Source organism: uncultured Jannaschia sp. (assembly GCF_947494055.1).
Taxonomy (GTDB): Bacteria; Pseudomonadota; Alphaproteobacteria; order Rhodobacterales; family Rhodobacteraceae; genus Jannaschia.
The window spans coordinates 1-40489 of sequence record NZ_CANLTR010000031.1 but is presented as its reverse complement, the minus strand read 5'-3'; the positions used below and the strand labels follow the sequence as shown (position 1 = coordinate 40489).

The 40489-nt window shown below is 66.2% G+C and carries 53 protein-coding genes; 17 read left to right on the top strand and 36 right to left on the bottom strand.

Features of this window, described 5'->3' with window-relative positions; translation table 11 throughout:
• Positions 1-224: 224 nt before the first annotated feature.
• The 14 genes from Q1A87_RS17780 (at position 225) to Q1A87_RS17715 (ending at position 12614) form a co-directional block, all read left to right on the top strand.
• Entirely contained in the window at positions 225-1139 is a 915-nt protein-coding gene (locus Q1A87_RS17780) for a LysR family transcriptional regulator (protein ID WP_299654358.1), read from the top strand.
• Between the two features lie 264 nt (positions 1140-1403).
• Entirely contained in the window at positions 1404-2468 is a 1065-nt protein-coding gene (locus Q1A87_RS17775) for a sugar ABC transporter substrate-binding protein (protein ID WP_299654355.1), read from the top strand.
• Positions 2469-2532: 64 nt separating this feature from the next.
• Positions 2533-3336: an ATP-binding cassette domain-containing protein gene (locus Q1A87_RS17770; protein ID WP_299654352.1), complete on the top strand. Its 804-nt coding sequence runs from the start codon at positions 2533-2535 to the stop codon at positions 3334-3336.
• 32 nt (positions 3337-3368) lie between these two features.
• A complete protein-coding gene (locus Q1A87_RS17765; protein WP_299654348.1) occupies positions 3369-4571 on the top strand; it encodes an ABC transporter permease in 1203 nt (400 codons plus the stop codon).
• Between the two features lie 93 nt (positions 4572-4664).
• The gene (locus Q1A87_RS17760; protein WP_299654345.1) at positions 4665-4859 is read left to right on the top strand and encodes a hypothetical protein; all 195 of its coding nucleotides are present in this window, start codon (positions 4665-4667) and stop codon (positions 4857-4859) included.
• Between the two features lie 35 nt (positions 4860-4894).
• Positions 4895-5773, top strand: a complete 879-nt coding sequence (locus Q1A87_RS17755) for a sugar phosphate isomerase/epimerase (RefSeq protein WP_299654342.1) — start codon at positions 4895-4897, stop codon at positions 5771-5773.
• A 55-nt stretch (positions 5774-5828) separates the two neighbouring features.
• Positions 5829-6821, top strand: coding sequence for an inositol 2-dehydrogenase (gene iolG / locus Q1A87_RS17750; RefSeq protein WP_299654339.1), 993 nt, complete (start codon positions 5829-5831; stop codon positions 6819-6821).
• 33 nt (positions 6822-6854) lie between these two features.
• Positions 6855-7940, top strand: coding sequence for a Gfo/Idh/MocA family oxidoreductase (locus Q1A87_RS17745; protein ID WP_299654335.1), 1086 nt, complete (start codon positions 6855-6857; stop codon positions 7938-7940).
• A gap of 146 nt (positions 7941-8086) precedes the next feature.
• Positions 8087-8386 (top strand): Dabb family protein, encoded by a 300-nt coding sequence (locus tag Q1A87_RS17740; protein ID WP_299654332.1) that lies wholly within the window; start codon positions 8087-8089, stop codon positions 8384-8386.
• Between the two features lie 40 nt (positions 8387-8426).
• Positions 8427-9488 (top strand): maleylacetate reductase, encoded by a 1062-nt coding sequence (locus Q1A87_RS17735; RefSeq protein WP_299654329.1) that lies wholly within the window; start codon positions 8427-8429, stop codon positions 9486-9488.
• Between the two features lie 102 nt (positions 9489-9590).
• The gene (locus tag Q1A87_RS17730; protein ID WP_299654326.1) at positions 9591-10442 is read left to right on the top strand and encodes an intradiol ring-cleavage dioxygenase; all 852 of its coding nucleotides are present in this window, start codon (positions 9591-9593) and stop codon (positions 10440-10442) included.
• Positions 10442-11275 (top strand): 3-keto-5-aminohexanoate cleavage protein, encoded by an 834-nt coding sequence (locus Q1A87_RS17725; protein WP_299654323.1) that lies wholly within the window; start codon positions 10442-10444, stop codon positions 11273-11275. The genes Q1A87_RS17730 and Q1A87_RS17725 overlap by 1 nt, the downstream gene beginning before the upstream one ends.
• Positions 11272-11976, top strand: coding sequence for a CoA transferase subunit A (locus Q1A87_RS17720; RefSeq protein WP_299654320.1), 705 nt, complete (start codon positions 11272-11274; stop codon positions 11974-11976). Before Q1A87_RS17725 ends, Q1A87_RS17720 begins: the two co-directional genes overlap by 4 nt.
• Complete coding sequence (locus tag Q1A87_RS17715) at positions 11976-12614, top strand: 3-oxoacid CoA-transferase subunit B (RefSeq protein WP_299654317.1); 639 nt, start codon at positions 11976-11978, stop codon at positions 12612-12614. The genes Q1A87_RS17720 and Q1A87_RS17715 overlap by 1 nt, the downstream gene beginning before the upstream one ends.
• Positions 12615-13079: 465 nt before the next feature.
• Here Q1A87_RS17715 and Q1A87_RS17710 read toward each other — a convergent pair whose 3' ends face one another.
• From Q1A87_RS17710 to Q1A87_RS17560, 31 genes are all read right to left on the bottom strand, one after another.
• Positions 13080-13280: a hypothetical protein gene (locus Q1A87_RS17710; RefSeq protein WP_299654314.1), complete on the bottom strand. Its 201-nt coding sequence runs from the start codon at positions 13278-13280 to the stop codon at positions 13080-13082.
• A 160-nt stretch (positions 13281-13440) separates the two neighbouring features.
• Positions 13441-13992, bottom strand: coding sequence for a hypothetical protein (locus Q1A87_RS17705; protein WP_299654311.1), 552 nt, complete (start codon positions 13990-13992; stop codon positions 13441-13443).
• A 106-nt stretch (positions 13993-14098) separates the two neighbouring features.
• Positions 14099-14842: a phosphoadenosine phosphosulfate reductase family protein gene (locus Q1A87_RS17700; RefSeq protein WP_299654308.1), complete on the bottom strand. Its 744-nt coding sequence runs from the start codon at positions 14840-14842 to the stop codon at positions 14099-14101.
• Positions 14839-15312 carry a hypothetical protein gene (locus Q1A87_RS17695; protein WP_299654305.1) on the bottom strand — a complete coding sequence of 158 codons (474 nt, stop codon included), beginning with the start codon at positions 15310-15312 and terminating at the stop codon, positions 14839-14841. Before Q1A87_RS17695 ends, Q1A87_RS17700 begins: the two co-directional genes overlap by 4 nt.
• The gene (locus Q1A87_RS17690) at positions 15309-15536 is read right to left on the bottom strand and encodes a hypothetical protein (RefSeq protein ID WP_299654303.1); all 228 of its coding nucleotides are present in this window, start codon (positions 15534-15536) and stop codon (positions 15309-15311) included. The genes Q1A87_RS17695 and Q1A87_RS17690 overlap by 4 nt, the downstream gene beginning before the upstream one ends.
• A complete protein-coding gene (locus tag Q1A87_RS17685) occupies positions 15533-15796 on the bottom strand; it encodes a hypothetical protein (protein ID WP_299654301.1) in 264 nt (87 codons plus the stop codon). Before Q1A87_RS17685 ends, Q1A87_RS17690 begins: the two co-directional genes overlap by 4 nt.
• Positions 15793-16065, bottom strand: a complete 273-nt coding sequence (locus Q1A87_RS17680; RefSeq protein ID WP_299654299.1) for a hypothetical protein — start codon at positions 16063-16065, stop codon at positions 15793-15795. The genes Q1A87_RS17685 and Q1A87_RS17680 overlap by 4 nt, the downstream gene beginning before the upstream one ends.
• Positions 16062-16481: a hypothetical protein gene (locus Q1A87_RS17675; RefSeq protein WP_299654296.1), complete on the bottom strand. Its 420-nt coding sequence runs from the start codon at positions 16479-16481 to the stop codon at positions 16062-16064. Before Q1A87_RS17675 ends, Q1A87_RS17680 begins: the two co-directional genes overlap by 4 nt.
• Complete coding sequence (locus tag Q1A87_RS17670) at positions 16474-16827, bottom strand: hypothetical protein (protein WP_299654293.1); 354 nt, start codon at positions 16825-16827, stop codon at positions 16474-16476. Before Q1A87_RS17670 ends, Q1A87_RS17675 begins: the two co-directional genes overlap by 8 nt.
• A 200-nt stretch (positions 16828-17027) precedes the next feature.
• Positions 17028-17717, bottom strand: coding sequence for a DUF736 family protein (locus Q1A87_RS17665; protein WP_299654290.1), 690 nt, complete (start codon positions 17715-17717; stop codon positions 17028-17030).
• Between the two features lie 128 nt (positions 17718-17845).
• Positions 17846-18127, bottom strand: coding sequence for a hypothetical protein (locus Q1A87_RS17660; protein WP_299654287.1), 282 nt, complete (start codon positions 18125-18127; stop codon positions 17846-17848).
• A 31-nt stretch (positions 18128-18158) separates the two neighbouring features.
• On the bottom strand, positions 18159-22094 hold the full coding sequence (locus Q1A87_RS17655; protein ID WP_299654284.1) for a bifunctional class I SAM-dependent methyltransferase/DEAD/DEAH box helicase: 3936 nt from the start codon (positions 22092-22094) through the stop codon (positions 18159-18161).
• A gap of 266 nt (positions 22095-22360) precedes the next feature.
• Entirely contained in the window at positions 22361-23470 is a 1110-nt protein-coding gene (locus Q1A87_RS17650; RefSeq protein WP_299654282.1) for an IS110 family transposase, read from the bottom strand.
• Positions 23471-23559: 89 nt separating this feature from the next.
• Positions 23560-23865 (bottom strand): hypothetical protein, encoded by a 306-nt coding sequence (locus tag Q1A87_RS17645; RefSeq protein ID WP_299654279.1) that lies wholly within the window; start codon positions 23863-23865, stop codon positions 23560-23562.
• 94 nt (positions 23866-23959) lie between these two features.
• On the bottom strand, positions 23960-26119 hold the full coding sequence (locus Q1A87_RS17640; RefSeq protein ID WP_299654276.1) for a ParB/RepB/Spo0J family partition protein: 2160 nt from the start codon (positions 26117-26119) through the stop codon (positions 23960-23962).
• Positions 26120-26237: 118 nt separating this feature from the next.
• The gene (locus Q1A87_RS17635; RefSeq protein ID WP_299654273.1) at positions 26238-26624 is read right to left on the bottom strand and encodes a DUF3768 domain-containing protein; all 387 of its coding nucleotides are present in this window, start codon (positions 26622-26624) and stop codon (positions 26238-26240) included.
• 96 nt (positions 26625-26720) lie between these two features.
• A complete protein-coding gene (locus Q1A87_RS17630; protein ID WP_299654270.1) occupies positions 26721-27107 on the bottom strand; it encodes a DUF3768 domain-containing protein in 387 nt (128 codons plus the stop codon).
• 106 nt (positions 27108-27213) lie between these two features.
• The gene (locus Q1A87_RS17625; RefSeq protein WP_299654267.1) at positions 27214-27516 is read right to left on the bottom strand and encodes a hypothetical protein; all 303 of its coding nucleotides are present in this window, start codon (positions 27514-27516) and stop codon (positions 27214-27216) included.
• On the bottom strand, positions 27513-27803 hold the full coding sequence (locus tag Q1A87_RS17620; RefSeq protein WP_299654264.1) for a hypothetical protein: 291 nt from the start codon (positions 27801-27803) through the stop codon (positions 27513-27515). Before Q1A87_RS17620 ends, Q1A87_RS17625 begins: the two co-directional genes overlap by 4 nt.
• An 85-nt stretch (positions 27804-27888) precedes the next feature.
• Positions 27889-28113: a hypothetical protein gene (locus Q1A87_RS17615; RefSeq protein ID WP_299654261.1), complete on the bottom strand. Its 225-nt coding sequence runs from the start codon at positions 28111-28113 to the stop codon at positions 27889-27891.
• 97 nt (positions 28114-28210) lie between these two features.
• On the bottom strand, positions 28211-28612 hold the full coding sequence (locus tag Q1A87_RS17610; protein WP_299654258.1) for a DUF3768 domain-containing protein: 402 nt from the start codon (positions 28610-28612) through the stop codon (positions 28211-28213).
• 67 nt (positions 28613-28679) lie between these two features.
• Positions 28680-29579 (bottom strand): hypothetical protein, encoded by a 900-nt coding sequence (locus tag Q1A87_RS17605; protein ID WP_299654255.1) that lies wholly within the window; start codon positions 29577-29579, stop codon positions 28680-28682.
• An 81-nt stretch (positions 29580-29660) separates the two neighbouring features.
• Positions 29661-30161 (bottom strand): hypothetical protein, encoded by a 501-nt coding sequence (locus Q1A87_RS17600; RefSeq protein WP_299654252.1) that lies wholly within the window; start codon positions 30159-30161, stop codon positions 29661-29663.
• The gene (locus Q1A87_RS17595; RefSeq protein WP_299654249.1) at positions 30158-30556 is read right to left on the bottom strand and encodes a hypothetical protein; all 399 of its coding nucleotides are present in this window, start codon (positions 30554-30556) and stop codon (positions 30158-30160) included. Before Q1A87_RS17595 ends, Q1A87_RS17600 begins: the two co-directional genes overlap by 4 nt.
• 88 nt (positions 30557-30644) lie before the next feature.
• On the bottom strand, positions 30645-30941 hold the full coding sequence (locus Q1A87_RS17590) for a hypothetical protein (RefSeq protein ID WP_299654246.1): 297 nt from the start codon (positions 30939-30941) through the stop codon (positions 30645-30647).
• 91 nt (positions 30942-31032) lie between these two features.
• Positions 31033-31251 carry a hypothetical protein gene (locus tag Q1A87_RS17585; RefSeq protein ID WP_299654243.1) on the bottom strand — a complete coding sequence of 73 codons (219 nt, stop codon included), beginning with the start codon at positions 31249-31251 and terminating at the stop codon, positions 31033-31035.
• A 227-nt stretch (positions 31252-31478) separates the two neighbouring features.
• Positions 31479-31721 carry a hypothetical protein gene (locus Q1A87_RS17580; RefSeq protein WP_299654240.1) on the bottom strand — a complete coding sequence of 81 codons (243 nt, stop codon included), beginning with the start codon at positions 31719-31721 and terminating at the stop codon, positions 31479-31481.
• Entirely contained in the window at positions 31708-32643 is a 936-nt protein-coding gene (locus Q1A87_RS17575; protein ID WP_299654237.1) for a zincin-like metallopeptidase domain-containing protein, read from the bottom strand. The genes Q1A87_RS17580 and Q1A87_RS17575 overlap by 14 nt, the downstream gene beginning before the upstream one ends.
• A gap of 80 nt (positions 32644-32723) precedes the next feature.
• Positions 32724-33041, bottom strand: a complete 318-nt coding sequence (locus tag Q1A87_RS17570) for a hypothetical protein (protein WP_299654234.1) — start codon at positions 33039-33041, stop codon at positions 32724-32726.
• Between the two features lie 35 nt (positions 33042-33076).
• The gene (locus tag Q1A87_RS17565) at positions 33077-33286 is read right to left on the bottom strand and encodes a hypothetical protein (RefSeq protein ID WP_299654231.1); all 210 of its coding nucleotides are present in this window, start codon (positions 33284-33286) and stop codon (positions 33077-33079) included.
• Positions 33287-33371: 85 nt separating this feature from the next.
• Positions 33372-33500, bottom strand: a complete 129-nt coding sequence (locus Q1A87_RS17560; protein ID WP_299654228.1) for a hypothetical protein — start codon at positions 33498-33500, stop codon at positions 33372-33374.
• 289 nt (positions 33501-33789) lie between these two features.
• Between Q1A87_RS17560 and Q1A87_RS17555 the strand changes: the two genes are divergently transcribed.
• The gene (locus Q1A87_RS17555; protein WP_299654225.1) at positions 33790-34419 is read left to right on the top strand and encodes a hypothetical protein; all 630 of its coding nucleotides are present in this window, start codon (positions 33790-33792) and stop codon (positions 34417-34419) included.
• Positions 34420-35087: 668 nt separating this feature from the next.
• On the opposite strand, the gene Q1A87_RS17550 is transcribed toward Q1A87_RS17555, so the two are convergent.
• A complete protein-coding gene (locus Q1A87_RS17550; protein ID WP_299654222.1) occupies positions 35088-35384 on the bottom strand; it encodes a hypothetical protein in 297 nt (98 codons plus the stop codon).
• Entirely contained in the window at positions 35381-35971 is a 591-nt protein-coding gene (locus Q1A87_RS17545) for a hypothetical protein (RefSeq protein WP_299654219.1), read from the bottom strand. Before Q1A87_RS17545 ends, Q1A87_RS17550 begins: the two co-directional genes overlap by 4 nt.
• A 324-nt stretch (positions 35972-36295) precedes the next feature.
• On the opposite strand from Q1A87_RS17545, the gene Q1A87_RS17540 reads away from it, so the two are divergent.
• A complete protein-coding gene (locus Q1A87_RS17540; RefSeq protein ID WP_299654216.1) occupies positions 36296-36964 on the top strand; it encodes a response regulator transcription factor in 669 nt (222 codons plus the stop codon).
• Entirely contained in the window at positions 36964-38310 is a 1347-nt protein-coding gene (locus Q1A87_RS17535; RefSeq protein ID WP_299654212.1) for an ATP-binding protein, read from the top strand. Before Q1A87_RS17540 ends, Q1A87_RS17535 begins: the two co-directional genes overlap by 1 nt.
• Here the strand turns inward: Q1A87_RS17535 and Q1A87_RS17530 are convergent.
• The 3 genes from Q1A87_RS17530 to Q1A87_RS17520 form a co-directional block, all read right to left on the bottom strand.
• Positions 38288-38392 carry a DUF2474 family protein gene (locus Q1A87_RS17530; RefSeq protein ID WP_299654209.1) on the bottom strand — a complete coding sequence of 35 codons (105 nt, stop codon included), beginning with the start codon at positions 38390-38392 and terminating at the stop codon, positions 38288-38290. The two genes, Q1A87_RS17535 and Q1A87_RS17530, sit on opposite strands and share 23 nt — an antisense overlap.
• On the bottom strand, positions 38392-39423 hold the full coding sequence (gene cydB, locus Q1A87_RS17525) for a cytochrome d ubiquinol oxidase subunit II (RefSeq protein ID WP_299654206.1): 1032 nt from the start codon (positions 39421-39423) through the stop codon (positions 38392-38394). Before cydB ends, Q1A87_RS17530 begins: the two co-directional genes overlap by 1 nt.
• 4 nt (positions 39424-39427) lie before the next feature.
• Positions 39428-40489: cytochrome ubiquinol oxidase subunit I (locus Q1A87_RS17520; protein WP_299654203.1), on the bottom strand; the 1062-nt coding region annotated here is incomplete at its 5' end.

Sequence of the window (40489 nt, the reverse complement as noted above, 5' to 3'; positions counted from 1 at the left end):
CGCACTCCCCATCTTGAGATGGGTAGATCTCGCAATCAGGCCGATGCCCGACAACGTGGGCCGCAGCCACCGCTTACCATTGTCTGGACCACCGCGACGCATGTTTCAGAAGTGCTGGACTGCGCCGGCCCGCTTTCCGGCGTTCGAGAAGCACAAGGTTTGCCTTCGCTTGGAACACCAGTGCAGACTGCCTTACAGATGCAATTTCCCTTGGGGCGCGGATAGTGGATCGCTGGACCGAGTTTCAGGTCTTCGTGACGATCGCCGATGAGCGAAGCATGACCCGCGCGGCAGAAGCGCTCGGCTTGTCGGTTTCGGGAGTCAGCCGGCATCTCACGAGGCTCGAAGCTCGGCTGGGTGCGAGACTTGTGCAGCGCTCCACGCGCCAGCTCAGCCTGACCGGCGAGGGGGAGCAACTCTACGCGGACGCCCGTGACCTTCTCGCGACCTGGGAGGAGGCGGAAGCGAATGTCACCGCCCACTCTCACGCGCCGACCGGACGATTGCGGGTCGGCGCATCGCTGTCCTTCTCCCTGCTGCATCTGATGCCTGTGGTTGAACAGTTTCGGAGGCTGTATCCCGCCCTCTCCATCGAGATCGTCGCGTCGAACAGATATTACGACATTATCGAGAATGGCCTCGATCTTGCAATTCGTACGCGTCGCGTGGAGGCGGACAGCTCCATTACCATTCGGCGCCTGGCCGAGACACGACGCCTGCTGGCGGCCTCGCCGCAATATCTGGATCGGCGGGGTAGTCCAAAGCACCCGTTGGAACTGACGGATCACGACCTGATCCTTTACACTCTCGCCGACAACTGGAACGAGTTCTGTTTCCAGCGAGGCCACGAGACCGTCAAAGTCGATGTGGACGGCGTCGTCATCACGAATGACGGCCAACTCATCTGCGCCGCCGCCCGCGACGGCCTCGGCATTCTCTCGCAACCGACCTATATCATTCAGGACGACCTGGAAGCCGGCCGGCTCGTCCGGGTTCTAGACGACTGGGATCTGCCCAGGCTCACAATGAACATTGCCTATCCAAGCAAATCCTTCGTGCCGTTGAGAACAAGGTTGTTCATCGATTTTCTTGTCGAGCAGTTCCAGACCGGCAAGTACGAGGAGATCTGGACCCGCTAGACACTCCGCCGTGAGTGTCCGCGGCCCGGAGGCCAAGGCTTATGGGCTTGGCCCAACGTTGTGCGTCGGTGCCGCCGAGAGGATTGCCTCTGATCGCTGATCGGAACGGTTTTTGCATTTTATGCAATAATGTTTCCCAAACCTGTCACTTTATCCCAAAATTCTATAACGTTAAGGAGTGCCCCACTGGGTTGGGATGGCAGCGGGCACGGGCGAGCTTCGTGCCGACAAGCGCATTTCACCGCATTCCGAGGGAGGAACACCATGATACGTCTACTGTCAGCACTTCTTGCGACCACGGTCATCACGGGGGCCGCGCAGGCGCAGGACGCCAAGAGCGTCTTTTTCCTGCTGCCGAACACCACGACGATCCGCTTCGAGAGCCGCGACGCGCCGTTCTTCGTCGAGGCGCTGAAGGAGGAAGCTTCCGAAGCCGAAGTCGCGGTGCAGAACGCCCAAGGCGATCCGCAGCAGCAACAGCGTCAGATCGAGGACGCCATCTCCCAGGGCGCAGACCTCATCATGCTGACCTCCGCCGATGCGAACCTCGTCGCCGGCGGCCTCGCTGCAGCCGAAATGGCCGGCGTTCCGGTCGTGCTCTACGACCACGACGCGATCGGCGGCAAGGCCGAGGCGCATGTCGTCTTTGACTCGCTTGCGGTCGGTCAGGCCCAGGGGCAGCGCGCTGCGGAACTCATCGAGGCCATGGACAAGTCGCCGGTCAAGGTCGCGCGAGTGAAAGGCAACCAGGGCGAATTCGGGACCATGCAATACGAGAAGGGGCAGGACGAGTTCCTGCAACCCTTGATCGACTCCGGCAAGGTCGAGGTCGTCTGCGATCAGTATACCCAGAACTGGGACCCAACTCTCGCCCAATCTTTCGCCGAGGACTGCCTGACCCGCACCGGCGGCGATGTCGACATGTTCCTCGGCATGAACGACGGCACGACCGGCGGCTCGGTGGTGGCGCTCATCAGCCAAGGCTACCAGCCCGGCGAGAAGATCGTCACGGGCGGCCAGGACGCGACCGTCGAGGCGCTGCGCTACATCGCCCAGGGCTGGCAGGACAACACGATCCTCAAGGACCTTCGCATGGAGGCCGAGGCGGCCGCGAAGGTCGTCTCCTCGGTCCTCGACGGCGAAGGCGTGCCGCAGGATCTGGTGACCGGGACGGTCAACAACCAGTACGCGGATGTTCCTGCCATCTTCCTTCCGGTGTCGAACATCACGAGCGACAACCTCGAGGAGGTCGTGACGAAGGGCGTCTGGACTTGGGAGGAGATCTGCCAGGGCATCGAGACCACCGAGATCTGCCAAGCCAATTTGTAAGGCGAGAACGGCGGGCGGCGTATCGTCGCCCGCGACATCATCTATGGGAGGATAGAAGATGGGCGTGGAAACAGCTCAACGGCCGAATACCGAGGTACGTCCAAGCGACACGCCGCTGGTCTCGATGCGCAACATCCAGAAGCACTTCGGATCGCTGCACGCTCTTCGCGGCGCGTCGGTCGAAGTTCATCCCGGCGAGGTGGTTGCCCTGGTGGGCGATAACGGAGCCGGAAAATCCACCCTCGTAAAGGTCATGGCGGGCGTCCATGCCATGGATTCCGGCGAGTACCTGTTCGAAGGCAAACCCGTCCACGTCAGCAAGCCGACCGATGCCACGGAACTCGGTATCCAGACGGTCTATCAGGACCTGTCCCTTTGCCACAATCTCGACGCGGTACAGAACCTGTTCCTCGGACGTGAACTGACCGGCCCGCGTTGGGGCGGGCGGCGCATCCGCCGCGCGGAGAGCGAGGTCCGCGCACGGGAGGTGCTGACCCGGATGCGGCTCGGAGGCATGTCGCTGACCCGTCCCGTTGGGGCGATGTCTGGCGGTCAGCGGCAGAACATCGCCATCGCACGTTCGATCCTCTGGACCCCCAAGGTCGTCATTCTCGACGAACCGACGGCGGCGTTGAGCCATTCGGCCGCGGAGAGCGTCTCGAAGCTGATCCGGACCCTGGCCGATCAGGGCCTCGGCATCGTGGTCGTCAGCCATGACATCCACCACTTCGTCGTGAATTCCACCGACCGGATCGAAGTCATGCGTCTCGGCGCCAACGTCGCGAGCTTCAAATCGAGCGAAGTGACGGGCGAGCAGGTGGTGAACGCCATGGTTGGCGGCAACGTAGGCGTCAATCTCGCGGGATAGCCGCGGCACATTCTGACATTCGAGGATATTCCATGGCCCATGTAGCCCCCGACGCACCTGCCGTGCGCCGCCGCAGCTTCAGCGAACTCCTGACAAGCGAATTCCGCGCCCTCCCGATCGTTCTCGGTCTGGTCGTGCTGTGGATCTTCTTCGCCGCCCAGAGCGACGTGTTCCTCACGCCGCGCAACCTGTCGAACCTGCTCGTCCAGAGCACGGTCGTCGGCATCATGGCCTTGGGCCTGATGTTCGTCCTGCTCGTCGCGGAGATCGACCTCTCGGTGGCCGCCATCAACGGTCTGACGTCGGTGTTCATGGCAAAGATCATCGTGGAGTACGGGTTCTCGCCATGGATCGCCATTCCGATCGCCGTCCTGCTGGGAGCCGGCATCGGCAGCCTCTCCGCACGTTGGGTGACTTACGTTGGTGTCCCGTCCTTCGTCGTGACCCTCGGCCTCGGGCTCGCGCTCAACGGCCTGCAGCTGATCCTGCTGCCGGAGACGGCCCGCTACAGCCTGAGCGGGACCGGCCTCGAGAGGATCGCCCTCACCAGCATCTCCGGCCCGTGGGCCTGGCTCGTCCTTGCGATCGGCATCGGCGCCTTCGCGGCCCTGGTGCTCTCGAACGTGGCGAGCCGGAGGAAGGCCGGGCTGGAGATCCCGTTCCTGCAGGGTGTCGTCCTGCCGATCGGCGCCGCCGCCGCCTTCGGCATCCTCGTCGTTGCCATCCTGACGGCGCACCAGGGCATTCCGCTCGTGGTCCTGATCTTCGCGATCCTGCTCGGAATCGGCGGCTACGTCCTTCAGGAGACGCAGTTCGGACTGTTCCTCTACGCCGTGGGCAACAACGCCGAGGCCGCAAGACGCAACGGCGTCAACGTCGCCGGACTCAAGATGGCGGCCTTCGCCATCGCGGGCGGCGTCGCCGCGCTTGCGGGCATCATCGCGGCCTCGCGGACCCTCGGGGTCGGCGTCTTCTCCGGGGGCGGGGTCGGTGGCGGCACGCTGCTGCTCGAATCCATCGCGGCGGCGGTCATCGGCGGCGTGAGCCTGTTCGGCGGCCGCGGCGCAATTTATGCGGCTCTGCTCGGAGCGTTGGTGATCGGGACGGTGAGCAACGGGTTGAACCTGATGGGCGTCGAGAACGAGATCCGGCTGATCGTCACCGGCTTCCTGCTCGTCCTGGCCGTCTCGATCGACAGGCTGATCGAAAAGGCGACGGGCCAGCAGAGCTTCTGAAACGGCGTCGCGCCCTTCCCGGGGGCGCGACGCCTCGCAACAAGAGGCTGGCGTCGCGATCCGAGACCCGATCGCCGGCACAGGGAGGATGAAATGAAAAACCCATCCGGAAGCTCGTTCGACCGCGCCCGCTTCGACGAGGAGCTGTCGGTCGAGACCGCCGCTCCGCGCACTGCCGACGGGGCGAACCTGCGGCTGACGAAGATTGCCGGTGCCATCACCGGAGAGCCTCAGGCGCGTGTCGGTGAGATCGAACCGACTTGCGTCGTCCTGGCCTGCAGCGCCTGAACCATATCCACACCAGCATCGCCCGAGGCCCTGGAATGAGAATTGAAGACATCGACCTTTGCGCGTCCTACTGGACGGTGAGCGGCGCCACCTGGCCGGGTGCCCCGAGCGAGATCAGCCCGTTTCCCCTCAAGGACCGTGCCGAGGTCTCCGGGCGGATCGGCTGGCGCGGCATGGGCTTCGTCATGGCCGACATCGAGGCGTCGGTCGCCGAATACAGTCTGCCGACCATGCGCCGCATCTTCGACGACAACGGCATCCGCCACGTGGAACTGGAGTTCCTGACGGACTGGCACCTCGACGGCGACCTGCGCCTTGCCTCCGACACGATGTACGACCGGATGCTCGAGGTCGGCGCGGAGCTCGGCGTAAAGAAGATCAAGCTCGGCGGCGGCGTCTTCGAGACCGAGGCGCCCGATATCGACGCGATGCGCGCGTCGTTGCGCACGATCTGCGACCGCGCTGCGCCCCTGAACATCGACATCGCGATCGAGTTCCTGCCTTTCGCCAGTATCGACACCATCGATATCGGGCTGGCACTCTTCGATGGACTCGGCGTCACCAATGGCGGCCTGCTCGTCGACACATGGCATGTCGAGCGCGGCGGCATGAGCGCCGAGGACATCCACAAGATCCCGCTCGAATTCCTGAGAGCAGTCGAGCTCGACGACGCAGGGCCCGAGGTTCTGGGCACGCTATTCAATGATTCCACGCATTACAGGCGTTTGTGCGGAGAGGGCACGATCGACATCGCCGCACAGGTCCAGGCGATCCTCGACGTCGGCTATCGCGGCTATTGGGGGGTCGAGGTGATCTCGGCAGCGCATCGCTACCTGCCGCTCGAGATGGCGGCGCAGCGGGCGTTCGATACCACGATGAAGCAATTCAAGGCGGTCAAGCTGCCTGCGGACTGATCCGCACATCATTCGGCGCGATGCGCGTCAAACATCACGGACAGGAAAGACAATAATGGTTGGAATAGCGGTTCTTGGTGCCGGGCGCATCGGCAAGATCCATGCTGCCAATGTCGCAGCAAGTTCGAAGGCGACGCTGATCGCCGTCGCCGATCCCTTTGCCGAGGTGGTCGAGCCGGTGGCTGCGTCGCACGGGGCCGAGGCAATGACCGATTGCATGGCGGCCATCGCGCGGCCAGACGTGGATGCGGTGGTGATCGGCACGCCCACCGACACGCATGTCGGCTTCCTTCTGAAGGCGGTCGAGCTCGGCAAGGCGGTCCTCTGCGAGAAGCCGATCGACCTCGACATGACCGAGAGCGAAAGCGCCGCCGCCGAGATCGAGCGCGTGGGTGGTCGGGTGATGTTAGCCTTCAACCGCCGCTTCGACAGCACCTTCGCCGAGATGCGCCGGGCCATCGATGCCGGGCGCATCGGCGAGGTTCGTCAGGTGATCATATCGAGCCGCGATCCGGGCATGCCGCCAGCCTCCTACGTGAAGAGCTCGGGCGGCATCTTCCGCGACATGACCATCCACGATCTCGACATGGCGCGGTGGCTCCTGGGCGAGGAGCCGGTTCTCGTCACCGCGATCGGCGCCCGCCTGATTGATCCGACGCTGAGCGATTACGACGACTACGACACGGCCATGGTCCTGCTCCAGACCGAGAGCGGCCGGCAGGCCCATATCAACAATTGCCGTGAGGCGGTCTACGGCTACGACCAGCGGGTCGAGGTTCTGGGCGCCACGGGCATGCTGACCCAGGACAACCTGCGCCCGACCACGATGCGCTTCACGAACGCCGAGTTCACCGACGCACGCGAACCTTTGCTGAACTTCTTTCTCGAGCGCTACACCCAGGCATACCGGGCGGAGATGGAGGCCTTCATCGATGCCGTCGCCGGCGGGAAGTCCATGCCCACCAGCGTGCGCGACGGGGTCCAGGCCCTGCGACTGGCCGAATGCGCCGTCGAGTCCGCGCGCACCGGCCGCGCCGTCTCGGTCTGAGAACAAGCACCATTCCAAGGGAGGACAATATCCATGACCTATGCCATCGGAAACGACGCGACGCTCGGGATCGCCTGTCTCGGCATCACCCATCCGCACACCTCCGGCCGGGTGAAGGCATTCCTGCGCATGCCGAACGCGAAGGTTCTGGGCGCCTACGACGATACGCCGCTCCTCGACGCCTTCGTCGACGCTATGGGGATCGAGAAGCGCACCAAGGACGAAATCCTCGCCGACCCGGACGTCCATGCGGTGATGATTCATCCCAAAAGCTACCTGATGGCCGACTGGGCGATCGAGGCGATGGAAGCCGGCAAGGCGGTCCTTTGCGAGAAGCCTGCTGGGCGGGGCTCGCAGGACACCGTGCGGCTCGTTGAGACGGCGGAACGGACGGGCCAGCTCTTCCAAGTCGGCTATTGCTGGCGCTACGCGCCATCGGTCGACAAGATGCAGGAAGTCCTGCAATCGGGACAGCTCGGCAAGGTATTGCAGGTGCGCGCCCATGCCGGCTGTTCGCACAACGAGGCCGACACCGATCACATGCGCCAGCCCGGCGATATCGGCGGTGCCTTCTACGTCATCGGCTGTCACACGATCGACCGCCTGCTGCATCACTTCGGGATGCCCCGGTCGGTCAACGCCCGCATCACGAAGTTCGACGGATTGATGGAGCCGACGTCCCGCGAGGACGCCGTCGGCGCGGTCCTGAACTATGACGACAAGTTGGTTACGATCGATTTCATGTCATGGGATCCGCTGCCCTGGACAGAGAGCTGGGACATCACCGCATACGGCACCGAAGGCGTGATGCATTCCCGTCCGCTGCCTGCCTCCTACAAACTCTATACCAACGGCAAGACCGGCCAGCCAGCCGGCTGGACCGAATGGCAGGAGACGAGCTTTCCCGAACTCTGGGCGGTTCGGAAGACCGTCTATTCCCCTGAGATCGCGGAGATCGGGAACCCAGTCTACTTCGACCGCGAAGCCTCAGCTTTCGAGGCTTCCCTTCGCTCAGGAGCCCCTTCGAACGTCCCGGCGCAGCAGGCGCACAACATCAACCTCATCCTCGAAGCCCTGTTCGCATCCTCATCGCAGGCCGGCGCAGAGGTTACGCTGTAAGCACGGCTTTCTTCCGGGCTGTACCTTCTGTCGTCGCCTACGGGCGGCGGCAATCGATCGAGCGAACACGTCGGGTAGTGACCCCGGCTCCCGTCATCCAACCAGAAAAAGCCTGAGACTTCGGCCCAGATTTTCGGAGCAACACCATGATCAAGCATATCGTCATGTGGAACATGTCGGGCGAGACAGAGGAGGATCGCCGCAAGGCGGCGGAGTTCCTGCGATCGCGTTTCGAGGAGTTGCGCGGTGAAGTGCCGGGCCTGCTTCATCTCGAAGTGGGTTTCGATCACAGCCGCGTCGACTACGCCTGCGACGTCGTCCTCTACTCCGAGTTCGAAAGCCAGGAGGCTCTCGATGCCTACGGAACCCACCCGGCGCATCTCCGGGTGAAGTGGGAACTCGGGCAGACGCGGATCGCCCGCTTCCAAGTGGATTACACGCTATGAGCACCGGTGGCTCGGGGCCGCGCGGCAAGGGGGTGCTCGCATGAAGGATTTTCTCTACACGGCCAATCCCGCGCGGGTCATTTTCGGTGCGGGAAAACTGTCTTCGGTTCGCGAAGAGGTCGAGGCGATCGGATCCTCCCGGGCTTTGGTCCTCTGCACCCGGCAGCAGCGGAAGCAAGCTGAGCAGGTGGCGGAACTCCTCGGCTCGCGGCTCGCCGGCATCCATGACGGTGCGGAGATGCACGTGCCGATCGAAGGCGCCCGCAAGGCGCGGAAGCTCGCCGCCAAGCTCGAGGCCGATTGTGCGGTGGCGATCGGCGGCGGCTCGACGATCGGTCTCGGCAAGGCCATCGCGCTGGAGGCGCCGATCCCGATCATCGCCATCCCCACGACCTATGCCGGGTCCGAGATGACGCCCGTCTATGGCCTTACGGAGGCCGGCCTGAAGAAGACCGGCAAGGACGCGCGCGTTCTGCCGCGGTCCGTCATCTACGACCCGGACCTGACCATGAGCCTGCCGGTCGGCATGTCTTTGGTCAGCGGCATGAACGCTATCGCTCATGCGGCAGAAGGTCTTTACGCCAAGGATGGCAATCCGGTGATGTCGCTCATGGCCGAGGAGGGGATCCGCGCGCTGGCCGAGGGCATGCAGACGCTCGTCGAGACCCCCGAGAACAAGGACGCCCGCGCGCGCTGCCTCTACGGCGCCTGGCTTTGCGGAACGGTCCTGGGACATGTGGGAATGGCGCTGCATCACAAGCTCTGCCACACGCTCGGCGGCAGCTTCAATCTGCCCCACGCAGAGACGCACACCATCGTCCTGCCGCATGCACTGGCTTATAACAGTCCCGCAGCGCCCGAGGCGATGGAGCGGATCGCGGCGGCGATCGGCGCTCCAGACGCGCCCACCGGCCTGCACAGGATGGCAGCGCAGCTCGGAGTCCCGACGGCGCTGCGCGATCTGGGCGTGAAGGAAACCGATCTCGACCGTGCCTGCGAGATCGCGCTCGCCAATCCCTACTGGAACCCGCGCAAGGTCGAAGCCGCGCCGCTGCGCGACCTGCTGCAGCGCGCCTGGGAGGGAGCCGAACCGCAGCCGTGACATCGCGGCTCCGACATGGGCGCTTCCGGAGGTCGGGGCCCCGCTCGATCGCCAGCCGTGGGTGCAGCTTCGACGCTGGAGCCCCGCAACGAGGAGAACCACATGAACACGTATTTTACCGAGGAAGGTTCGGTCGAGGCCGTCAACGCCCGTATCGCCTCCGACACGGAACCGCGACTGGCCGAGGTCATGTCCGCGCTCGTCAAGCATCTCCACGCATTCGCAAAGGAGGTGCAGCTCACGCAGGACGAATGGGAAATCGGCATCGATTTCCTGACGAAGACCGGCCAAATCTGCTCGGAGGAGCGCCAGGAGTTCATTCTCCTCAGCGACACACTCGGCTTCTCCATGCTGGTGGACGCGATCAACAACCGCCGCCCCGAGGAAGCGACCGAGAACACCGTATTCGGGCCCTTCCATGTCGTTGGCGCGCCGGAGCGGCCGATGGGCGCCAGCATCTCGCTCGACGGCAAAGGCGAGAGTTGTCTCTTCGAGGGTCGCGTGACCGACCTCGACGGCAATCCGGTCGAGGACGCCCGCATCGATGTCTGGTCAGACAACTCGGATGGCTTCTATGACGTGCAGCAACCGGGCATCCAGCCGAAGTGGAACAATCGCGGCATCTTCGTGACTGGCCCGGATGGTTGCTACAGCTTTGTCGGCATCAAGCCGGTCTCCTACCCGATCCCAGACGACGGTCCCGTGGGACAGATGCTCGGCCGCCTTGGCCGCCATCCCTTCCGCCCAGCCCACATGCATTACCTGGTGACCGCGCCGGGTTTCCAGAAAGTCGTCACCCACACATTCGTCGGCGATGATGTCTACCTCGACTCGGATACCGTTTTCGGTGTGAAGCGAACTCTTGTCGCACCGTTCGAGGCAGTCGAGGGCGGAGCGACCATGTGGCGCTCACCCTTCGATTTTGTGCTTGTGCCAATTGGAAAGGACCAGTGATGCACGATCCGTGCATCATATGTGTGGCGATCACCGGGTCGCTGCCGCAGAAATCTAATAACCCGGCGGTGCCGATCACGATCTCGGAGCAGATCGAGTCGACACACGAAGCTTTCGAGGCAGGAGCGACCATTGCCCATTGCCATGTCCGAAACTCCGATGGCACGGCGACGTCCGATCCGGAGAAATTCGGATCACTGATGGAGGGGCTGCGCGAGCATTGCCCGGGGTTGATCATCCAGCTCTCGACTGGCGGGCGTTCGGGGACAGGCCACGAACGCGGCGCCATGTTGCCGTTGCAGCCGGACATGGCCTCTCTGGCGGTCGGATCAAGCAACTTTCCGACCCGGGTGTACGAGAACAGTCCTGACCTCGTCGATTGGCTGGCGTCGGAGATGGACAAGCATGACGTCAAGCCTGAGATCGAGGCATTCGATCTGAGCCATATTTACCAAGCTGCAAGCATGGTCGAAGACGGACGCCTCAAAGGTCCATTGCATGTCCAGTTCGTGATGGGCGTCAAGAACGCCATGCCGGTTGACCGGGAAGCCTTCGAGTTCATGGCCAGAACGACAAGGCGACTGATGCCGGAGGCGACCTGGTGCGCTGCCGGGATCGGTCGACACCAGGCGACGCTGAACGACTGGTGCGCCGAGTTGGGCGGACATTGCCGCACCGGCCTCGAGGACAACATGCGCCTCGATAAGGACACGCTAGCCCCATCGAATGCCGCTTTGGTCAGGCAATGCGTCGGGATCATTGAAAGGCATGGCCGCAGCGCCGCGACCTGGCGACAGGCCCGTGAAATTCTGGGATTGAGGATCGCTGGATGAAGAAGGTCTATGGGTCGGCGACCGAGGCGCTCGACGGGTTGCTGTTCGACGGCATGTTCATCGCGGCGGGGGGCTTCGGCCTCTGCGGCATTCCCGAACTACTGCTCGAGGCGATCCGGGAGTCCGGCGTGAAGGACCTCACCTTCGCGTCCAACAACGCGGGCGTCGACGATTTCGGCATCGGCATCCTGCTCCAGACGCGGCAGGTGAAGAAGATGATCTCCAGCTATGTCGGCGAGAACAAGGAGTTCATGCGCCAGTATCTCGGCGGCGAGCTGGAGCTCGAGTTCAACCCGCAGGGCACGCTGGCCGAGCGGATGCGCGCCGGCGGCTGCGGCATCCCCGGCTTCTACACCAAGACCGGCGTGGGCACGCTGATTGCCGAGGGCAAGGAGGTGAAAACCTTCGACGGGGAGGACTACATCCTCGAGCACGGGATCGTGGCCGACCTCGCCATCGTCAAGGCCTGGAAGGCCGACGACACCGGCAACCTCGTGTTCCGCAAGACCGCGCGGAACTTTAACCCGCCGGCGGCGATGTGCGGCAAGGTCTGCATCGCCGAAGTCGAGGAGATCGTGCCGCGCAGCGCGCTGGACGGCGACGCCATCCACCTGCCCGGCATCTACGTCCATCGCATCATCCAGGGCGAGCACGAGAAACGCATCGAACAGCGCACCGTTCGCACGAGGGAGGACGCCTGATGTCCAACGACGCCAAGGGCTGGGACCGCAACCGGATGGCCGCGCGCGCGGCCGAGGAGCTCGAAGACGGCATGTACGTGAACCTCGGCATCGGGATCCCGACGCTGGTGGCGAACTACGTGGGCGACAAGGACATCACGCTGCAATCGGAGAACGGGATGCTCGGGATGGGCGCCTTCCCGTTCGAGGGCGACGAGGACCCGGACCTCATCAACGCCGGCAAGCAGACGATCACCGAGCTGAACCGCACGGCCTATTTCGACAGCGCCACGTCGTTCGGCATGATCCGGGGCGGCAAGATCGCGGCGGCGATCCTGGGCGCGATGGAGGTGGCCGAGAACGGCGACCTGGCAAACTGGATGATCCCCGGCAAGCTGGTCAAGGGGATGGGCGGCGCCATGGACCTCGTGGCGGGCGTGGGGCGCGTCATCGTGGTGATGGACCATACCAGCAAGCACGGCGAATCGAAGGTCCTCAAGGCCTGCACCCTGCCGCTGACGGGCAAGGCGGTGGTAGACCGGATCATCACCAATCTGGCCGTGCTCGACGTGGTGGAGGGCGGCCTGAAGCTGGTGGAGCTGGCGGACGGCGTGACCGAGGAGGAGCTGCGCGCGGCGACCGACGCGACGATTGTCTAGTTTGGGATAGTTTGCAAAAAAATATGTAATTTTGCTTCAAGCGGGGAGCGGCCGTTCGAGCAGTACGCGGCGAAGATCTATAGAGTCCGCATTGCGTGAGTTCGAGCGCGGCGCAGCGAAAGGCTGCTTTTGAAGTCCACTGCCCGGTCAGAGGCAACGTCTCTGACGAGAAAGGCAGAACTATCTGGTGCTTTCCAACACCAGTCCGACCGTCGCCACCGATCGCGGCGGCGGAAAGGCCGCGCGCACCCGAAGGGTCGGAACGAAGTGGAGAAGGGTGCAGCCCTTGCACGGGGCCGTCGCTGCTGCAGGTTCGGCTGCGAGGGTCCACCGACCTGAAAGGACCGGGATCGCCCATGTCGGATGCCCGGACGGCGCGCGCCACCGATCCGCGCCCTCGGCCGACGCGCGAAGCGGGGCGTCGGGCTCGGAGTGTCCTGTCAGCGGCGCCGGTCGAGGTCGGCTCTAGCTGGAGAACCGGCGTTCGAGGTGATGGAGGACGTCCCAGGCGAGCCGGGCGCGGGGGCTGTCCGGCGGGGCGTCGATGAGCGCGTAGGCCCGTGTCTGCGCCACTTCGAGACTCAGGCTGCCCATCGACGTGGCCAGGCGATCGGCTTCGGCGCGCACGACGGCGCGATATTCGAGGTAGGATCGGAGGCGGGCCACAAGCATGATCGGCGCGGTAGGCCCGGCCCGTGGCCGCCATGCGGCACGAATGGTGCAGCGAGGCGTCGCTTCCGTCGAATTGCACCGATCCGGAACGCAAGAAGCGCGGCCCGTGAGGAACCGCGCTTCGGAGCTGGTCGGGTCTCGATCCGGTTCGAGGTCAGCCGTCCATCGCGACGCTGTAGAGGTGCCGGTCGAGCGTGTCTTGCGCAACGTGGCGAGCGTAGTCCTCGCCGTAGAGATCGCGTGCCGTTTCGACACATTCACCGCGCTTGTCGGTGATCTCGAAGCGGTACACGTCGCCGTCCACGAAATGCTCGTAGTCCTGCAACTCGGTGAGGCAGAGGCTGTCGGCCTCTTCGAGCATGTCGTCGTGGTTCTCCCCGGTGATCTTGTCGAGGCCGAAGGCGATGCAGAGCCGCTCGTGGGTGGCGAAGGCGTAGCCGTCGATCGGATCGTCGTTGGAATAGACGCGCACGAGGACCGGACCCTTGCGGGTGTGCAGCGCCCGCACGGGGAACAGCACATTCGTCTCGGCCGGGAAGGCATCGAGGAACGCCTGCCGGTCCGGCCAGGCATGTGGATCGCCCAGACCTTTCGTCCATGTCACGATCTGGAACACGTTGTCGTTCACGAGGCGCGGATTGCGCGGCTGGGGATCGACATTCATGCAGAGTGAAAGGCCGGACGCACTGTCGCTCATCTTGAACATGGCATATCCAATATCTGGTGTGTTCGTGCTTTGTTTACACCCCATGATGATGCCATGTCGATGTTTTTCCGAGTTATTCGGGCATAGTTCTGGACAGGTCCGACGATCAGGCAATGATTTCTCGCAGCGGCACGCGCGTCGGACTGAGCGTGTGGTCGATCTCCTCTTCCAGCGCGATGTATTCGGCGGCGAGACGCGGACGGAGCCGCGCGGCGCGGCGGAGATCCTTGCGCGTGGCCATGATGCAAAACGAACAGGAGCAGCGCGACATGCCCTTGGCATAGACCCAATGCGGCCGCTCGCCGGCGGCGGCGATCTCCGCGAACACGCGGGGCTCCGACCAGTGATGGATTGGCAGCCATTCCCACCATTGCCGCCCGGCCTTGCTGTTCCTCTCCGAGAACTTGAGCGCGGGTCGCTTGGCGCGGTTCGGGCTTTCGTCGGCGCGCAGCCCCATGCAGGAGACGATGCGCCCCCCGAAGCGGGGATTAGCCTTGAGATAGCGGCGCAGTTCACGCTCGATCGGGCCGCGCTTCAAGTCGGAGGTGCACTGGCGGATCGCGGGCGTCGGCCATGACCCCCGCCGCCGGACCATCGCCAGAAGGTCCGTGCTGGCCGGGGCGAGGATCAGGGGCGTGTCGCCGATCGTCGCGCGGATATGGGCGAGGGTGCCGGGCCATTCCACGCGCCCGAGGGGCGCGTGGACAACGACGAGCTGGTCGGGGGGCACGATGGATCGCAGCCGGATCATCTGGGCCTGGCTGTCCTTGCCGCCGCTATGGCTGACGGCAAAGAGCGCACCCGCCGCGATCATCTCCGTGACCTCCGGCGGGACGGCATCCGCCGTCACGGCGAGGTCGCCGCGCGGAAGAGCGTCAGCACCTCGTCGAAGGGCAGGGTGTTGAGGATCACAGCGCCGGGGTGACGCTTGCCGATGCCGTCGATCGTCGCCTCGATCCGACCACGATGCTTGATCGTGTAAAGGTTCCCGTCTGCGGGATCGCGCATCACGACCTTGGTGCGGAACGCAGTCTTCAGGTCGCGGGCGGCGATCCAGTCGTTGAAGAGCTGGGCGCAGCGCATCTCCAGGTCGGTTTCGAACGATCGCTCGTCGTGCTGCCAGCGGGGCAGGTTGGCTTTGCACCATTCGTCGGACGCCGCGAAAGCCGCGCGGTCGCCGCGGAAGTGGTCGGGGCCGCCATGCCCGTCATTGCCGACCGTGCCGATCTTGCGACCATCGACATAGAGGTTGGCGTTGTAGCAGCTCGTCTCTTCCGATGAGAAGGCGGCGTACTGGATGGCCTTGAGTTCGATTTTCATTGGGAGAACCTTTCGAGGTCGGAAGGAGGAAGCGCGATCGTGGCGGCAAAGGCGCGTTCGATCGGGAAGCGTTGGCCGCCGGCGTTCTCGACCGTGACAGTCGGCAGGCTCGGCACGTCCTCGACGATGCGGTGGATGTTCCAGTCCGGGTCGAACGGGCGGAACGGCTTGTCCTCGGGGCCGGTGGCGTACCAGCGGCCGAGAAGAGAGGCGGGGGTGTTCATGCGTCCGCCGCCGGGATCGCGGACGCGGCCTCGCGCGCCTCGCGGTTGATCTGCGCCACCTCCTGCCGGAGCCTCGTCAGCGTCACCTCGCCGGGATCGAAGGACCGGCCGTCCGGCAGGGGCAGCACGCCGCGAAAGCCACGCATGTTGTAATAGAACGGCTCGCCCCACGGCTTGCCGTTCAGGAGGACCTGCCAGCGTTTGTGCGGCTCGCCGAAATGTGGCGAGGGTTTGGACTTCAGCGCGATGCGGAAGGTCATGCGGAGGTCTCCTGCGATTTGCGGATGGCGTGGAGGGTTGCGCGCGCGGACGCGACGAGGCCGAAGAGGTGGGGGAAGGCCCGCGTGTCGATGCCGCCCTCGGCGTCGTGTCGGGCGTCCGAGACCAGCTCGGGCAAGGCGGGATCGTCGGCCCCGATGCGATCGTGGTATCGCTCGGTCTTCCGGATGACCGGCGTGGGCAGGTCGCGAGCCTCATGGTCGTCAAGGAAGACGCGGGGGATGCGGATGAGGGCGGGTCTGGCCGTCATGCCGCGACCCTCCGCGCCATGCGCTTCGCGCTGGTCCATGCACTCGTCCGGACATGGAGGTCGTAGGTCTCCTGCAGCCAGTCGAAGACTGCCTCGGCTCGGTCGTCGACAAGGCTGCGCGCGAGGGCGGCGGTCGTATCGAGATCCCTGCGCACACCGAAGGTGACGTGGACACGGGCGTAGCTGTCCTCGTAGAGCCAGGCTTCGTGCAGTCCGTTGCGCGCGACCACGCACTCGCCACGCCCGCGCCATTCCCGCGTGACGGGTTGCCACGACGATCCGAGACAGCCGCGCACGGTCGCGACGAGATCGTCATAGACCCAGATCCAGAGATCGACGTCCTCGGGACCGAGATCCTCGAAGGGCTCGGCGTAGGCGGTACGGCCGTTTGGGCTGCGGTAGAGACCTTCACCCATCGGAGCGTCCTCCGGTCCAGTCGTCCGGACGGACCCATCCGCCGGGCGGGGTCCACGCGCCCGCGCGCAAGGCACGGCGCGGGTCATCGAGAGCGATGGCGAGTTGGTCGAACACCTCGGCGATCACCGCCTCGGCGCGCAGCTCCATGTTGGCTTTCGGGTAATAGCCACGGTACGCGCCCGCGAACTCGCGCAGGGTCATCTCCTCGATGGTGGTCCAGGTGGAGAGCGCGAAGGATTGCGCGACGCTTTCCGGGCGAAGCCACATTCGTTGGGCGACGGTCCCGAGGACGGCCGCGGCCAGCGCCTCGCGGTCGTCGATCCGTGTGTGAAATGTCGAAGTCATGCGTCGGTCCTTTCCGCGCGGGTTGAGATCACGCACGGAAAGGGCCGCACCCGCTCAGGTGCGGCCCTCGTTGGCGGCGCGGTCGACGCAACGCGTCAGCCCGCGAGATGCCTCGATCACCTTCCTTTCGGTTGGGGGGGGTGGAGATGGGCCGCGACGCGGGAGGACGTCGCGGCCCGGGCCTGTCGCCTGGGGAGAGATCAGGCGACGGCCGCCAGGTCGCTGCCGGTCTGGGCAACGATCTCGTAAAGGCCCTCTGCCTCCCCGGTGCGGGGCAGGGCGTTGGCCCGGTATTGCGTGCCGGTCGGGGAGGAAAACGTCATCGACAGGTATTCGGTCCCGGTGCGCGGCGAGGTCGCCTTCCAGATCGAACCCATGCGGATCAGCACGCCCGCCGGGCTGCGCGCCTCGATGTGGAAGTCGGGGTGATGGTCCTCGCGCTTGTGCGCGTTCTCGACCACCACGAAATCCATGTCGAAGTCGTAGCCGCCCACGAACCCGGCGAGGTTGCCGTCGTCGAGCGTCTCGACCTGGCCCGCCATCGTCGTCAGTTCCGTCTTGCCCCCGGCCAGCGGCACGATCTGCCACGTCCCCTCGGGCGTCTCCTCGTTCCGCACCGCGTTCATGCGCCACGTCCGGCCCATGCGGTCGGTGAGGCCAAACGAGAAGTAGGCGCTGCCGCTCTTCTCGCTGACAGCCTTCCACATCGAGCCCACGCGCATGATCCGGCCGCGCGGGGTGCGGACCTCGAGGCGGAAGTCGGGGTGGTTGTCCTCGGTCTTGTATGCGTTCGCCACGACCGCGATGCGCGCGATGTCGAACATCATCGTCGAGATCGAGGCGGTGAAGGTCTTGGCGTCGGCGTTCTGCGTCAGGGTTCCGGTGATCATCTTGGTACTCCTTGGCTGGATGACTTTCCCGATCCGGATCGGATCACACCAAGCGAAGCCCCCTCTCTCCTCTAAACCCCTCGTTTCGCGCCACCTGCGTCGGTTGCGCTGCATCCCGCATCGGGGCGCTATCCCGTCTCCGGTGGCGGATGGTCCCGGTCGGGCGGGTCGAAGAGACGCCCGTGCAGCCCGCCGTGCCCCCATCCGTCCACCCAGCGAAACCGCAGGGGCGTGTTCGGATGGCCGTCGGTGAAGAGCCAGAGCCCGGACTGGTTCGCGGGATCGTCGAGGAAGGTCCGCATGTCGGGCGGTCGTATCCCCGGTTGCGGCGGATCGAGCCGCCAGAACACCCGGTCGAAGCCCGGAACCGGGCGGCGATCGAACAGGGCTTCGGGGATCGGGTTGGGCATGGGGCCGAGGTAGGCCCCGGCCCCGCCCGTCTCAATGCGCCGGTGCGGCCGCGTGCCCGCCGCCGATCCGCTCGATCACGCCCGCCGCCGTCTCGCCCACGGGGACGAACACTCGGAGCTGGTGGGCGATGATCTCCGAGAAGCAGCCCGCCGCCTTCAGCGCCGGGACCTGGCTGGGCTGCCATCCTTCCAGTTCGAGCCGCTTCGCGCCGGCGACGCGGCGGGCGCGCAGCGTCAGGCCGCGCCCGATCTCCACCGCCGTGTCCCCGGTCATCGCCGACGCGACCAGTTCGTCGGGTTGCGCCGCGTCGTCGCCCCGGAACCGGCCCTTCAGCACCAGCGCCTCGTCGGGCGAGATGGCGCGGCCGATGCGGGAAAGGCCATCCTCCGGCGTCACCCGCCAGATGCGCTGGCTCGACGACGGGATCGTCTTCCAGATCGGCAGAAGCAGCCCGGTCAGCAGAACAACCGCCTCGGTGCGGACCTTGGGCAGTTCGTCGGCCTCGACGTCCCAGAGCGCGATGAAAGCCTCGTCGTCGATCGGCTCCCAATGAGACGACGTGAACGCTTCTTCCGTCACGGTGGTCTTGCCGCCGGGCCGCCGCATGTCGCGGACCTCCGCGAACGCCTCGTCGTCGTAGATTTGCGAGGGTCGCCGCGAGATGAGCGCGACCTTGCCCGAGGCGGCGTTCCGCATCGGCCGGTCGTAGCGGCCATGATCGGACAGCACGCCCGCGCCCGACGGGATATGCACCGCCGTCTCGGTGGCGAGCGTCACGGTGCGCGTCACCGAGCCGCTCTTCGGGCAGGTCCAGATGTCCGCCTCGCCGGTGACGGTGATCCGATCCGCCCGGAGCGTCTCGATGCCGATGTCGAGCGTACCCGCCATCCGCGCCGCCTCGGTCTGTGCCTCGATCTTCTTCGTGAACGCGCCGAAGAGGTCGTTCTGCATGCCTGTAGGCAGGGCGAGCAGCCGGTTCAAATACCGCTGGATCGGCGGCAGCTCCTCCAGCAGCGCGCCGTCGCTGGCAACGAGCGCCAGCGCGGTCCAGTCGTGGAAGGTCTCGTATGGCATCGCCTCGCAGCGGTCCGAGGCCAGCTCACGGTAATGGGCCACCAGCGCCCGCCGCGCGATCGGGCTCTCCAGGTTGTCGGAGGCGCGGAACAGGTTCTGCGATCCGGTCTGGCGCTGGCCCTTGGTGAGCGCCCCGAGCGTGTCCAGCCGCCGGGCGATCGTGCTGGTGAACCGCTTCTCGCCGTGGACGTCGGTGGTGACGACGCGGAAGAACGGCGCCGAGGCTTGCGCCGAACGATGCGTGCGACCGAGCCCCTGGATCGCCGCGTCCGCCCGCCAGCCGGGCTCGACGAGGTAATGCCGCCGCCGGCGCTGGTTCGCGGCCTTTTGCGCGGCGTGGTAGGACCGGCCGGTGCCCCCGGCATCGGAGAACAGCAAGACGTCCTTGCTGCCCGCCATGAAGGCGGCGCTCTCGGAACTGTTGGCCGAGCCCGAGCGGGGCACGACCTTCAGCGTGCCGTTCGCGGTCCGGATCGTGCGCTTCGACCGTCCGGTGACTTCCGCCAACCGCTCCTCGCCGAAGTGCCAGACGAGCTGGTCCAGCACGGAGGGGATCGGGGCGATGGTGTAGAGCTCCATCAGCGCCGCGTCGCGCAGGGCCTCGGCCTCGCGCGAGACGATGCGGTGGCCGTCGGCATCGAGGAGCGGCTGCACGACGATCGTGCCCTCGACCTCGACGAGCTGCTGCGCGTGGATCGGGAACGCGGTGTCGAGCCAGTGGACCACGACCTCCTTCGGGGTCAGGTGGGCCTCGGTGAGATCGTCGCCGGGCTCCAGCCCCTCGATGGCGCGATCCAGATGGCTTTCGCCGGTGGACACGATCTGGATGACAGGCGCCCAGCCATCCGCGAGATCGGCCTCGATCGCGGCGATCAGGCTCTTCGCCTTGAAGCCTCCCAGGACGTGCCCGAAGAAGCGTTGCTTCATGCTCTCGAAGCGGCTGAGCGCCGACGCCTTGGCGGCCGACGCGGACAGGCCCGCCGCGTCGTCCACGATGCCGGTCGCTTCGAGCGCCGCGCGCAGGTTCTGATGAATGGTGCGGAAGGCCGAGGCGAACCTGTCGTAGACGCGGCGCTCGTCGTCCGTAAGCCGGTGTTCGAGGATGTCGTACTCGACGCCCTCGAACGACAGGGCCCGGGCCGTGTAGAGCCCGAGCGCCTTCAGGTCGCGGGCGACCACCTCCATCGCCGCCACGCCACCGGCCTCCATCGCCGCCACGAAGTCCTCGCGCGTGGTGAAGGGGTAGGCGTCGCCCGGACCCCAGAGGCCAAGCCGGGTGGCGTAGGCGAGATTCGACACGTTGGTGGCGCCGGTCGCCGAGACGTAGAGGATGCGGGCGCGGGGCAGGGCGAGCTGCAACCGCAGGCCGGCGATACCCTGCTGCGACGGCGCGGTGCCGCGCCCCTCGCTCGATCCCGCCGCGTTCTGCATGGCATGGGCTTCGTCGAAGGCGATGACGCCCTCGAAGTCCGCGCCGGCCCATTCCACGAGCTGCTCCAGCCGGGTGCGGCCGGTCTTCCCGACCGCGCGCAGCGTCGCGTAGGTCAAAAACACGATGCCGCGCCCCAGGGTGATCGCCTCGTCGGGCTTCCAGCGGTCGATGGAATGGATGTCGGTGGGCGAGCCGCCGAGATCGCGCCAGTCCCGGATCGCGTCTTCGATCAACGTCCTGGACTTCGACAGCCACACCGCGCGGGTGCGGCCGGACAGCCAGTTCGACAGGATCAGCCCGGCGACTTGGCGGCCTTTTCCAGCGCCCGTCCCGTCACCCAGGAAGTAGCCCTGCCGGTAGGCCACGCCCGCGCCCTCGGCGGCGGGCTCTGCGCCCGTCCAGTCGTCCTTGACGACGAAGCGCCCCGGCAGGTCGTGGGCATGGGCGTCGTCGGCCATGATGACGGTCTCCAGTTGCGCCTCGGACAGCTCACCCGTGCCCACGAGACGCGGCGGCAGGGTCGGCAGCGCCGAGGGCATCGGCGGCATGACGGCGGCCATCGCCACGCTCTCGACCAGCGGCGTGGGATGCGCCGCCGCGCCGGCGATCTCGATGCGCTGCGGCGCGTAGCTCGCATAGATGTCCGACACGGCGACGTTCTGGCCCGGCGTGGCACGCTCGACATAGGCCAGCGGCACGTCCACGGGCGCGCGGGCCGCCGGCCGGGTGGGCGCGGGCGCGGCGTGCGAACGGGCCGGACGCACGGGAGCCGGGCGAGCCTTCGTCAGAACGGGAACGGCCGCGACGCGGGCCGGCCGGTCGGGCAGCTCGGCGCGGATCACGTCGAGCGCATCGGCAAGCCCCGTCGGGCGTAGAGAAATCGTAACATCACCCACGGGGCCTTCCACCGGCGCATCGGCCACGAGCAACGCCGTCTCCACGTTCGTCCCCATCTTCCGGTAGACGATGCCGGGCAGGCCCAGGTGCAGGCGCGGGGTGACGATCGCGGCAAGCCGTCGCCAGAGCGCGGGCTGGCGCTCGGCGCAGGCCGCCATCGGCAGGATCGCCACCAGCCGCCCGCCGGGGGCGAGGCGCCTGGCGGCCGAGACGGCATGGCGCAGCGCGATCGTCGGGTCCGCCGTCCGCGCGACCGAGGACGAGAAGGGCGGGTTCATCACAACCACGTCCGCGATGTGCCCACGGTCCAGCAGGTCGTCGATATGCTCGCCGTCGTGCTGGCTGAGCGGCGCGTCGAACACCGCTTGCAGGAGCATCGTGCGGAACGGGTCGATCTCGTTCAGCACCAGCTTCGCCCCGGCGCGGGCGGCCATGTGCGCCAGCGCCCCGGTCCCGGCCGAAGGCTCCAGCACCACGTCGCCGGGCCGGATCGCGGCGGCGAAGGCGGCGACATAGGCATAGGGCAGGGGCGTGCTGAACTCCGATGACCATTTGTCAAACATTCGGCGCACCTTCTCGCTTGGCCGGCTGCGAAGGCGGCCAAGCGATGTGCTCGAACACGAACTGCTGGAAGGCAGGACACCGGGCTTGTCCGACGATTGCTCAAACTCCGATGCGGGGATTGGTGCCCCAGGATGAAAAGCGTCAGAGGCCTTCGTTCATTCTGCTGTCGGATGTCCGAGAGGAACTCGGATCCAAATTCTGGATCGAAGGTCTGCCTCCTGCCGCGCCCGGCGCCCAGCCCTCCAGCAACTCGCGTGATGGCGGGTCACGCAGGCTTGGGGGTCGTGCGGATGGCGATTGCCCAGATGAAACCAACCAGTTCGCGGGCGACGGCCGTTGCCGCGACATTGCTTCGCTTTCCTCGGCCCTCGAGCCGGCGGAATCGTCTGTTCAGCCGAACTTGGGCCTTCCAGGCAACATCCTTCAGCTCCTGCGCATATGGCTCGCGCTTGCGCAAAAGCATCGCGCCGACTTTCGGGGGCCAACGATAAGCCCATGCCGCTTCCACAAGCATGACCCGGGCGATCGTGTTGCCCGCCTTTGTGATGCCTCCGGAACGAAACTTGCCGCCACTCGAATGTTCGCCGGGTACAAGACCAAGATACGCCATCAGTTTTCGAGGGGTCGCGAAGCGGGAGAAATCGCCGATCTCCGCGGCGAGCGTCACCGCGACGACAAGGCCCACTCCTTTGAAGACCTGAAGGGCATGGACAACCGGCGCCAAGGCCCAGCTGGGGACCAAGTCGGCGATCTGCTGTTCGACCTCCGATTTTCGTGCCTCAGCGTGCTCCAGCCGGTTGATATAGCTTTGTAAGGCAAGTTTCTGGGCGGGGTGTTCAAAGGTCAGCGCCCCGAGCCAGCTCCGATATTTAAGCGTCCAGACCTTACCGGCACGACGAAGGCCGTGTTTGAGAAGGAACATTCGAATGAGAGATCGTCCTGCCCGCACGTCCTGCGACGCAACCTGACGCGCTCGCACCAGGTCCCGCATCGCCTCATGTGTCGCGTCGGGGACCCAGACGAAAGTGAGTTCCCCCGATCGTAGAAGACGAGCAAGCATCATGGCATCGCGGGTGTCGTTCTTCACTCTGTCGCCTGGCCGTTTGGGCGTATGACTCGGCGCCACGACCTTGCAGGCGATGCCCATCTCGGCGAGTTGCCGATAGATGCCGTATCCGCAAGGGCCCGCCTCATAGGTGACCTCGATGCTTCCGTGCCGATGCACCAGCTTCCGAACCATTCGCGCGACGGCGTCCGGCGTATTATCGATCGCGCCGACTTTGCGGATCTCGCCGTCACGACCTGCATCCGCGACTGCAACGGTTATTCCATCCTTGTGGACATCCAGTCCCACAAAGGCCTGATAGGTTTCCATCTCTGACTCCTCACCAGCAGGCCGAAAAGGAGCGCGACCTGCGATCGCTCAGCAGCAATCCTGCCAGCAGCGAGGAGCGCCACAAATGGTCATGCCATCTGCTGAAGCCGGATCTGCGCCTCCGAGCGCCGCGTCTCGGTCGGCCGCGCGCCCGCGCCGGCGGTGAGCTGCGCGAGGCGCGTGGCGGGATCGGAGGCGAGCGGCACGTCGCGATCGGCGAGGATCGCGGCGGATTGCACGAGGTCGTAGGCTTGCCGCCACGTCCACGCGCCCGACGCATCGGTGCCGCCGACGGCCTCGGTGAGCTGCGCGGCGAGACGGGCGGTGGTCAGGCCGCCGGTTCGCAGGTCGCGGGTGATGAGAGGCAGGAGCGTGTCGATGGCCGGGCGGTTCATGGGGATCGGTCCTTTCGCGGGATCAGGGTTCCCACGACGAAGGGCCGCCTTTCCCCTTTCGGAGAGAGACGGCCCTTCCCGGCGCATCGCTGGATCAGGCGTGTTCGGCCTCCGCCCACGCACGGGCGCCGTCCGTATCCTCCGGGTCCGCGTCCTCGAACGGCACCTCCTCGTCCCACACTTCGGCGTCCTCGTCCGTATCGGCGGCGTCCGCCTCGGCGTCGGCTTGATCCTCGGCCTCGGGTTTCTCCATGCCGCGTAGCCGTGCCTCTCCGAACGCCTCATAGGGGTTCCGCACTTCGCCGATCTCCAACCCCGGCGGGCACCACGTCTCCACCGCTTCGCGCTGCTCGGGCGTGAGCGTGGCGAAGGGCGCGGCGAAGAGGCGCTCGAGGAAGTCGACGATCGCCGTCTTCTTCTCCGACGCGAGCCGCGCCGCCTCCTCGGGCTGGTGCAGGTCGCGAGCGATGAGGCCGAGAAGCACGCTCTTCTTCAGCCGTCCGAAGAACGCCCCGCCGGTCGGCCGCCAGACGGCGCGCAGGTCCGGCACGAGCTGGCGGGCGACATGCGCCATCAGACCTTCGCTGTACCCGAACCCGGTGGGCTTCACCGCGTCGGCCAGCGCCACCGCGACGATGCGAGACTTCATGCCCGGATCGACCGCGCGGAACGCCTCGAACCGCTCGGGCATGGACTTGCCGTCCGCCCACCAATGCAGGTCGAGACCCTCGAACAGCTCTGCCAGCGTCGCGGCAGCCTGCCCGTCCACCTCGTCGGGCTTGCCATGCGGGCGATCCGCGATCGAGGCGGTCACGCCGAAGCTGTAGCTGACGGGGCTCGCCCGGCCGAGAAGGTCGGCCACGGTCTTGAACAGGAGCAGGTCGTGCGCGAGGTCCGGGTCGCCCGCCAGCGCGCTGCCGATCACGGCGGCCTGCTCGGTCCGGAGGTCGGTCTTCAGCGAGTCCGACAGAACGAGTGCGTCGTCGCCCGCCTCGCCGTCCTCGGCACCATCCGCGCTCCCTGCGCCCCCTGCCGGGGTGGCGCCCTCGCCGGTCGCGGCGGGTTGGCGGTCCGTGCGGTCCTCCGGCCGCACCAGACCCTCGATCGTGGCGATCCGTCCCTGGTCCCAGTAGGCCAGCACGCCCGCGCGGCCGAGATCGGCCTCGGCCCAGCCCGTCGTCAGCCCCTCGTACTCGGCGTTGAGCGTCTCGTACTCCTCGTCGAGCGCCGCGATGTCGGGCACCTCGTCGGCTTCATGCTCCTCGTCGTAGGCCGCGTCGCGCAGCTCGTCGATCTCGGCCAGCCGGTCGGCGATGATGCGGCAGCGCGTGGCCGCCTCGCCCGCGGGCTCGACCGCGCCGGGATAGACCCGGCCGTATTCCTGCAGCGCCTTGTAGTCCGCCGCGCGCAGGGCCTCGGCCCACGCGAAGCCCAGCCGCGCCCGCTCGCTCTCGGCATGGGCCGCGAGCTTCTCCATCAGCAGCGTCTCCACCAGCGTCTCGTCGGTCAGGATCGAGTCCTCTTCGATGAGGTCCGCCGCGATGTCGCCACCGGCCGCGCGGTACGCCTCGACCACGAGCTGCGCCACCGCGTCGCCCATCTTCACGCCGCGGTTCCGCAGCTTGTCGCGGATGGCCCACGCAGGGAGGAAGCTCTCGCCGCGCAGCGCCTCGAACACGTCGCGCTGGACGGCCTGGTCGGGATGCTCGGCGAACGCCTTCATCGCGTCGAGCGTGATCTCCTTGGCACGCGCGGCGGCGCGGATGTCCGGGTGGACGCGGCCGAAGCGCAGCCGCTCGATCACCCGGCGGCGCTCGACGCCGAACATCCTGGCGATGCCCTCGGGATCGTGGCCGCCCGCCTCCATCATCCGCGCGAACGCCTCGAACTCGTCCAGCGGGTCCATCGCCTTCTGCGTGACGTTCTCGGCCACGGTGATCGCCGTCGCCGCCGCCACGTCCTCGCCCAGCACCCGGCAGGCCACCCTGGTGCGCATGGTCCAGCCCTTCGCCTCCTTGTCGTTCACGAGCTGGCGCAGCGCCGCGAGACGGCGGCCGCCGGCAAGCACGCCCCACGTCTTGCCGGTCTTCTGCACGATCAGCGGATTGAGCAGGCCCAGCGTGTCGATCGAGGCCGCGAGGTTGGCGATGTCGTCGGCCTCGTAGGTCTCGGGCGAGCCCGCGCGGGCGTTCAGGTCGTGCAGCGCGAGGTCCTTCAGCGCCACGTCCATCGCGGTCAGGTCGGTCGTCGTCATGGTGGTCTCTCCTGATGTGTCTTTCCCGGCCTCCTGGCCGCACACGACGCGAAGCCCGCTTTCCCTCTCGGGCGCGGGCTTCGCAGCAAAGCGGATCGGGTTTGCAGGGCGGGCGGCCCTACCAGTCGGACGGCAGCAGGATCGTCAGCACACGGTAGGTCCGGGCCGGGTCGTCGGGCGCCTCGGAGCCGTATTTCAGGTCGGACCCGTCGTAGGTGTCGATCTTGAACCAGACCGTCGTCCAGTCGACCTCGACCGCGCCGAAGTCGTGAAAGCCGTCGGGATCGTTGTCGGCCGGGAAGTCCGTCACCCGCCCGATGGCGGCGAGGCTGGCCTGGACGAAGGGCATCCCCTTCGCATGGATCGCCTGCGTGGCGACGAGCTGGCCCATCAGGACCGGATCGCCGGGCGCGTAGGGAATGGCGAGGCAGGCGTTGCGGCGGAAGGCGTCGTTCTGCGCGGCTACCTTCGCGGGCTCAGTGACGTATTCGGCGGTGTCGGTCATGGTCTCTCTCCTTCTGCTGGGGACCACAAAGCCGAAGGCCGCCTTTCCCTCTTGGGCGGCGGCCTTGCAGTTCTGCGCGACGAGCGGGGCGAAGGGCTACCAATCCAGCGGCAACAGGATCGTCAGAACGCGGGCGGTTCGGGACGGGTCTGCCGGATCGTCGGCGCCACGCTCATACGCCTGGTCGTAGCAATCGAGCTTCCACCAGACTTCCACATCGCAAATCCGGAAGACGCCGAACGCATGGATTCCGTTTGGATCGGCGTCTTTAGGGAACGAATTGTGGAAGCCGGTCGTGCGAAGGCAGGTGTTGGTGAAAAGCTGTCCGCGCACCAACACGTTGTCCGTGATGTCCAGCCGCCCGGCGAGCGGTTGCATGTCCTCGGGCCACGGACCGCCAAGACAGACATGGCGGCGGAAAGCGTCGTTCTGCTCGGCGATCCGCGCGTGGTCGAACACGGGTCGGCTGGTCGCATCGGTCATGGTCTCTCTCCTCTGTCTGGGGACCACGACGACAAAGAGCCGCCTCCGATCTCTCGAAGACGGCGCTCTCGTCGATGTCGGGGGTCGGGAAGGTCGGCGTCCCGGTTCAGCCCATGAGCCTTTCATCCTTCCAATCACCATCGGCATCGACGGCGCGGACCTCGAAGTCGGGGTGCTTCATGTCGATCGCGCCTGTGTCGATCTCCACGTGGAACGGCAGGTCGCACGTCGTCCCGTCGGTCCAGGTGATGAAACAGGCATTGTACTTGACCCCGAGGCCCCCGATGTCGGCCCATGTGCGGCCTTCCGGCAGGTCGATCACGTCGGTAGCGGAGCAACTGTAGGTCACGGTGAGGCCGATGCGGCGGATCGCGGTGTCGGCGGCAGCAGCCTTGGCGGTCTCGGTCATGCCGGGCGCTCCTCGGAAGCGAGGACTTTGTGGAAGGGCGTGGCGGCGGCCCATGCGCGATAGCCGCGCGGCGCCCGGCCCGACACGATCGAGGTCGAGACGGCGGCGGGCGTCCGGCCTGCTTCGCGCAGGCGGCACACCATCCGGTGGACGGCGTTGCGGATGTCTCCGAGGTCGCCGGTCTCGATGGTCTCGGACGGCATGGCGGAGCCGCCGAGGGCCAGGACGACCTGAAAGCCGCCATGCTCCTGGCGGGCGGCGTAGCTCTCGATCTTGATGACGGGCATGGTCTCTCTCCTTCTGCTGGGGACCACGACGGCAAAAGGCCGCCCCGATCTCTCGGAGCGGCCTCGGGCGGTGGGGCTGGCGTCGTCAGAATATCTCGGCGCGGACCTCCGATCGGCGTTCGTCGAGAAGGCGCGCGATCCGGCCCACGGCGGCGATCGCCGTCTCCCGCGTCGTGATGCCTTCGATCCGCTCGGCAATGTCGGCGTCGGTCCAGCACTCGACGACGAAATCCCATCCCTCGGTCTCGTAGTTCTCCATCGCGTGCGTGCGCACGGCGGCGATCAGGTCCGGGGACACGGTGTCGGTCATGGTCTCTCTCCTCTGTCTGGGGACCATGAAGACCGAAGGCCGCCATTCCCTCTCGGGCGGCGGCCTCGCAGTCCGGTGCGACGACCGAGCGGGGCACTCAATAATCGGACGGGGACAGGATCGTCAGGACGCGGGACGTCAGGGCCGGATCATCGTGGGCCGGCGATCCGAACTTCATCTCCCGGTCGTAATGGTCGATCACGAACCAGACGGTCCGCCCGGCCACGCAGGTCGCGCCCCGGTCACGGAAGCCGCAAGGATCGGCCTCGGCCGGGAACGCCTCGATCTCCCCGACCGCCTTCATGCAGTCCAGAACGAAGAGCAGGCCCACGCGGCGGATCGCCGAGCTGATGACGAGGCCGCCGTCGAGGATCGGCATACCCGCAGGGAACGGCGCGTCATTGCAGACGTGATGACGGAACGCATCGTTCTGGGCTGCGAAGACGGACGGGACGGGTGCGCGAACGCCGCGCGGGCACGGGACGGGCGGATTTCTCATGCACTCTCTCCGGGTCACTGAAAACACGAAGACAGGCGCCGCCTTTCTCTCTCGGGAGGACGACGCTTCAGCCGTCCACCGACCGGGCAAGGCGGCGGGCCGCCAGCTCCAGATGGCCGTCTCGCAGGAGCCGGGCGTTGGCGCGGATCTTGCGCTTGTTCTCGGCGGGCGCGGCCTCTGCCGACCACAGGCCGTTCGCCGAACAGGCGAGCCGGATGTCGGCCTGCATGGAGGAGGACATCTCGATCCGCAGAAGCAGCTCCTGCGCGTTCGGGTGCGGGCGACGGACATGGTAGCCAGCGGCGCGGAACACGCTGGCCAGGCGACGCGTCTCGCGCTCCGCTTCTCCGAAGATGCGGATTGCCTCCTCCAGACGGCGCTGCCGGTCGTGTCGCGCACCGGGATCGGGCTCGAAGTCGGCGGGCAGAGGCCGCACGGTCTCGATCCGCATGACGCGGGGGTCGCGCGTGAGCCACGGGTGGAAGTCGTCGATCCGGGCGCGGTGCAGAAGGTAGGTGCGCTTGCGCTTCGCCAGCGCCACGCAATCGGCCAGGTCGTCGAATTGGTGGCGCAGCTCGTCGCGCCGTGCCGTCTCGCCCGCGATCTCCGCCCCGAGCATCAGGCCCGCCAGCTCGTCGAGCTGCGACAGGAGTGCCGGGGCGGTGGTGCCGGGGCCGGCGAAGACGATCGCACCCCGCCGGGCGGCTGCCTGCCGGGCGCGCTGCGCGGCGGCGGTGTCGAGCCGCTCGATCCGGCGCGTCGTCCGGTTCAGGTCGAGGATGGCGGGCATCCGCCACGCCGTCCGGTGCGAGCTGGCCTGGAGGTAAACCAGCCCGGCGACGCGCAGGATCGTCCCCGTGGCCTCGCGGATCGGCCCGTGTTCGGCGTCGTCGCAGGGCGGGTCGAAGGTGACGCGGACCAGATCGCCGGGATCGAGGTCGTGGTCGGGCAGGGTGGGCTGGTCCATGTCGTGTCTCCGGTTGGGGGTCACGACGCGAAAAGGCCGCCCCGATCTCTCGGAGCGGCCTTCGGCGTCAGGGGCCGGGGATCAGGCGTTGGCGACCGCCCAGCCCCGCGGGGCGTCGAGGTCGGCCAGCGCGATGTTCCGGGTCCGCGCGCCCAGGGCGGCGGCGCGGGCGGCGTAGACGCAGAGCGGCGCGTAGCTGAAGCCGCCCCACGGTTCGGGGTCCGGCGCATGGCCGACCGCGACCAGCGGCAGGCTCATGATCCGGTGCTTCCGCTCGACCGGGCGCGTGTCGATGAGTGGCGCCCCGATCTCGACGAGGATCTGGGCCACCGCGAACTGCTCGAGGGGGCTGTAGCTGCGCAGGGTGCAGCCGCGCGCATAGTGGATCGTCGTGCCACCGATCCCGGCCGAGACGTAGGCGCCGGGCGTGGAGACGGTCTTTCGCAGCGTGTCGAGGTCCGAACGGATCGACTGGCGTTCGCGCGATACCGCTTCCGCGACTTCGCCGCGCTCGCGTAGCGCCACATGCGCCCACCACGCCCGGGTCTTGGCGCGCAGGCGGCGGAGTATCCAGGCGTTCATGCCCCCGCCTCCGTCGAGGATGGCACCGGCTCGCCCGCCAGGATCGCCTTCAGCTCGGCCAGCGCCTCGGCGTCGCCTTGGTCGCAGAGGGCATGGATGCGCTCGGCATGAGTCTCGACACGCTGACGGACGTCCTTGAGCGCCTTCGGACGATAGCGGTCGAGCGGGACGACGCAGATGTAGCCCACCCCGCGCTGCGGCTCGCCGATGCCGATCTTGTAGGTCTTGAAGACCGAGCCCTCCTCATGCTCGTAGACCGTCGAGCGGAAGAAAATGCCTTTCGGTTTCGTGCTGTAGTCGAAGTAGTTGATCCCGCCGCGGTCGTAGTGGACGTCGAGTTCGCGGATATGCGTGGGCGAGATGCGTTTCTTGTGAACGAGGGTCTTGTCGGCCATGCGAGGCTCCTTTCGGTGGGGGTTCAGTCCACGCGAAAAGGAGCCCCCTCGACCCTTTCGGGCGGGAGGCTCCGGCAGGCCGGGCGGCTCATTCGTAGTGCGGCGGGACCTCGGGAAAGACACGCGGCGCGGTATGCTCGAACACGCAGGCCGCGTAGCGCCCGCCCGTGTAGGCCATCGAGCCGATGTCGCGCTTGTCCCTTTGGAGACGGTTCATCAGCCGGTTGGCGCGGGCGGCGAGGGTGTAGGCGGCGTCGGCCGACGGCACGACCTTGAGAACGCGGCAGAGCGCGCCGTGGTCGTACCACCAGCCACCTTCCTCCGGGCCGCCATATGTGCGGTCCATCTCGTAGAGGGCGACGACGTGTCGGATGCGGTCTGGCATGAGGGGGTATCCTTTGCGGTCAGCTTGGGCCTGAACGAGAAGAAGCCCCCACTCCCTCTCGGGCGGGGGCTTCGGGCCGGGGCAGGCCGGTCTAGTGGATCGGAACGTCCTCGCCTTCGCTGCCGAACGCTGCCGTCCATTCCTCGTCGGTGATCCCCGTCATCACGAACTCGCGGTCCGCATCGGAGAGATGCGGTGCCGCGTCCTGGATGAACTCGCCCCCTTCCCACGCGGCGAGCTGCGCCGGCGTCAGGTTGATCTCGCGGGTCCGTTCCACGCCGGTCAGCCGGGAGATGCGGGTGATTTTCATGGTGTCGTCCTTTCCGTTCGGTCCAAGTCCAAACGAAAAGAAGCCCCCTTCATCTTTCGATGCGGGGGCCTCGCGTCTTGGTCGAACGGCTGGCTAGGGTGGTTACTCGGCTGGTCGGTGTTGTCGTGCAGGGTCGTCGTTCTCTACGCGGTCGCCGGACCAGCGCGCCCAGATGACGGCCCCACCGCAGAAGGCGAGTGCAAGAGCTGCCAGGATGAGTTCTCCAATCATCGGTCTATCTCCATTTCGGCATCGTCCGTCTTCAACTGCCCCAATACCATATAAGCGACCCTTACGGCAGCGACAGCCACGACGAAGTGAACCACGATCATCGGCGTGATCGCCACATCGCCGTCGATCAGCGGCCGAGCCACGCCCAGGCCGAAGAACGCGATGGCGATGGCGTTCAGGATCGTCACCGCCAGCTTTACCCTCTCGTTGTGGATCGCCAGATCGTCACGCCGCCTCATGGATCGCCTCCTTCGCCTTCGTGCCCGTCTCCGACGCCGCGACGAGGAAGTCCACGATCCGCTGCGCGTGGGCGGCCGCGGTGAACAAGAACCGGCTGTCGGACTTCAGCACCTTTAGCCAGGACCCGACATAGGCCGCATGGTTCTCGATATGGTTGGGCGCGAAACCCAGGCGTTGCCCCCCGACGACCGCCGAGATCTCGACGCAGAGCTCCTCCTTCGAATAAGCCTCGTTGCCGAAGCTGGAGACGCCGAAGCTGCGATCGAGCCGGTCCTCTGTTTTCGTCCAATGGCCGAGTTCGTGAAATAGCGTCGAGTAGTAGCTGCTTGCGCTCTCGAAGCGTGCCATTGGCGGCATGTGGATGCGGTCGAGAGAAGGGATATAGCAGGCCCGGTCACCGCCGATCACGACATCCGCGTCGATCGCGTCGAAGAACGCCTGCGCTTCGGGGATCGGCTGCGGACCATCGCTCGGATCACCCTCCGGCTCGGGATGGTACGACGCATCGAGCCCGTCGATCTGGCTGACGTGGAAGACCCGGTAGGACTTCAGGAAGCGGTAACTGCCGCCGCCTTCCTTGCCCTCGTCCCCGCCGTCGCCGTCACTGGTCTCCGCGCCGCGCTTCTTGGCCGAGCCGTAGTAGACCACGATCGAGGACCGCTCTCCGCGGCGGACACAGGCGTCCAGTTCGCGGGCCTGGTTGAACGTCATCCAGTAGGGCGAGCTGTAGCCCATCATCGTCGCGCGCAGGCCGAGCAGGAAGGCGTTGATGCCTTGATACCGCTCGCCGTTGTGGCGCAGCGGCACGCCGCCGCCCGCGATCTTCCACGGCTGCCGCCAGGGCATCGTGCCTCTCTCCAGAAGGGCGATGATCTCGTTGGTGATCTCCGTGGCGGGGTCGAGTTTTTGCGTGGTGGCCATCGGTCCGGGTCCTTTCTCCGGGGTGAAAATCCACCACGAAAAAAGGCCCCCTCGCCCTCTCGGGACCGGGAGCCTTCGGATCAGTCGGGCGGGGGGAGATTGCCGCCCACGCCCGCCGCGCGCAGCCGCATCACGCGGGTCGCCAGTGCCACGATGATCGGGGTCTGCGGCGCCGCACCCCGCGCACCCCGGTGGGGCCGCTCGAACCCGGTGGGGAAGTGATGCGGCGGACCTTTCAGGACCGCGACGACGTGTTCGAGGAGCTGCACGTCCATCTCGACGTCGATCTCGTCCACCGGAAATGCCCGCATGTGACGGGCCTCTGCGGCGTACTTCGCCGCCGAGATACGGCGGCCCTTGATCGCGTAGGCCATCGCCAGCCAGTCCGCGATCGTCATGGCGTGGCGACCGCGCAGGTCTCGGCGGCCTCGATCTACCATCGGCCGAGATCGTCGTCGAAGCGGATCGTCGCGTCGGGACCGTGCTGCACGATGAAGGTGCGATCGGCCGCCATGCGGCGGGACAGGTGCAGGTCGGCCGCGCGGTGGCCGCTCGGGCGCGTGCACCAGGCGCCGGCCGTGGCGCGACAATCGCCGCAGGGCACGGCGAGGACAGGATGCTTGTGTCGGGTGAAGTCGGGCATGAGGGCCTCCATTCTGCTTGGCGCTGCAGCGCCGGATGCGGTATGGGTGCCGCAGCCCCGCGAGGGGCTGCGGCGGGGGCTGTCGTCAGACGGTCCCGTGCTGGAGGAGGAAGGCGCGGGCGATCTTGCTGGACAGGCCGCCCTTCCTCAGCAGCGCCCAGGCCTCGGGCCGGCGCGCTGCGATGAAGTCATCGAAGGTCTTCAGTGTTCTCACCCCCTTTCGGAGTTGCCGGTGGGGTCCCAGAGGGGTGTCTTCGTGCGCCCTTGAGCCTGCGCGGGCACGCTCGGCCTCGGCCGGGGCTGGGACGCCGCCCGGCCGGTCCGGTGTGTCGCGGTTCGGATCGTGGGTCGGCCTCGCCGTGGCGCATCGTCCCCGTCTCTTCCTTCCGGACACTCATCCCGAAAGAAGCCTGCTTTTCCTCTCTCGCGGGACGGGCACGGCTAGGCACACCGCTTGAGGCGAAGACGCGGCGGCACCGCTTGCCCCGGCGGATGTTCTGTTATTGTTCTCGGCTATGGGCACCCGCAGACCACGCCGCCACGAATACGCGCCGCATTGCTTCGCGGTGCGCCTCGCGGCCGAGCCCACGGCCTACCGTTACCTGCCGCCCTATCTCGCGCGGCTCCGGGGCGGGCATTACGTCCATCCTTACAACGCCGTCACCTTCGTCTTCGTCGAGGACCTGGCCGATGCCTGCCGGCTTGTGCTGTCCTGCCTCCAGCTCCGCCTGGTCGGGGTGACGGCCGACGACTTCCCGGCCCCGCCCGCCGACATCGGTGGCGAGCATTACGCGGTCCGGCTGGTGATCGCGGTGGAGGGCAAGCGGGGCGATCCGGCGAACCGCCGGACGAGCGATTATCTCGCCGGGGTGACGCACCGTTTCGCGATGTCGAAAGGGCGGCTCAGCTCGGCCGGCGGTCCCGTCGTGCGGATGTACCTGCCGACGCTGCGCGAGGCCGTCGATCTGGTCCGGGCCTGCCCGCATCTGCGTCTTGCGGCGGACAAGTGGCGGACAAGTGGCGGGGCTCGCTCAGATAGAAGAACTGGTAAGTTGTCCTCTTCTAGGCATAGTAATTATCTATGGAAAAGATCCGACGCTATATATCGTCTTCAAGCTTCAAGAGTGATTTAGCTTTAGGAGCCTCTCTATTAGCTCTCCTGATAAGTTACCTTGCGTATCGAAACGATACGTTGCCTCCGCATGTATCAACTCGCTTAACACAATTCGCGGTAACTGGTCGTCCTGTTACGATTCAGGCGAAGTTCGATGTTTCAATATCCAATCTTTCGTCGCGATCCGTTTATATCATTAAGTGTGAAATCGCGATCAACGGTATAGGAGACGGTGGCGGGGGTTATACGGAGTCCTTCATACCATGCAAGACAGAGCTATTCGACGAAGGAAAAAGATTTGAGATTGCTTCAGGAGCAACGGAGTTTTTCTCTTTGGATTCCGAAATACCCGTTCATGAACACGACGAGAAGACCGCTCTGTCTTTGATGGGTATTGACGTTGATGATATAAGTGAGAGATTAGAAGAAGGACCCTGCGTTGCGGATATTTCGACCCGTCGAACAGGCGCAAGCGCAAGCCAAAACTGTTCTCTCATACAAAGATCATCGGGCGGCTTTTTAAGCGACGGACCGTCTCAGCAGGTTCTCAGTTTCGTCCTTCAAGATGGAACCGGAAACATCATTAGAACGCCAATCTATCTATCACTGAACCAGGTGTGGCCTTGGGGGGCCTGAAGTTGTGCACCCTACGCGATCCGACAACATGAGCTTCTAGCTTGAGAGCCGTCAGTCGATCGCCTCGAACGCGATGCCGGCCCCATCGCCGAAGTATTCGACGTAGCGATTGAATATGACCTGAAACTCGGTCCGCGCCCGCATGGCCTCGTCGTTGAGGCAGTTCAGGTAGTCCTCGGTGCCGTCGATGTAGTCCTGGTACTGCTGGTCGATAAGATCGCGCAGCTCGGGATCGCCCTCGGGCGGCGCATAGGCGAAGGGCTTCTCGGGCGGCAGGCATCCGACCTGGGCCGCGGCCAAGGTCGGTGCCATCGCCACCCCTGCCAGCAGGATCGCAGCGCGGATCAATCCGTGTAGCGCACGGTGACAGGAGCGCCCCGGCCGGTGTCGAACTTTTGCCAGCCTTGCGAGTAGGCCTGTGGCGTGTCTGTCTCCAGCGTCAGGTTGACCCAGGCGTCGGCCCGCTGCGGCGCGGTCTTGTTGGTATAGGTCGTGACGGTGCTGTAGCCCTCGTCGCTCGTCCATCCGGTATGGGAATAAGCCGTGTCGTAGCAGAACGTGTTGACGGTCTGACGCCATCCGTTGTCGTCGGAAGAGGTCCGGTGGTAGAGGTGCTTGCCCTCGGGGCATTCCCAACCTGCCGGCGTGGCCGGGCTCTTGAACGCATAGTCCATGTCGTAGGCGTCGTATTCCGCCCCGTTCGACATGGCGCAGAACCCGATGGGGGATTTGCCGTCGCGCAGGCGGTCCATCATGTGATCGAAGGCGTCCGAGCACCCGGACGGAAAGCCGCCGGGCAGGCACAGGAGGAGCTTGCAGTCCATGTCGTAGTCCGCGGCCGAAGCCGTGGAGGGGACAAAGCTGGCAAGGGCGGCGAGCGCGGCAGTGCCGGCGAGGGTGACCGAAGCGGAGCGGATGCGGGCAGGGGTGGTCATGTCGTCTCCGGAAAAGAGGGGACAGGGCAGGGCATGACCGGACTCTATCATGAGGAAACGGAACGTGAATCGAGAAACCGCTGAGCTTCACCGATCAACTACGGTTCGGCATCTCACAACTCGGCATGGCGCGCGCTTGCTCCGTCAGCCAGCATGTTCGTTGCTGACTACCATAGTCGTCACAGCCATACCGCAAAGGATTATGCCTGAATTTTCGAGGCAATGAATGCGGCCAAAAAACTCTGGTTCAAATCGACTCTCGTGACGAAAGAGCCGTAAGGCCCGCTTAAGCATCGGCGACCATTCCAGCCTCGAGATGTGTGCATGCGTATTCTGATCGTCGAGGACGACCCCGTCCTGCTGAATGGGTTGACCGTCGGACTGCGGCTGTCCGGCTTTTCTCCGGAAGCTGTGGCGTCTCTCGCCGATGCGGCAACAGCAATGGACAGCGACGAGTTTCGCGCCGTCGTGCTCGATATCGGTTTACCGGACGGGTCAGGTCTCGATTTTCTTGCCACCCTGCGGCGCGCGGGCGATGCGCGCCCGGTTGTCTTGCTGACCGCCCGCGACCAGGTGGCGGACCGGATCACCGGCCTCGACACGGGCGCGGACGATTACGTGGGTAAACCGTTCGATCTGCACGAATTGGCCGCGCGTCTCCGAGCGCTTCTGCGGCGGGGGGAGGGACGCGCGCAGCCATCCATCGAATGGAACGGTCTGGTCGTGTATCCCGAGACGATGTCAGGCAAGCGCGACGGCGGCACCATCCGCTTCGCCGCGCGCGAGTTCGCGCTCCTGCAGCACCTCCTCGAGCGCCCGACTGCGATCCGCTCGAAGGCGGAGCTGGAAGAGCGGCTCTACGGCTGGAACGAGGAGATCGAGAGCAACGCCGTCGAGGTCCATGTCCACAAGCTGCGCGCCAAGCTCGGCGCGCGATTCATCGAGACCGTCCGTGGCGTGGGCTATCGGCTGGCCGAAGAGGATGCAGGCTGATGTCGATCCGCCTGCGCCTGATCCTCGCGCTCGTGCTGGCCACCGGTCTGGTCTGGCTGTCGGCCTTTCTCTGGATCGAGACCTCGACCCGCGGCAAGGTCGAACAGGTTCTCGACGCCCGGCTCGCCGAGTCAGCGCGGATGGTGTCCTCGCTACTGACCAACCGCCGGATCGACGTCGCCGATGCCGCTGCCTTCTCCCGCGCCTTGCCTGATCGAGGCGGCTATTCCCGGCAGCTGTCCTGTCAAATCTGGTCGCTTTCGGGCGAACTCATCGGGCGGTCGTCCGGCGCACCATCAATGCGGCTGACGCAAGCGTCGGAAGCCGGCTACAGCTACTCCGAGATCGATGGTGAACGATGGCGGGTCTACGCTGTCGTCAACGAACGGATCGGTGCCCGGATCATGGTTGGCGACAGCGTCGAGGTTCGCGACCGCCTGGTTCGCGACGTGGTCGGGGGATTGCTTCTGCCGGCCGCCATCGTACTTCCCGTCCTTGCCGTCGTCATATTCCTCAGCGTGACGCGCGGCCTCGCGCCGCTCGACCGGCTCGCCCGAACGCTTCGCATGCGGCAGCCGACCGATTTCAGCTCTCTTCCGGCAGGACCGGCACCTGCCGAGCTCCGGCCCGTCCGCGATGCGCTGAACAACCTCTTCGCACGCGTCGCGCGCACCCGGGAGATGGAGCGCGACTTCACGGCTTTCGCAGCCCATGAGCTGAAGACCCCGCTCGCCGGTCTCAAGACGCAGGCGCAGATCGCGCGGATCGCGAAGGACGACACGACGCGCGAGACCGCGCTCTGCGACATCGAGACCTCGGTCGCACGCACCGACCGCCTCGTTCGACAACTTCTCGAGCTAACGGCCGTCGAGGGAGCGCAGCTTCCGGAGCAACGGGTCGAGCTGTCTTCGGTCGTCTCCGATGTCGCGAGCGAACTGAATCGGCTGGCGGAGGATCGCGAGATCTCGATCCGGATCGTGCCGTCCGAAGCCGACAGGCTGCCCCTGCCGCGGATCCTGCTTCACGCCGCGATCCGGAACCTCGTCGAGAACGCGGTGCTCGCCGCGCCGGCCGGAAGCGACGTCCAGATCCACACCGCCTGCGATCCGCAGTTCTGCATCATCGAGATCGTCGATCGAGGCACCGGTATTCCGGACGATATCCGCCGGCGCGTACCACAGCGCTTCCTGCGAGGCGGGACCGGAACGGGAAGCGGTCTTGGCCTCGCGATCGTCGCGGTCGCGATGGAACGCCTCGGGGGCAGCCTGACCTTCCCGGACGCGGCGCGCGGTCAAGTGGTTCGCCTGACGCTGCCCCGTCACTCTAGACGATCGCCAGACGGATGACCCAGGCCACGAGGCCGAGAACGAGCACGGAGGCCGCCCAGATCCCGACGAACCATAGAAGCCTGCGGAGTCGCGGCGACATCAGTGATACCCGGAATCCGGGTCCACCTTTCCGCGGAACACCCAATAGGCATAGGCCGTGTAGGTCAGGATCACGGGCAGCAGGATCGCCGCGCCGACCAGCATGAAGATCTGGCTCGCCCGCGGCGCGGCGGCTTCCCAGATCGTGACCTCGGTGGGCACGATATAGGGGAACATCGACACGCCGAGCCCGCCGAAGCACAGCACGAAGAGCAGCAGCGACAGCACGAAGGGCCGGTATTCGTGCTTGTGCACGGTCAGCGACTTGAACATGAGCGCGGCGATCCCGAGGACCGCCAGCCCGACCAGCCCCGCCAGCGCGATGCGCCAATCCGCGAACCAGCGGTTGTAGTAGCCCTCCTGCAGGAACGGCGTCCACAGGCTCACGAGCCCGATGAAACCGATCGTGCCCACGCCCAGTGGCCAGGCCCGCTTGCGCATGCGCTCCTGCAGGTCGTCCGTCGTCTTCATCACCAGCCACGTCGCCCCGAGCAGCATGTAGCCCACCATCACCGCCACCCCGACGGTGAGCGAGAACGGCGTGAGCCAGTCCCACCAGCCGCCGTCGTAGATGCGTCCGGCCTTGTCGATGTCGATCCCCTGCAGCAGCCCGCCCAGCGTGATCCCCTGCGCCAGCGCGGCCATCGCCGAGCCGCCGATGAAGGCGATGTCCCACACGCCCCGCCACCGCTCGGTGCGCCAGCGGAACTCGAAGGCGACGCCGCGGAAGATCAGCGCGAGCAGCATCGCGATGATCGGCGCGTAGAGCGCCGGCAGGATCAGGGAATAGGCCAGCGGGAACGCCGCGAAGAGCCCACCGCCCCCCAGGATGAGCCAGGTCTCGTTGCCGTCCCAGACCGGCGCCACCGTGTTCATCATCACGTCGCGATCGTGCCGGTGCCGCTCCGTCGCGAAGAGCATGCCGAGCCCGAGGTCGAACCCGTCGAGGACGACGTAGACGAGCACCGCGAAGGCGATGATCCCCGCCCAGATCACGGTCAGATCGAAGGAGAATCCGTCGACGAGGGGCATGGTCTCACTCTCCCGGTTGCGCGGCCTGCGGCCGGCGGGCGGCTTCCTCCGGCGCGGGCGTCAGGCCCGCGGTCCGGACCGGACCCTTGCTGGTATCCCCGAGCCGCGGCTCGTCGAAGACCGGCGGGCGCGACATCAGGCGCAGGATGTAGAACGTCCCCGCGCCGAAGACGGCGAAGTAGATCACGATGAAGGCCACGAGCGAGGCGCCCACGGCCGGCGCGGCGAGCGGCGCCACGCTGTCGATCGTGCGCAGGTGCCCGTAGACGGTGAAGGGCTGGCGACCCACCTCGGTCGTGACCCAGCCCGCCAGGACCGCGATCAGGCCGGACGGTGCCATCGCCAGCGCCGCACGGTGCAGCCACGGTGCCTCGAAGAGCCGTCCGCGCCACCGCGCCCAGAGCGACCAGAGGCCGATGCCCAGCATCGCGAAGCCAATCGCCACCATGATGCGGAACGACCAGAAGACGATCGCGACAGGCGGCTGATCCTCGTCCGGGATCGTATCGAGCCCGGCCAGCGGCGCGTCCAGATCGTGCTTGAGGATCAGCGAGGAAAGTTTGGGAATGCCCACGGCGTAGTCGAGGCGCTGTTCCGCGTCGTTCGGGATGCCGAAGAGATAGAGCGGCGCGCCGTCGGGATGGCTCTCGTAATGCCCCTCCATCGCCATGACCTTCTGCGGCTGGTATTCGAGCGTATTGATCCCGTGCATGTCGCCGAGGAAGATCTGCACCGGCGCGACCAGCGTCGCCATCCACATCGCCATCGAGAACATCGTGCGCGTCGCGGCCGAGGCTTTCTGCCCGCGCCGCCGCCGCTTCAGGAGGTGATAGGCCGCCACGCCGCCGACGATGAAGGCCGTGGTCAGGTAGGCGGCCGTCACCGTATGGGCGAGGCGGAAGGGGAAGGACGGGTTGAACACGACCTGCCAGAAATCGGTGGGCAGGAACTGCCCGGTCTCCGGGTCGATCTCGAACCCCGCCGGCGTGTGCATCCAGCTGTTCACCGACAGGATCCAGAAGGCCGAGAAGAAGGTGCCGAACGCCACGGCCGCGCAGGCCGCCAT

What these genes read in the sequence shown, in the direction of transcription:
- Q1A87_RS17775 (WP_299654355.1), top strand. Translation starts at nt 1,404, where the DNA reads ATGATACGTCTACTGTCAGCACTTCTTGCGACCACGGTCATCACGGGG.
- Q1A87_RS17765 (WP_299654348.1), top strand. Translation starts at nt 3,369, where the DNA reads ATGGCCCATGTAGCCCCCGACGCACCTGCCGTGCGCCGCCGCAGCTTC.
- Q1A87_RS17760 (WP_299654345.1), top strand. Translation starts at nt 4,665, where the DNA reads ATGAAAAACCCATCCGGAAGCTCGTTCGACCGCGCCCGCTTCGACGAG.
- Q1A87_RS17755 (WP_299654342.1), top strand. Translation starts at nt 4,895, where the DNA reads ATGAGAATTGAAGACATCGACCTTTGCGCGTCCTACTGGACGGTGAGC.
- iolG (WP_299654339.1), top strand. Translation starts at nt 5,829, where the DNA reads ATGGTTGGAATAGCGGTTCTTGGTGCCGGGCGCATCGGCAAGATCCAT.
- Q1A87_RS17745 (WP_299654335.1), top strand. Translation starts at nt 6,855, where the DNA reads ATGACCTATGCCATCGGAAACGACGCGACGCTCGGGATCGCCTGTCTC.
- Q1A87_RS17740 (WP_299654332.1), top strand. Translation starts at nt 8,087, where the DNA reads ATGATCAAGCATATCGTCATGTGGAACATGTCGGGCGAGACAGAGGAG.
- Q1A87_RS17735 (WP_299654329.1), top strand. Translation starts at nt 8,427, where the DNA reads ATGAAGGATTTTCTCTACACGGCCAATCCCGCGCGGGTCATTTTCGGT.
- Q1A87_RS17730 (WP_299654326.1), top strand. Translation starts at nt 9,591, where the DNA reads ATGAACACGTATTTTACCGAGGAAGGTTCGGTCGAGGCCGTCAACGCC.
- Q1A87_RS17725 (WP_299654323.1), top strand. Translation starts at nt 10,442, where the DNA reads ATGCACGATCCGTGCATCATATGTGTGGCGATCACCGGGTCGCTGCCG.
- Q1A87_RS17720 (WP_299654320.1), top strand. Translation starts at nt 11,272, where the DNA reads ATGAAGAAGGTCTATGGGTCGGCGACCGAGGCGCTCGACGGGTTGCTG.
- Q1A87_RS17715 (WP_299654317.1), top strand. Translation starts at nt 11,976, where the DNA reads ATGTCCAACGACGCCAAGGGCTGGGACCGCAACCGGATGGCCGCGCGC.
- Q1A87_RS17705 (WP_299654311.1), bottom strand. Translation starts at nt 13,992, where the DNA reads ATGTTCAAGATGAGCGACAGTGCGTCCGGCCTTTCACTCTGCATGAAT.
- Q1A87_RS17695 (WP_299654305.1), bottom strand. Translation starts at nt 15,312, where the DNA reads ATGAAAATCGAACTCAAGGCCATCCAGTACGCCGCCTTCTCATCGGAA.
- Q1A87_RS17690 (WP_299654303.1), bottom strand. Translation starts at nt 15,536, where the DNA reads ATGAACACCCCCGCCTCTCTTCTCGGCCGCTGGTACGCCACCGGCCCC.
- Q1A87_RS17685 (WP_299654301.1), bottom strand. Translation starts at nt 15,796, where the DNA reads ATGACCTTCCGCATCGCGCTGAAGTCCAAACCCTCGCCACATTTCGGC.
- Q1A87_RS17680 (WP_299654299.1), bottom strand. Translation starts at nt 16,065, where the DNA reads ATGACGGCCAGACCCGCCCTCATCCGCATCCCCCGCGTCTTCCTTGAC.
- Q1A87_RS17675 (WP_299654296.1), bottom strand. Translation starts at nt 16,481, where the DNA reads ATGGGTGAAGGTCTCTACCGCAGCCCAAACGGCCGTACCGCCTACGCC.
- Q1A87_RS17670 (WP_299654293.1), bottom strand. Translation starts at nt 16,827, where the DNA reads ATGACTTCGACATTTCACACACGGATCGACGACCGCGAGGCGCTGGCC.
- Q1A87_RS17665 (WP_299654290.1), bottom strand. Translation starts at nt 17,717, where the DNA reads ATGATCACCGGAACCCTGACGCAGAACGCCGACGCCAAGACCTTCACC.
- Q1A87_RS17660 (WP_299654287.1), bottom strand. Translation starts at nt 18,127, where the DNA reads ATGCCCAACCCGATCCCCGAAGCCCTGTTCGATCGCCGCCCGGTTCCG.
- Q1A87_RS17655 (WP_299654284.1), bottom strand. Translation starts at nt 22,094, where the DNA reads ATGTTTGACAAATGGTCATCGGAGTTCAGCACGCCCCTGCCCTATGCC.
- Q1A87_RS17650 (WP_299654282.1), bottom strand. Translation starts at nt 23,470, where the DNA reads ATGGAAACCTATCAGGCCTTTGTGGGACTGGATGTCCACAAGGATGGA.
- Q1A87_RS17645 (WP_299654279.1), bottom strand. Translation starts at nt 23,865, where the DNA reads ATGAACCGCCCGGCCATCGACACGCTCCTGCCTCTCATCACCCGCGAC.
- Q1A87_RS17640 (WP_299654276.1), bottom strand. Translation starts at nt 26,119, where the DNA reads ATGACGACGACCGACCTGACCGCGATGGACGTGGCGCTGAAGGACCTC.
- Q1A87_RS17635 (WP_299654273.1), bottom strand. Translation starts at nt 26,624, where the DNA reads ATGACCGACACCGCCGAATACGTCACTGAGCCCGCGAAGGTAGCCGCG.
- Q1A87_RS17630 (WP_299654270.1), bottom strand. Translation starts at nt 27,107, where the DNA reads ATGACCGATGCGACCAGCCGACCCGTGTTCGACCACGCGCGGATCGCC.
- Q1A87_RS17625 (WP_299654267.1), bottom strand. Translation starts at nt 27,516, where the DNA reads ATGACCGAGACCGCCAAGGCTGCTGCCGCCGACACCGCGATCCGCCGC.
- Q1A87_RS17620 (WP_299654264.1), bottom strand. Translation starts at nt 27,803, where the DNA reads ATGCCCGTCATCAAGATCGAGAGCTACGCCGCCCGCCAGGAGCATGGC.
- Q1A87_RS17615 (WP_299654261.1), bottom strand. Translation starts at nt 28,113, where the DNA reads ATGACCGACACCGTGTCCCCGGACCTGATCGCCGCCGTGCGCACGCAC.
- Q1A87_RS17610 (WP_299654258.1), bottom strand. Translation starts at nt 28,612, where the DNA reads ATGAGAAATCCGCCCGTCCCGTGCCCGCGCGGCGTTCGCGCACCCGTC.
- Q1A87_RS17605 (WP_299654255.1), bottom strand. Translation starts at nt 29,579, where the DNA reads ATGGACCAGCCCACCCTGCCCGACCACGACCTCGATCCCGGCGATCTG.
- Q1A87_RS17600 (WP_299654252.1), bottom strand. Translation starts at nt 30,161, where the DNA reads ATGAACGCCTGGATACTCCGCCGCCTGCGCGCCAAGACCCGGGCGTGG.
- Q1A87_RS17595 (WP_299654249.1), bottom strand. Translation starts at nt 30,556, where the DNA reads ATGGCCGACAAGACCCTCGTTCACAAGAAACGCATCTCGCCCACGCAT.
- Q1A87_RS17590 (WP_299654246.1), bottom strand. Translation starts at nt 30,941, where the DNA reads ATGCCAGACCGCATCCGACACGTCGTCGCCCTCTACGAGATGGACCGC.
- Q1A87_RS17585 (WP_299654243.1), bottom strand. Translation starts at nt 31,251, where the DNA reads ATGAAAATCACCCGCATCTCCCGGCTGACCGGCGTGGAACGGACCCGC.
- Q1A87_RS17580 (WP_299654240.1), bottom strand. Translation starts at nt 31,721, where the DNA reads ATGAGGCGGCGTGACGATCTGGCGATCCACAACGAGAGGGTAAAGCTG.
- Q1A87_RS17575 (WP_299654237.1), bottom strand. Translation starts at nt 32,643, where the DNA reads ATGGCCACCACGCAAAAACTCGACCCCGCCACGGAGATCACCAACGAG.
- Q1A87_RS17570 (WP_299654234.1), bottom strand. Translation starts at nt 33,041, where the DNA reads ATGACGATCGCGGACTGGCTGGCGATGGCCTACGCGATCAAGGGCCGC.
- Q1A87_RS17565 (WP_299654231.1), bottom strand. Translation starts at nt 33,286, where the DNA reads ATGCCCGACTTCACCCGACACAAGCATCCTGTCCTCGCCGTGCCCTGC.
- Q1A87_RS17545 (WP_299654219.1), bottom strand. Translation starts at nt 35,971, where the DNA reads ATGACCACCCCTGCCCGCATCCGCTCCGCTTCGGTCACCCTCGCCGGC.
- Q1A87_RS17540 (WP_299654216.1), top strand. Translation starts at nt 36,296, where the DNA reads ATGCGTATTCTGATCGTCGAGGACGACCCCGTCCTGCTGAATGGGTTG.
- Q1A87_RS17535 (WP_299654212.1), top strand. Translation starts at nt 36,964, where the DNA reads ATGTCGATCCGCCTGCGCCTGATCCTCGCGCTCGTGCTGGCCACCGGT.
- Q1A87_RS17530 (WP_299654209.1), bottom strand. Translation starts at nt 38,392, where the DNA reads ATGTCGCCGCGACTCCGCAGGCTTCTATGGTTCGTCGGGATCTGGGCG.
- cydB (WP_299654206.1), bottom strand. Translation starts at nt 39,423, where the DNA reads ATGCCCCTCGTCGACGGATTCTCCTTCGATCTGACCGTGATCTGGGCG.